The sequence below is a fragment of the Acetobacter okinawensis genome (genome assembly GCF_002153655.1).
GTDB classification, from domain to species: Bacteria; Pseudomonadota; Alphaproteobacteria; order Acetobacterales; family Acetobacteraceae; genus Acetobacter; species Acetobacter okinawensis_A.
In genome coordinates this window covers 1-53934 of sequence record NZ_JOPJ01000002.1, presented here as the reverse complement: position 1 = coordinate 53934, position 53934 = coordinate 1, and the positions used below count along the sequence as shown (strand labels likewise).

General features: G+C 56.3%; 69 protein-coding genes, 2 tRNA genes and 1 pseudogene (1 of these 72 only partly in view). 44 read left to right on the top strand and 28 right to left on the bottom strand.

Going from position 1 to position 53934, the window contains the following annotated elements; translation table 11 throughout:
• From acuI to HK26_RS01080, 6 genes are all read left to right on the top strand, one after another.
• Positions 1-520, top strand: partial view of an acrylyl-CoA reductase (NADPH) gene (gene acuI / locus HK26_RS01110; protein WP_086638109.1) — the 3' portion only. It extends 455 nt beyond the left edge of the window; 520 of the gene's 975 nt are visible here — the last part of the coding sequence; the start codon falls outside the window, past its left edge; the stop codon is at positions 518-520.
• Between the two features lie 437 nt (positions 521-957).
• Positions 958-2613 (top strand): thiol reductant ABC exporter subunit CydD, encoded by a 1656-nt coding sequence (cydD, locus tag HK26_RS01100; protein ID WP_086638205.1) that lies wholly within the window; start codon positions 958-960, stop codon positions 2611-2613.
• On the top strand, positions 2610-4334 hold the full coding sequence (gene cydC, locus HK26_RS01095; protein ID WP_257640805.1) for a thiol reductant ABC exporter subunit CydC: 1725 nt from the start codon (positions 2610-2612) through the stop codon (positions 4332-4334). Before cydD ends, cydC begins: the two co-directional genes overlap by 4 nt.
• A gap of 47 nt (positions 4335-4381) precedes the next feature.
• A complete protein-coding gene (locus HK26_RS01090; RefSeq protein ID WP_086638107.1) occupies positions 4382-5977 on the top strand; it encodes a cytochrome ubiquinol oxidase subunit I in 1596 nt (531 codons plus the stop codon).
• A gap of 15 nt (positions 5978-5992) precedes the next feature.
• Positions 5993-7129, top strand: a complete 1137-nt coding sequence (gene cydB / locus HK26_RS01085) for a cytochrome d ubiquinol oxidase subunit II (protein ID WP_086638106.1) — start codon at positions 5993-5995, stop codon at positions 7127-7129.
• Between the two features lie 14 nt (positions 7130-7143).
• Entirely contained in the window at positions 7144-7341 is a 198-nt protein-coding gene (locus HK26_RS01080; protein ID WP_025826625.1) for a hypothetical protein, read from the top strand.
• Between the two features lie 228 nt (positions 7342-7569).
• Here the strand turns inward: HK26_RS01080 and HK26_RS01075 are convergent, their stop codons facing one another.
• Together HK26_RS01075 and argC are read right to left on the bottom strand one after the other, a co-directional pair.
• Complete coding sequence (locus HK26_RS01075) at positions 7570-8301, bottom strand: SDR family NAD(P)-dependent oxidoreductase (protein WP_086638105.1); 732 nt, start codon at positions 8299-8301, stop codon at positions 7570-7572.
• Between the two features lie 22 nt (positions 8302-8323).
• On the bottom strand, positions 8324-9244 hold the full coding sequence (gene argC, locus HK26_RS01070) for an N-acetyl-gamma-glutamyl-phosphate reductase (RefSeq protein ID WP_086638104.1): 921 nt from the start codon (positions 9242-9244) through the stop codon (positions 8324-8326).
• A 181-nt stretch (positions 9245-9425) separates the two neighbouring features.
• On the opposite strand from argC, the gene mazG reads away from it, so the two are divergent.
• The gene (mazG, locus tag HK26_RS01065; RefSeq protein WP_257640810.1) at positions 9426-10298 is read left to right on the top strand and encodes a nucleoside triphosphate pyrophosphohydrolase; all 873 of its coding nucleotides are present in this window, start codon (positions 9426-9428) and stop codon (positions 10296-10298) included.
• A gap of 78 nt (positions 10299-10376) precedes the next feature.
• Here the strand turns inward: mazG and htpG are convergent, their stop codons facing one another.
• Entirely contained in the window at positions 10377-12257 is a 1881-nt protein-coding gene (gene htpG / locus HK26_RS01060) for a molecular chaperone HtpG (protein ID WP_086638102.1), read from the bottom strand.
• Positions 12258-12416: 159 nt separating this feature from the next.
• On the bottom strand, positions 12417-13337 hold the full coding sequence (locus tag HK26_RS01055; RefSeq protein WP_086638101.1) for an N-formylglutamate amidohydrolase: 921 nt from the start codon (positions 13335-13337) through the stop codon (positions 12417-12419).
• Positions 13338-13403: 66 nt separating this feature from the next.
• Between HK26_RS01055 and HK26_RS01050 the strand changes: the two genes are divergently transcribed.
• Positions 13404-13478: transfer RNA gene (locus HK26_RS01050), tRNA-Val, on the top strand.
• 120 nt (positions 13479-13598) lie between these two features.
• On the opposite strand, the gene HK26_RS13825 is transcribed toward HK26_RS01050, so the two are convergent.
• The 16 genes from HK26_RS13825 to HK26_RS00955 all read right to left on the bottom strand — a co-directional run bounded on the left by HK26_RS13825 (position 13599) and on the right by HK26_RS00955 (position 22066).
• Complete coding sequence (locus HK26_RS13825) at positions 13599-14717, bottom strand: site-specific integrase (protein WP_086638100.1); 1119 nt, start codon at positions 14715-14717, stop codon at positions 13599-13601.
• Positions 14718-15144: 427 nt separating this feature from the next.
• Positions 15145-15330 (bottom strand): hypothetical protein, encoded by a 186-nt coding sequence (locus HK26_RS01035; RefSeq protein WP_086638098.1) that lies wholly within the window; start codon positions 15328-15330, stop codon positions 15145-15147.
• Complete coding sequence (locus tag HK26_RS01030; protein ID WP_086638097.1) at positions 15330-15740, bottom strand: hypothetical protein; 411 nt, start codon at positions 15738-15740, stop codon at positions 15330-15332. The genes HK26_RS01035 and HK26_RS01030 overlap by 1 nt, the downstream gene beginning before the upstream one ends.
• Before the next feature lie 887 nt (positions 15741-16627).
• Entirely contained in the window at positions 16628-16819 is a 192-nt protein-coding gene (locus tag HK26_RS14010) for a Lar family restriction alleviation protein (RefSeq protein WP_086638094.1), read from the bottom strand.
• Positions 16816-17064 (bottom strand): hypothetical protein, encoded by a 249-nt coding sequence (locus HK26_RS01010; RefSeq protein ID WP_086638093.1) that lies wholly within the window; start codon positions 17062-17064, stop codon positions 16816-16818. The genes HK26_RS14010 and HK26_RS01010 overlap by 4 nt, the downstream gene beginning before the upstream one ends.
• Positions 17061-17453 (bottom strand): hypothetical protein, encoded by a 393-nt coding sequence (locus HK26_RS01005; RefSeq protein ID WP_086638092.1) that lies wholly within the window; start codon positions 17451-17453, stop codon positions 17061-17063. The genes HK26_RS01010 and HK26_RS01005 overlap by 4 nt, the downstream gene beginning before the upstream one ends.
• A gap of 304 nt (positions 17454-17757) precedes the next feature.
• Positions 17758-18564, bottom strand: a complete 807-nt coding sequence (locus HK26_RS00995; protein WP_086638090.1) for a recombinase RecT — start codon at positions 18562-18564, stop codon at positions 17758-17760.
• A 3-nt stretch (positions 18565-18567) separates the two neighbouring features.
• Positions 18568-19029, bottom strand: coding sequence for a hypothetical protein (locus tag HK26_RS00990; protein ID WP_143296266.1), 462 nt, complete (start codon positions 19027-19029; stop codon positions 18568-18570).
• Positions 19026-19271 carry a hypothetical protein gene (locus HK26_RS00985; RefSeq protein WP_086638088.1) on the bottom strand — a complete coding sequence of 82 codons (246 nt, stop codon included), beginning with the start codon at positions 19269-19271 and terminating at the stop codon, positions 19026-19028. The genes HK26_RS00990 and HK26_RS00985 overlap by 4 nt, the downstream gene beginning before the upstream one ends.
• Positions 19271-19576, bottom strand: a complete 306-nt coding sequence (locus HK26_RS00980) for a DUF6874 family protein (RefSeq protein WP_086638087.1) — start codon at positions 19574-19576, stop codon at positions 19271-19273. The genes HK26_RS00985 and HK26_RS00980 overlap by 1 nt, the downstream gene beginning before the upstream one ends.
• Positions 19576-19896, bottom strand: a complete 321-nt coding sequence (locus HK26_RS00975; protein WP_086638086.1) for a hypothetical protein — start codon at positions 19894-19896, stop codon at positions 19576-19578. Before HK26_RS00975 ends, HK26_RS00980 begins: the two co-directional genes overlap by 1 nt.
• 78 nt (positions 19897-19974) lie before the next feature.
• Complete coding sequence (locus HK26_RS00970; protein ID WP_086638085.1) at positions 19975-20286, bottom strand: hypothetical protein; 312 nt, start codon at positions 20284-20286, stop codon at positions 19975-19977.
• 129 nt (positions 20287-20415) lie between these two features.
• The gene (locus HK26_RS00965; RefSeq protein ID WP_143296265.1) at positions 20416-20673 is read right to left on the bottom strand and encodes a hypothetical protein; all 258 of its coding nucleotides are present in this window, start codon (positions 20671-20673) and stop codon (positions 20416-20418) included.
• Positions 20673-20837 (bottom strand): hypothetical protein, encoded by a 165-nt coding sequence (locus HK26_RS13380; RefSeq protein WP_180539239.1) that lies wholly within the window; start codon positions 20835-20837, stop codon positions 20673-20675. The genes HK26_RS00965 and HK26_RS13380 overlap by 1 nt, the downstream gene beginning before the upstream one ends.
• A 133-nt stretch (positions 20838-20970) precedes the next feature.
• Complete coding sequence (locus tag HK26_RS00960; RefSeq protein ID WP_086638083.1) at positions 20971-21315, bottom strand: hypothetical protein; 345 nt, start codon at positions 21313-21315, stop codon at positions 20971-20973.
• Between the two features lie 358 nt (positions 21316-21673).
• Positions 21674-22066 carry a helix-turn-helix domain-containing protein gene (locus HK26_RS00955; protein WP_143296264.1) on the bottom strand — a complete coding sequence of 131 codons (393 nt, stop codon included), beginning with the start codon at positions 22064-22066 and terminating at the stop codon, positions 21674-21676.
• 72 nt (positions 22067-22138) lie between these two features.
• On the opposite strand from HK26_RS00955, the gene HK26_RS00950 reads away from it, so the two are divergent.
• Complete coding sequence (locus HK26_RS00950; protein WP_086638081.1) at positions 22139-22354, top strand: YdaS family helix-turn-helix protein; 216 nt, start codon at positions 22139-22141, stop codon at positions 22352-22354.
• A 628-nt stretch (positions 22355-22982) separates the two neighbouring features.
• Positions 22983-23465, top strand: coding sequence for a single-stranded DNA-binding protein (ssb, locus tag HK26_RS00940; protein ID WP_086638079.1), 483 nt, complete (start codon positions 22983-22985; stop codon positions 23463-23465).
• Here the strand turns inward: ssb and HK26_RS00935 are convergent.
• A complete protein-coding gene (locus HK26_RS00935; RefSeq protein WP_086638078.1) occupies positions 23462-23719 on the bottom strand; it encodes a hypothetical protein in 258 nt (85 codons plus the stop codon). The two genes, ssb and HK26_RS00935, sit on opposite strands and share 4 nt — an antisense overlap.
• Positions 23720-23848: 129 nt before the next feature.
• Between HK26_RS00935 and HK26_RS13145 the strand changes: the two genes are divergently transcribed.
• The 20 genes and pseudogenes from HK26_RS13145 (at position 23849) to HK26_RS00845 (ending at position 39114) form a co-directional block, all read left to right on the top strand.
• A complete protein-coding gene (locus HK26_RS13145) occupies positions 23849-24166 on the top strand; it encodes a hypothetical protein (protein ID WP_143296263.1) in 318 nt (105 codons plus the stop codon).
• 303 nt (positions 24167-24469) lie between these two features.
• Positions 24470-24751, top strand: coding sequence for a DUF2312 domain-containing protein (locus HK26_RS00925; protein WP_257640804.1), 282 nt, complete (start codon positions 24470-24472; stop codon positions 24749-24751).
• Complete coding sequence (locus HK26_RS14005) at positions 24751-25359, top strand: HNH endonuclease signature motif containing protein (protein WP_086638077.1); 609 nt, start codon at positions 24751-24753, stop codon at positions 25357-25359. Before HK26_RS00925 ends, HK26_RS14005 begins: the two co-directional genes overlap by 1 nt.
• Positions 25360-25361: 2 nt before the next feature.
• Positions 25362-25853 carry a RuvC family protein gene (locus tag HK26_RS00915; RefSeq protein ID WP_086638076.1) on the top strand — a complete coding sequence of 164 codons (492 nt, stop codon included), beginning with the start codon at positions 25362-25364 and terminating at the stop codon, positions 25851-25853.
• Positions 25850-26152 (top strand): annotated as a pseudogene (locus HK26_RS14000) (DUF1376 domain-containing protein); the annotation flags it as partial. The gene HK26_RS00915 and the pseudogene HK26_RS14000, both read left to right, overlap by 4 nt.
• A 36-nt stretch (positions 26153-26188) precedes the next feature.
• A complete protein-coding gene (locus HK26_RS00910; RefSeq protein WP_257640803.1) occupies positions 26189-26710 on the top strand; it encodes a hypothetical protein in 522 nt (173 codons plus the stop codon).
• A 3-nt stretch (positions 26711-26713) separates the two neighbouring features.
• Positions 26714-27466 (top strand): hypothetical protein, encoded by a 753-nt coding sequence (locus tag HK26_RS00905; RefSeq protein WP_086638074.1) that lies wholly within the window; start codon positions 26714-26716, stop codon positions 27464-27466.
• Between the two features lie 56 nt (positions 27467-27522).
• Positions 27523-27759 carry a hypothetical protein gene (locus tag HK26_RS00900; protein WP_143296262.1) on the top strand — a complete coding sequence of 79 codons (237 nt, stop codon included), beginning with the start codon at positions 27523-27525 and terminating at the stop codon, positions 27757-27759.
• 447 nt (positions 27760-28206) lie between these two features.
• Positions 28207-28353, top strand: a complete 147-nt coding sequence (locus HK26_RS13370; protein WP_180539234.1) for a hypothetical protein — start codon at positions 28207-28209, stop codon at positions 28351-28353.
• Between the two features lie 211 nt (positions 28354-28564).
• The gene (locus HK26_RS00895; RefSeq protein WP_143296261.1) at positions 28565-28867 is read left to right on the top strand and encodes a DUF5681 domain-containing protein; all 303 of its coding nucleotides are present in this window, start codon (positions 28565-28567) and stop codon (positions 28865-28867) included.
• 305 nt (positions 28868-29172) lie between these two features.
• Entirely contained in the window at positions 29173-30399 is a 1227-nt protein-coding gene (locus HK26_RS00890; RefSeq protein WP_086638071.1) for a terminase large subunit domain-containing protein, read from the top strand.
• A gap of 2 nt (positions 30400-30401) precedes the next feature.
• Entirely contained in the window at positions 30402-31934 is a 1533-nt protein-coding gene (locus HK26_RS00885) for a hypothetical protein (protein WP_086638070.1), read from the top strand.
• Complete coding sequence (locus tag HK26_RS00880; RefSeq protein WP_086638069.1) at positions 31931-32797, top strand: HlyD family secretion protein; 867 nt, start codon at positions 31931-31933, stop codon at positions 32795-32797. Before HK26_RS00885 ends, HK26_RS00880 begins: the two co-directional genes overlap by 4 nt.
• 190 nt (positions 32798-32987) lie before the next feature.
• On the top strand, positions 32988-33344 hold the full coding sequence (locus HK26_RS00875; protein WP_086638201.1) for a hypothetical protein: 357 nt from the start codon (positions 32988-32990) through the stop codon (positions 33342-33344).
• Positions 33341-34495, top strand: a complete 1155-nt coding sequence (locus tag HK26_RS00870; RefSeq protein ID WP_086638068.1) for a hypothetical protein — start codon at positions 33341-33343, stop codon at positions 34493-34495. Before HK26_RS00875 ends, HK26_RS00870 begins: the two co-directional genes overlap by 4 nt.
• An 18-nt stretch (positions 34496-34513) precedes the next feature.
• Positions 34514-35530, top strand: a complete 1017-nt coding sequence (locus HK26_RS00865) for a phage major capsid protein (RefSeq protein ID WP_086638067.1) — start codon at positions 34514-34516, stop codon at positions 35528-35530.
• Between the two features lie 12 nt (positions 35531-35542).
• A complete protein-coding gene (locus tag HK26_RS00860; protein ID WP_086638066.1) occupies positions 35543-35833 on the top strand; it encodes a hypothetical protein in 291 nt (96 codons plus the stop codon).
• A 49-nt stretch (positions 35834-35882) separates the two neighbouring features.
• Positions 35883-36608, top strand: coding sequence for a hypothetical protein (locus HK26_RS00855; protein ID WP_086638065.1), 726 nt, complete (start codon positions 35883-35885; stop codon positions 36606-36608).
• 2 nt (positions 36609-36610) lie between these two features.
• Positions 36611-37294: a phage adaptor protein gene (locus tag HK26_RS00850; RefSeq protein ID WP_086638064.1), complete on the top strand. Its 684-nt coding sequence runs from the start codon at positions 36611-36613 to the stop codon at positions 37292-37294.
• Positions 37291-39114 (top strand): hypothetical protein, encoded by a 1824-nt coding sequence (locus tag HK26_RS00845; RefSeq protein WP_086638063.1) that lies wholly within the window; start codon positions 37291-37293, stop codon positions 39112-39114. Before HK26_RS00850 ends, HK26_RS00845 begins: the two co-directional genes overlap by 4 nt.
• Before the next feature lie 46 nt (positions 39115-39160).
• Here HK26_RS00845 and HK26_RS13140 read toward each other — a convergent pair whose 3' ends face one another.
• The 4 genes from HK26_RS13140 to HK26_RS00830 are packed head-to-tail and all read right to left on the bottom strand — an operon-like array spanning position 39161 to position 40538.
• On the bottom strand, positions 39161-39358 hold the full coding sequence (locus tag HK26_RS13140) for a hypothetical protein (protein WP_143296260.1): 198 nt from the start codon (positions 39356-39358) through the stop codon (positions 39161-39163).
• A 50-nt stretch (positions 39359-39408) separates the two neighbouring features.
• Positions 39409-40188 (bottom strand): Rha family transcriptional regulator, encoded by a 780-nt coding sequence (locus HK26_RS00840; protein WP_086638062.1) that lies wholly within the window; start codon positions 40186-40188, stop codon positions 39409-39411.
• A gap of 12 nt (positions 40189-40200) precedes the next feature.
• Positions 40201-40395: a hypothetical protein gene (locus HK26_RS00835; protein WP_086638061.1), complete on the bottom strand. Its 195-nt coding sequence runs from the start codon at positions 40393-40395 to the stop codon at positions 40201-40203.
• A complete protein-coding gene (locus HK26_RS00830) occupies positions 40392-40538 on the bottom strand; it encodes an Arc family DNA-binding protein (protein ID WP_086638060.1) in 147 nt (48 codons plus the stop codon). Before HK26_RS00830 ends, HK26_RS00835 begins: the two co-directional genes overlap by 4 nt.
• An 83-nt stretch (positions 40539-40621) precedes the next feature.
• Between HK26_RS00830 and HK26_RS00825 the strand changes: the two genes are divergently transcribed.
• Both HK26_RS00825 and HK26_RS13135 read left to right on the top strand, forming a co-directional pair.
• Positions 40622-40990, top strand: a complete 369-nt coding sequence (locus HK26_RS00825; protein WP_086638059.1) for an Arc family DNA-binding protein — start codon at positions 40622-40624, stop codon at positions 40988-40990.
• 375 nt (positions 40991-41365) lie between these two features.
• Positions 41366-41767 (top strand): Rap1a family protein, encoded by a 402-nt coding sequence (locus HK26_RS13135; protein WP_143296259.1) that lies wholly within the window; start codon positions 41366-41368, stop codon positions 41765-41767.
• A gap of 106 nt (positions 41768-41873) precedes the next feature.
• Here the strand turns inward: HK26_RS13135 and HK26_RS13365 are convergent, their stop codons facing one another.
• Positions 41874-42350: a hypothetical protein gene (locus tag HK26_RS13365; RefSeq protein ID WP_180539232.1), complete on the bottom strand. Its 477-nt coding sequence runs from the start codon at positions 42348-42350 to the stop codon at positions 41874-41876.
• A 612-nt stretch (positions 42351-42962) separates the two neighbouring features.
• On the opposite strand from HK26_RS13365, the gene HK26_RS00810 reads away from it, so the two are divergent.
• The 12 genes from HK26_RS00810 (at position 42963) to HK26_RS00755 (ending at position 52253) form a co-directional block, all read left to right on the top strand.
• A complete protein-coding gene (locus HK26_RS00810) occupies positions 42963-44252 on the top strand; it encodes a tail fiber domain-containing protein (RefSeq protein ID WP_086638057.1) in 1290 nt (429 codons plus the stop codon).
• Positions 44245-46233 (top strand): lysozyme family protein, encoded by a 1989-nt coding sequence (locus HK26_RS00805; protein WP_086638056.1) that lies wholly within the window; start codon positions 44245-44247, stop codon positions 46231-46233. Before HK26_RS00810 ends, HK26_RS00805 begins: the two co-directional genes overlap by 8 nt.
• Entirely contained in the window at positions 46233-48203 is a 1971-nt protein-coding gene (locus tag HK26_RS00800; protein WP_086638055.1) for a hypothetical protein, read from the top strand. Before HK26_RS00805 ends, HK26_RS00800 begins: the two co-directional genes overlap by 1 nt.
• A gap of 70 nt (positions 48204-48273) precedes the next feature.
• Entirely contained in the window at positions 48274-49443 is a 1170-nt protein-coding gene (locus HK26_RS00795; RefSeq protein ID WP_143296258.1) for a hypothetical protein, read from the top strand.
• A 1-nt stretch (position 49444) separates the two neighbouring features.
• Positions 49445-50098, top strand: coding sequence for a hypothetical protein (locus HK26_RS00790; protein WP_086638053.1), 654 nt, complete (start codon positions 49445-49447; stop codon positions 50096-50098).
• A gap of 101 nt (positions 50099-50199) precedes the next feature.
• Positions 50200-50487, top strand: a complete 288-nt coding sequence (locus tag HK26_RS00785; RefSeq protein ID WP_086638052.1) for a hypothetical protein — start codon at positions 50200-50202, stop codon at positions 50485-50487.
• The gene (locus HK26_RS00780; protein ID WP_086638051.1) at positions 50484-50960 is read left to right on the top strand and encodes a hypothetical protein; all 477 of its coding nucleotides are present in this window, start codon (positions 50484-50486) and stop codon (positions 50958-50960) included. The genes HK26_RS00785 and HK26_RS00780 overlap by 4 nt, the downstream gene beginning before the upstream one ends.
• Position 50961: 1 nt before the next feature.
• Positions 50962-51216 carry a hypothetical protein gene (locus tag HK26_RS00775; protein WP_143296257.1) on the top strand — a complete coding sequence of 85 codons (255 nt, stop codon included), beginning with the start codon at positions 50962-50964 and terminating at the stop codon, positions 51214-51216.
• Between the two features lie 12 nt (positions 51217-51228).
• On the top strand, positions 51229-51492 hold the full coding sequence (locus HK26_RS00770) for a hypothetical protein (protein ID WP_086638049.1): 264 nt from the start codon (positions 51229-51231) through the stop codon (positions 51490-51492).
• A gap of 11 nt (positions 51493-51503) precedes the next feature.
• A complete protein-coding gene (locus HK26_RS00765; RefSeq protein WP_086638048.1) occupies positions 51504-51788 on the top strand; it encodes a head fiber protein in 285 nt (94 codons plus the stop codon).
• Positions 51789-51844: 56 nt separating this feature from the next.
• Positions 51845-52018: a hypothetical protein gene (locus HK26_RS13360; RefSeq protein ID WP_180539230.1), complete on the top strand. Its 174-nt coding sequence runs from the start codon at positions 51845-51847 to the stop codon at positions 52016-52018.
• Between the two features lie 7 nt (positions 52019-52025).
• Positions 52026-52253: a hypothetical protein gene (locus HK26_RS00755; protein WP_086638046.1), complete on the top strand. Its 228-nt coding sequence runs from the start codon at positions 52026-52028 to the stop codon at positions 52251-52253.
• Positions 52254-52590: 337 nt separating this feature from the next.
• Here HK26_RS00755 and HK26_RS13355 read toward each other — a convergent pair.
• A tRNA-OTHER gene (locus HK26_RS13355) sits at positions 52591-52696 on the bottom strand.
• A gap of 463 nt (positions 52697-53159) precedes the next feature.
• Positions 53160-53762 (bottom strand): tyrosine-type recombinase/integrase, encoded by a 603-nt coding sequence (locus HK26_RS00750; RefSeq protein WP_257640802.1) that lies wholly within the window; start codon positions 53760-53762, stop codon positions 53160-53162.
• Positions 53763-53934: the final 172 nt, after the last annotated feature.

Sequence of the window (53934 nt, the reverse complement as noted above, 5' to 3'; positions counted from 1 at the left end):
GGGGGCAACCGGTGGGGTTGGCAGTGTTGCCGTTATGCTGCTGGCCCAGATGGGGTACGAGGTAGTGGCTGTAACCGGCCGCCTGGAGGAGCAGGCTTACCTGCATCAACTCGGGGCGACGGAGGTGCTTGCGCGCTCACATTTTGAAATGCCGTCCCGTCCGTTGGAAAAAGCCCGTTGGGCTGGTGCTGTGGATGTGGTGGGTGGGCAGGTTCTGGCGTCTGTCTGTGCTTCCATGAAGCAGCAAGGCGTGGTTGCGGCCTGCGGGTTGGCGGGGGGGATGGATTTTCCTGCTACGGTTGCGCCTTTTATTCTGCGTGGGGTCACTCTTGTGGGAATCGATAGTGTCATGTGCCCCCAAGCTGTGCGGCGGCAGGCATGGGCGCGTCTGGCGGAGCAGGTGAATAAGACCCTGCTTGCAGGCATGACGCGGGTTATTCCCCTAGCTGATGTGCCGGTGGTGGCAACTGAACTGCTTGATGGCAAGGTCAGGGGACGTGTTGTTGTTGAGGTGCGCTGACCGTTAAAGGCTAGGGGGCGGTCTACAGTATTTGGGCCTGCCCTGCGATAGTTAGAAAATTTGTTAAATATTGATCTGTGTGGGCATTGTACGGGAAAAATTTCCTGCCATCAGGTGTGGCTGTTATTAAAAATCTGACGAAAAATAATAAAATCAGATAGAGATAAAATAAAAATAGAAAAAATAAAAAGTTAATATGAGAGTGTATCTCTTTTAAATAAGATAGAATTAACTTTATATAAATATAAATCATCTTATAAATACATTTATCAAGGTATGTGCCATTTTTACATGGCATCGCTGTAATTGAGAAAATTCTCAACACCATGTTTATCTTGACGAAATTTACATATCTATATAATTAACTAAATTAGTTAAATAAACTATGTAAGTATGATCGCATGGTCACCGCCCCCGCCCGCCCTCGTGGTACAGATATGACAAAGGAACTGGTGCGCATTGCGCGTGGCTGGTTGCTTGGGTCTGTTGTGGCTGGGGGTGTGAGCGCCGTTCTGCTGGTATGCCAGTTTGTCCTTCTTGCGCATGTGGTGGACAATGTGGCGTTCCATGCTCAGGCACCTCATACGCAGTGGCACGCATTTGCGCTGATTCTGCTCTGTCTTGCAGGGCAGGTGGGCGCGCGTTTTGCATCTGACATGATGGGAACACGGGCCGGGTTGCGGGTGGCTAGCCATGTGCGCGGGCAACTTCTGGCGCATCTGTTTGCTGCGGGGCCAGTTGTCTGTGCGGATGTGGCTGCCGGAGATATCGTGACCACCTTTACGGAAGGGGCGGCAGCGCTGGTCCCTTATTTTGCCCGTTACCTGCCTTCTGCCGCCATGATGGTGGTTTTGCCACTGCTTATTCTGGTAGTTGTGGCGGGCGTGGATGGGTGGAGTTTTCTGGTGCTGGCCTGCACCGGGCCACTTGTTCCCGTATTCATGGTTTTTGTGGGTTATGGCGCTCAGGCCATTATGGACCGGAGGTGGCGTCAGCTATCCCTGCTGGGTGGTAGTTTTCTCGATGCGTTGCGGGGGCTGAAGACCCTGCGTCTGCTCGGGCGCGCGCAGGGCAGTCTGGAGCGGATTACCCAACTGGCGGATGCGCACAGGCGTACGACCCTGTCGGTCATGAAGGTGGCGTTCCTGACGTCTGCTGCACTGGAGTTTTTCTCCAGCCTGTCCATAGCCCTTGTGGCCGTTGTGTTTGGCACACGTCTGTTGGCGGGTACTGCCGACTTCCGCTCTGCTTTTCTGGTGCTGCTGTTGGCCCCAGAGTATTTTATGCCCTTGCGCACATTTTCTGCCAGTTATCATGCGCGCCAGAATGCACAGGCGGCCATGCAGAGCATGGATACGGTTTTGGGCCTGCCCACTCTGGCTCGGTCCTATAGCGGGCAACCCATGCAGGGCGTGATCGGGGGTTTGCAGTGCCGTGCTCTTGGCGTGTGCCGGCCGGATGGTACGTCTGTTCTGCACGATGTAACCTGTGACTTTGCAGCAAACAGATTAACGGTCCTGACCGGGGCGAGTGGTGCGGGCAAAACCACGCTACTCCATGCCCTGCTTGGTTTTATTCCCGTTTCAGTTGGAACGCTGGAAGCCTGCAATGCGTCTGGTCATCCCATACAACTGGATGGTGTGCGCATGGCATGGGTGCCACAACGCCCGGTGATGGTTTTTGGCACCGTGGCTGAAAACCTGCGCCTTGGTGCGCCGGATGCGGATGAGGAACAACTGCGCCACGCAGCGGCACAGGCTGATGCGCTGGGCTTTATTGATGCACTCCCCAATGGGTTTGAAACGCATATAGGCGAACGGGGGAGCCGCCTGTCCGGCGGACAGGTGCGGCGGCTGGCTCTGGCGCGCGCGCTGCTGCGCAACCCGGATGTTCTGGTGCTTGATGAGCCAACGGCAGGGCTGGATGCAGCCAGTGCGCTACGGGTGAGCAATGCCATATGCCGCTGTGTGCCGGGGCGCGTTGTTGTTGTGGCAACCCATGAGCAGGTCATGGCCGTACGCGCGGACATGCTGCTGCATGTGGCTGGTGGCACGGTTGCGGTGCAGCCGGTTCGGGCGGAGAGCGTTGCATGATGGCGCAGGGAAGTCCTTTGCAGGGTGAGCGCCTGATGTCGGGTTGGAGGGTTTTTCTCCGTCTGGCTGGCGCTGCGCGGTGGCGTCTGGTCTGGGGGGTGGTGCTTGCCTGTGCGGCGTCACTGGCCAGTTTTGGTCTGCTTTTCCTTTCAGGCTGGCTGCTGGCGGGTGCGGCGGTCGCCGGGCTTGCTGGGCAGGTGAGTGCGCGGGCGTTTAATATTATCCTGCCTGCAACGGGTGTGCGCTTTTTTGCCATGGTGCGTATTCTGGCCCGTTATATGGAGCGGGTTGTTGCCCATGATGGTGCTTTGCGCCTGACGGGGCAGTTGCGCGCATGGGTGTATGAACGGCTGATCCCCCTTGCCCCGGCAGGGTTGATGGAGTTGCAGGGTGGAGACATGCTGGGCCGCTTTGTCTCGGATACGGACAAGGTTGCGGCATATTATACGGATGTTGCTCTGCCTTTTGCACGTGCTGCGTTGTGTGGCGTGGTGTTTGTCGGGGTGTTTGCCTGTTTTCTGCCGCTGGCGGCGCTGGTGCTTGCTCTTGGGTTGCTGGGTGGGGCGCTGGTGCCATGCCTGATCGGCGCTGCAACGGACCGGCTGGTGCGGCGGGGGGCGGAAAAGCAGAGTCAGATTCAGGCAGAACTGGCGGAAACACTTCAAAATCTGGGGGAGTATCTGCTTTTGGATACGGCATGCAGCCGTGCCAAAGGGTGGCAGGCTCAGCAATCCGCTGTGGATCATGCACGCTGGACGCTTGATGCGTTGGAAGGAGCCGCACGCGGGCTTGTTACAATCCTGACATTTGTCACAGCACTGGCCGTACTGGTGCTGGCGGCGCACGCGCACCAGATGGGACAGTTGAGTGTTGCTGAAATTCCAATGCTGGTTCTGGGGGGTCTCGCAGCGTTTGAGGTTGTAACCCCCCTGCCGCTGGCGCGGCAGGCTGCGGCGGAAGCGCGGCTGGCAGGTGTGCGGTTGCAAATGGCGTGTGCGCCACATGGCGTGGCGGAGGTGGTGCAACCCCACGACCTGCCTCACGCTCCGTATGATCTGGTAATGCGTGATGTAAGTTTTGCATACCCGAAGACTGTAAGCCCGGTTTTGCAACATGCATCGCTGAGCATACGTCAGGGTGAGCATGTGGGGCTGGTAGGGCCTTCTGGCGTGGGTAAAAGCAGCCTTATCAATCTTCTGTTCGGGTTTTACGCCCCGTGTGGTGGCAGCATCACCTTTGGTGGGGTGGATGTGCGCCTGCTCCGGGCAGAGGATATGGCGGCGTTTGTTGCTGTGGTCGCACAGGACTTTCATCTGTTTGCCGGAACATTAAGGGACAACCTGCTGCTTGGTGCGCCGTCCGCCACGGATGCGGAGGTGGCGGAGGTGCTGGAGGTGGCGCAGTTAACCCGGTTTGTTCAGTCCCTGCCAAAGGGTTTGCAAACATGGGTTGGCAATGATGGTCTGCGCCTCTCTGGTGGGCAGGCGCGTCGGGTGGCTGTTGCTCAGGCCCTGCTGCGGCGGACACCATGGCTTGTTCTGGATGAACCGACCGAGGGGCTGGATGCACCCCTTGAGCAGGCTCTTATGGCGGCCATTACGCGGTGGGCTGCCAACACTACCATTGTGTGCATGACCCACCGCACGGCGGTGCTGCCATTCATGCACAGGGTTGTCAGGGTGGAAGACGCACGCTTTTGCCCGGAAGGGAGAGCGACATGAAGAACTGAAAATGAAAAACGCTTTTCTTCTGTAATAAGGTTGAGAAAATGGATCTGATTAACCCTGCGGTCGTTGACCTCTCACGCTTTCAGTTTGCGTTGACGGCTCTTTACCACTTCATGTTTGTTCCCCTCACACTGGGGCTGACTTTTATGCTTGCGGCTATGGAAACGGTGTATGTCGTGACCGGCAAGCAGGTGTACAAGGATATGGCCCTGTTCTGGGGCAAGCTGTTTGGCATCAACTTTGCTCTGGGGGTCGCCACCGGGCTGACCATGGAGTTTGAGTTCGGCACCAACTGGTCCATGTATTCCCGCTTTTTTGGGGATATGTTCGGCACGCCGCTGGCCATTGAAGGGCTGATGGCGTTCTTTATGGAATCCACCTTTGTCGGTCTTATGTTTTTTGGCTGGGACCGCCTGAGCAAGCCTGTGCATCTGGCGATTACCTACCTTGTTGCACTGGGCTCCAACCTGTCTGCCTTGTGGATTCTGGTGGCCAATGCCAGCATGAACATGCCCAACGGCGCACATTTTGACCCCGAAACACTGCGCATGACGTTTGACAGTTTTGTCGGCGTTGTCTTCAACCCCGATGCACAGGCCAAGTTCGTGCATACATCGGTTGCAGGGTATGTTGCGGCGTCCATGTTTGTCATGGGCATTAGCGCCTTCTACCTTCTGCGCAAGGAACACCGGGAGTTTGCTGCGCGCTCCTTTAGAATGGCGGCGCTGTTTGGCATTTTCTCCACTGTTGCGGTCATTACGCTGGGCGACGTGCTCGGCCGTCTGGACTATGAGCACCAGCCGACCAAGATCGCGGCCATTGAGGGGCTGTGGCACACCAGCAAGCCACCTTATGAGCCATGGATCATTGCTGCTCTGCCCAATGATGCCAAGCAGGAAAGCTCGTATGAAATTGGGGTGCCGTTTGTGCTGACCCCGCTGATTACGCACAGCTTCACCACCCCCATTACCGGCATGATCGAACTGGAAGACGCAGCCGCTCCGCGCATTGAGTCCGGCATTGCTGCCGTCAGTGCCCTGCGCCGGTATGAGGAGGGTCATCAGGCGGCAGACCTGGAGATGTTCCATGCACATCAGAACGACATGGGCTACGGCCTGCTGGCATCGCGGCATGCGCCTAATCAGGACGTTACCGCCATTCCTCCCGAGCAGATCCAGAGTGTTGTCGAGCAGACCAAGCCGGATATTCTGCCTAATGTGTTTGTGACCTTCTGGTCCTTCCGCCTTATGGTTTTTCTGGGCGTGTTCTTTTTCGTGCTGTTTGCAATGGCATCCTACCTGAGCCTGAAGAACCAGCTGGAACGTAACCGTCTGTTCCTCAAGATATGCATGTGGGCCATTCCCCTGCCTATTCTGGCAACGGAGTTCGGTTGGATTACGGCAGAGGCTGGCAGGCAGCCATGGACGGTGTTTGAGCGGCTGCCTACCTTTATGTCTGCTTCAACGCACAGTGTGTCTTACATGCTGTTCTCGCTGGCCGGGTTTACTGTGCTTTACAGCATATTTATCGCGGTTGAGCTTTACCTGATGTTCAAGTTCGCACGGCTGGGGCCGGAGGCGCATGGTCAGCACGACCATGGTGCTGACGCAGACCACCTGTCCGTTGTGGCGCATTAAGGAGGGTCTTGCATCATGGACCTTTATGTTATTCTCAAACTCGTCTGGGCTGGCCTTTTGTGTGTGCTGCTGATCGGGCTTGGCCTGATGGTGGGCATGGATATGGGGGTAGGCACCCTGTTGCGCTTTGTGGGGCGCACGGATGGGGAGCGCCGGACGGCGCTCAACATTATCGGCCCGCACTGGGACGGGAATCAGGTCTGGTTTATTCTGGGCGGGGGGGCTATTTTTGCGGCGTTCCCCACCCTGTATGCCACATCCTTTTCCGTGTTTTATGTGGTCATGATCCTGCTTTTGTTCAGCATGATCTTGCGGCCTGTGGCGTTTGAATACCGCTCCAAGGTGGATGCACGCCTGTGGCGGGCAAGCTGGGACTGGGTTTTTCTGCTTTCAGGCTTTTTGCCCATGTTTGTGTATGGCGCAGCCTTTGGCAATATTCTTCAGGGGGTGGGCTACCACTTTAACTGGAGCGGGCAGTATTTTCAGGACGGGTCTTTCCTGAGTTATCTGCTCAACCCCTTTGCCATTCTGTGTGGTCTTATGGCGGTCAGCCTGAGTGTGATGCAGGGCGGGGTTATGCTGATGATCCGCTCCGAAAACCCGATCCATGACCGTGCGCGCCGTTACGCCAGCCGTGCGGGGCTGGTGGCGGTTGTTCTGTTCCTTGCCGGTGGTGTGTGGGTGCGGGGCATGCATGGCTTTGTGCTGGAGCAGGGGAATCCTGCCATGCCCGCAAACCCCATGCACGGGCAGCACGTCAGCATGCAGGCTGGCGCGTGGTTGAACAACTATGCAGCACATCCCGTGCTGTGGCTGCTGCCGCTGCTGGGTGTGGTGTGCATGCTCGCGGAGGTGGCGCTGGTGCTGGCCAACAGGCCGCGTGTGGCATGGTGGATGGGCCTTGGTGCCTGGGTGGGCACAATTGGCACGGTTGCGGCCTCCATGTTCCCGTTCTTTATGCCGTCCACCACAAATCCGGATCAGAGCCTGACAATCTGGAACAGCTCTGCCAGCCAGTACGGCCTGACCTGCATGCTGGCTGTGGCCCTGATCTTTGTGCCGCTGATCCTGTGTTACACATCATGGTGCTATTACGTGATGCGTGGCAAAGTACATACGGCAGATATTATAAAAGACACGCATAGTTACTGAAAAGGAGAGGGAAGATGAAAATCTTTCTGCGTTTTGCAGGGTTGGGGCTGGCTCTGGTGGTGGCTTTGCTGTTTGCCGTTTTTGTGGGCGATCAGGGGCCTTGGTACTTTGCATGGGCGGTAGGCACGGTCATGATTATTCTGGTCGCAGCCGCCGGGGGTGTTCTGTTTGACGCACAGACCGAAGACCATGTGTCTGAAGGGGAGTTCTGAGCATGATGGGTGATCTGGAAGCCATTATATTTTTTGTGCCGTTTTTGTATTTATCCTTTTATATAATAGCATTTTCTGTTATAAAGAGGATGTTTCCCTAGCCTGTAATTCTGACATCAGGGAAGCCGCACAAAGGAACAGCCTGCATATCGCAAGATATGCAGGCTGTTTTGTATTGATGCCAAAAGTTATGCCACACTCCTGTAGTTTCAGGAGTGTGGTGAGTTGTCAGGCTTCCAGGCCACCATCTACCGGCAGGGCCGCGCCCGTGATGTAGGACGCCTTGGGGCTGGCCAGAAAAGCAGCCATGGAGGCAATGTCATCCACCGTGCCATACGCGCCGGTTGCCACAAAACTGCTGATAAGGGATGCACCTTCACCATCTTCAGGGTTCATGTCGGTGTGGATCGGGCCGGGTTCGATCACGTTGGCTGTAATGCCACGGCTCCCCAGGTCCCGCGCAACGCCCTTGGCAAAGCCACGCAGGGCCGCTTTGGTGGCAGCATACAGCGAAATACCGGGGAAAGGTGCGCGTGCCCCAAAAGCGGAGCCAATGTAGATAATCCGCCCGCCTTCCTTCATGTGCTTTACGGCTTCCATGGTTTCCACCATGACGGCCCGCACGTTCAGGTTCAGGATATTTTCGATTTGTGCGACCGTCATTTCATCAATCGGGCCGTAAGGGTAGGTGCCAGCGTTGCAGACCAGTGCGTCAATGCGGCCAAAAGCGATTATGGTTTCGGCAATGACTTCGCGGTTGCCTTCCACCGATGCGCCATTGGCTTTGATGGTCAGGGCCTTACGACCCAGAGCACGCACTTTTTCCGCGACCTCTTCCGCAGCACCTGCACTGCTGGAGTAGGAAATGGCAATATCATACCCATCTTTTGCCAAAGCCTGTGCAATGGCAGCTCCAATACCCCGGCTACCGCCGGTAACAATAGCAACACGATTGCTCATAATATTAAAAACCTTTCAAAATTCAGGCGTTGTTCAAACCAAGCATCAGGCTGATGTTCTGCAGTGCCGCCCCGGATGCTCCCTTGCCCAGGTTGTCCAGGCGGGCAGTCAGCAGGGCCTGCCGGCAGTGTGTGCCTGCGTGCACGCGCAGTTCCATTTTGTCACTCCCTGCCAGTGCCTCGGCGGAGAGTGTCGGTTCGTGCGGCATAACGCGCACATGTTCCTGCCCTGCATAGTGCTCTTGCAGAATGTTGTGCAGGTCACTCCCGGTGATGTGACCTTGCAGGTCATCCAGATGCAGGGGGATGGAGACAATCATCCCACGGGCAAAATGGCCGACCGAAGGCACAAAAACCGGCCGTCGCCCAAGCCCTGCATGCTGGTGAATTTCGGGCACATGTTTGTGCTCAAGGCTTAAGCCATACAGCTCAAAAGCTGGGCCGCCAGCACTTTCATGCGCTTCTATCATGCTGCGGCCACCGCCACTGTACCCACTGATCGCGTTAATGCAGATAGGGTAGCGGGCATCGAGCACGCCTTTGTCCACCAGCGGGCGGAGCAGGGCAATGGCACCAGTCGGGTAACAGCCGGGGTTGGAGACGCGCAGAGCGGTTGCAATGGCTCTGTCCTGCCCTTCTGCCAGTTCGGGGAAGCCATAGACCCACGCGGCATCGGTGCGGAAGGCGGTGCTGGCATCCAGCAGGCGGGGGGCGGCATCACCCAGTGTTGCCGCCATCTGCACCGCCTCGCGCGAGGCGGCGTCTGGCAGACACAGAACAACCAGATCAGCCGCGGCCATGGCATCCTTGCGGGCCGCGGGGTCCTTGCGCCGGGCGGGGTCGATTGAAAACAGCGTAACAGGCAGGGCTGAGAGGCGCTCGCGTATTTCCAGCCCTGTTGTGCCTGCTTCGCCATCAATGAAGATAACGGGTTTCTGTGTCATGCCTTCCTCTTCTGATTCTGGCGGTAGGTTAGGCTTTATCCCTGCAAGCGCATAGACGCGGGGTGGGATTATGGCACAATGTTTAACACATCAAGACCCCGTCACCCGCACGGCAGACCACCAGAACAGGCAAAGAACCATGACCAATACGCCCCAGCCCCCCGTAGCATCCCCCAAGGACATGGCATCTGGCAGGCACACAGCCGCGCAGAACATGGAACGTCTGCTTGCCCTTATGACACGCCTGCGCGACCCGGAGGAGGGATGCCCGTGGGACCGTGAGCAAACGCACCAGACCATTGCCCCCTACGCCATAGAGGAAGCTTACGAGGTACTGGATGCCATTGAACGGCAGGACTGGCAGGCTTTTCCCGATGAACTGGGGGATCTGCTGTTGCAGGTCGTTTATCAGGCGCAACTGGCCGAGGAGCAGGGGCATTTTGCGTTTGCCGATGTGGCCCGGATCGTGACCGAAAAAATGATCCGCAGGCACCCGCATGTGACTTTTGGCAAGGATGTGCTGGGGGAGGACGTGGCGCCCTCCTCCCATGCAGCGGGTGGTGTTTCCGCCACTGCCGCGTCGGGGCAATGGGAGGCGATCAAGGAGGGGGAACGCAGGCGCTCGGCTCAGGCGGGTGGGACTGGCAGCCCCCGGCTTGGAGCGTTGGCAGGTGTGCCCCCTGTTCTGCCAGCCCTGCTGCGTGCCTCCAAACTGGCGTCCCGCGCAGCCCGTGTCGGGTTTGACTGGCCCGATGTGGAGGGAGTTCTGGCCAAAGTGCATGAAGAAATCGATGAATTTTCGGTAGAAATGCAAAAGGGAGACCGCGAGAAAATGCAGGACGAGCTGGGAGACGTCCTGTTCTCGGTAGCCAGTCTTGCGCGTCGGCTCAAGCTGGACCCGGAGGCCTGCCTGCGTCAGGCGTGTAACAAGTTTACCCGCCGGTTTGAGGCGGTCGAAGCCCGTTTGGCGCAGGACGGGCTGAGTATGCAGGACCAGAGTGTGGAACAACTGGATGCGTTATGGTGCGCTGTCAAACAGACTGAAAAACCCTGAAGCCGGAGCGGCTTCAGGGCTGGTCCTGCCGCCCCAGTGCTGACCAAGGGGGTATTTCTCCCCCTTGGCACGCTAGGTTTACTGTGCGCCGGAAGGAAGGGCACCACCAGCCAGATAATCCATGATCCGGCGGGAGAAAGCGTTCACATCCTTTGGTGTTTCGCCATTCTGAATACTGGCGACATCAAGCAGGATATGAGCGAGTGCATCAATCTGCTCTCCAGCCTGCACTTTTTGTGCCAGTGCATGCACAATGGGGTGGGCGGGGTTGAGCTCAAGCACAGGGGTGACGTCGGGTATGTCCTGCCCGCTGCGCTGCATGAGCTTACGCAGTTGCAGGTCCGGGCCCCCTTCTGGCGCACTGAGCACCATGGCGCTGGAGACCAGACGGTCTGTCGAGCGGATGTCGGACACAGCATCCCCCAGAACGGTCTTTAGCGCGGGGAGTAGGGTATCCATATCCGCTTTTTCGGCCGGGCTGGCTTCTGGCGCACCAAATTTTTCAAGGTCGTTCAGGCCCTGTGCAACATTGCGCAGGCTTTTGCCCTCATACGTGCCAAGGCGTTCCGGCCAGAAGGAATCCACGGGGTCGCAGAGCAGCAGCACTTCCACTCCGCGTGCCTTGAACCCTTCAATCTGGGGGGAGGCGGCCAGCACGTCCGCATTGTCGCCCGTTACGTAGTAAATGGCGTCCTGCTCGGGCTTGATGCGTGAGAGGTAGTCATCCAGCGAGGTCAGTCCTTCTACCGCGCTGGAGCGGAAGCGGCTCAGGGCTGCCACGTCCGTTTTGTAGGTGGGGTCGTCCCACATGCCTTCTTTCAGGACCGGGCCAAAGTTTTCCCAGAACGTGGCGTAGGTATCTGCATCCTTGGCGCGGGTTTTCAGCTCGTTCACCACCTTGGTGGTTACGGCTTTGCGGATGCGCGACAGAACGGGTGTGGCCTGCAACATCTCGCGCGAGACGTTGAGGGGCAGGTCCTCGGTATCCACAACGCCCTGCACAAAGCGCAGCCACGGGGGCAGGATTTCCGCATCATCGGTTATGAACATCCGGCGGACATGCAGGCGCACCTTGCTCTCGCGCATCTGCTCGCCAAATTCGAACGGACGGGAGGAGGGGACGAACAGCAGGGCGGAAAACTCCATCGTGCCTTCCGCGCGCCAGTGCAGCGTGTCCCACGGCTTGTCAAAATTATGGGTGATGTGGCGGTAGAATTCCTCAAGCTGTTCTTCCGTCACGTCATTGCGGGACTTGCGCCACAGGGCTGTACCCTCGTTGGCGGCTTCTTCCTTACCTTCGCGCATGATGGTGACGGGCCACGCAATATGGTCCGACCATTTGCGAATAATTGCCTGCAAGCGCCATGGGTCCAGAAATTCGTCGGCATCGGACTTGATGTGCAGGGTAATATCCGTACCGGCTTTGTCCCGCGTGGCAGGTTCAAGCGTGTAAGCGCCTTTGCCATCGGATGACCAGCGCCATGCTTCGTCCGTTCCGGCACGGCGGGAGACGACATCCACCTTGTCTGCCACCATAAAGGCGGCATAAAAACCAACACCAAACTGGCCGATCAGGCTCGGGCGGTCTTCGGGTTTTGCATTTTCCAGCTTCTGCCCGAATGCGCGGGTGCCCGAGCGGGCAATGGTGCCAAGGTTGGCCACCAGTTCGTCCCGGCTCATGCCCGACCCATCATCACTGATTGTCAGCAGGCGCGCGTCTTTGTCGGGGTTGATGCTGATTTTGGCGTTTTCGGGCAGGGCCTGTGCGCCATCGGTCAGCGCCTCAAACCGGCGGCGGTCCGTGGCATCGGCGGAGTTGGCAACCAGTTCACGCAGAAAAATCTCGCGCTCGGAATAGAGCGAATGCACAACCAGATCAAGCAACCGGCCAACTTCTGCGCTGAACTCGCGCGTTTCACTGCCCTGATGTGCCGTGGCGTTTGGGGGTGTTTGTGTCATGCCAAAGTCCTGTCAATTACGATCATCTTATATGGGGCAGTGTATGCCATAGCTGTTACGCTTCTGCACCCTGCCTGGTCTGGTCCAACAGATGTGGTGGGGGGCATGTGTTTTCAATATCTGTGCCGGGCATGTCTGGTGGCAGTGTGCATCCGGGCCTTATGTGGGTGGAAAATGTGCCAGAACACGCTCGACCAGAACGGTTAATGCGTTGGAAAGGGTGGTAAATCCGCTGTGTGGGGTGCGCGTGTTTTCATCCATATAAAGGCCGCGTCGCATTTCTATTTGCAAGGCATGCATATTGCTGGTGGGGCGGCCATAGTGGCGGGTAATATAGCCCCCCGCATAGGGGAGGTTGCGGGCGACTTTAAACCCCAGCCCCTGCAAGGTCTGTTCGGCAAGATTGGTCAGGTGTGGTGTACAGGACGTGCCGTAACGATCGCCCAGCACAAAGTCGGGTGAGCCTGCCTGTGGTGCATCTGGCATGGAGTGCAGGTCCAGCAGCAGGCTCAGGCCATGTTGTGCCCGGGCGGCTTCAAGCAGGTCAGCCAGAGTAACATGGTAGGGCATCCAGTAATGGCGGATGCGTAAGGCGGCCTCCATAAAAGGCAGACGTTGTCGGTAAATGGGGCGTCTGTCCGCCACAATGCGCGGGATGGAGCCCAGCCCTGCCAGCCCCCGGTCTGATGGTGCGACAAAAGAAGGAATGGCCCCGTGGAACATCCGGCTGTCCAGGTCCCATGCCGCACGATTGACGTCGCAGAACACGCGCGGAAAAGTGGCCTGAAGCAAGGGTGGCCCCAGAGCGTGCGCGCCTTGGGCCAGTTTTTCCACGTAGCTGTCTTCTCCACTGCGCAAAATATCCAGCGGCTGGCGGGTCAGGCGGAGAAATGCTTCGGGGTAGAAATGCCCCGAGTGGGGGGAGGCCAACACCACAGGGCCGGTTGCAGGGCTGCCAGACACCAGCACCGGTGGTGGTGCCATTTGCCTGTCCGGTCCACTCTCCTCATGTGCTTCCTGCTGCGGCAGAAGAAAACGCCGCAGGCTGGGGGGAAACAGGGAAGACGCAAATTTTTTCATATTCCCACTATTGTGGGCTTGCGCTCGCAAGGCAAGGAGGATAAAAGGCCCACACACATCAGGAATGGGCGCATAGCTCAGCGGTAGAGCACTACCTTGACATGGTAGGGGTCACAGGTTCAATCCCTGTTGCGCCCACCATTCCTGAACCGCAGTATTCTGCGGTTTATGCCATGTCTCCCGCTGAAAAATCCTCTTATTATCGGTACACGATAGTACAGCATAATTCACCAAATTTCGCCCTGAGTGGTTAGGAATTGGTTATGGGTTTTCCCCTTCCAGAGCGATGGCCGGTCCCGTCCCCCACCACCTTACAATTTCCTCTCGATACACTGGCGGCATCAGCTTGGCGTAAATCGTCACGGTATTGATATTGCTCCAATCGCCGTCTGATTTCAGGCGCAACAAATCCCGGTAAACGCAGTAGTGCCAGGATGCCCATGTGTGGCGAAGATCATGGGGCGTAAACTCCGGGACAAATACCGTTCTGGTCTTTTTCGCGCCCGCGGGAACCCACTCCCGTATGCGCCCCGGCAGCCCTGCGCGAGAACAGGCTCCGGCCCATCCATTTTTTATTTGTCCGCCATACTGCCTGCCAGAATCATGGTACCGGTCCCCCAATATAGTCCCCTTTCGGGTTTTTATGGCGGGCCGGAATACATGCCCATCTGTATCGGCAATGCGAGCGAGCCATTTAACAACAGCGGGGCAGAGATCAACGTAGCGCTGGCGTCCCTGCTTTTGCCAGACAACAGCGCGGCATCCGTAAAGGTCCACATCCTTCCATTGCAAGTCTAGCGCCTCAGATAGCCTGCAGCCCGTGCCGATCAGGAAGACGAAAAGGGGTTGCAGGTGTGGGGCGGCGTGCTCAACCAGGTCGGTTGCCTGCTCAGGAAGTAGGAACCGGGTAATGGATGTTGGAACGGAAATAGCCGCAAACGCGGGCCTATCGCACCAGCCTTGAATGGCCCCAAACTCAAGGATTGCTTGCAAGGGAGTCCGTACCGTGCGCTTTTTAGTTGCGGGCGATGCGGCCTCGCCATCTCTGAGTATGCCTGCATATGCAGCGCGCAGGGAGGCGTTGTTGATGGCTGAAAGCTTGGTATCACCAAAGTACTCCACCAGCCTGTCAACATATCTGCTTGTGGCGGGGGAGCGTGGAGCCTCTTTGATGTAGGCAGTCGCAGCGTCCGCAAAAGTTATGACAGAGCGGGTGCCATAGAGTTGCTCTTGCCAGAACTCCGCTTCTCTTTTGCGGCGGTATTCTTCTGCGAGTTTGCGGTTTGTTGTGCCCGTGCTTTCCAGTACCCGCTTACCCCCGACCGTACCCCTGACAAAGAAGTTTTTGGTGTGGGAGAACGTGACAAGCTTGAGTGGCATTCCATACTCTCAATGAGACGTCGATAATCCTGGGGAGAGAACACAAATTTCTTCCCCCACTTCCTGTGGGTTGGGCCGCCGTTATATTCTGGGTTCTCGCGTAGATGCTCAAGCAGGCGGGTGCGCCCTATCTTCCCGCGCAGGCGCTCCAGCACATCGGGCAGCGTCATAAGATCAGGCAGAACCTCACCCATCCACCCCTCCCTTCCCCGGAATAGGCCGGTCGTTGCGCACCTCTGGGATGATTATGGTTTCGGGAGAAGTGCCCGCGACTACCGCGTCTGCTGCTGCGAGGGCCGCGAGAATAGATTTACGGAACTCTCCGCCCTCATATGGTTTCCGCTTACTGTATTGATCGAATGTTTCTCCGCTGGCGAACTGCGTTGTGTGGCTCCATGCAGCATCAACAGCCGCTTCAATTCTTGGGTCAGTCATGTGCGTTCTCCAGCCCCTTCACAAACTCAAGTGCAGCCTGATAATCCATGTGATCAACAGGTTCGCCATCACTGATCCGGTAGATCAGGCCATGCCCCTTAAATTTTCGGGTTATGTCGTGAGCATAGCCCATCCGGTTAAGTCTCTGGTTGAGGCTCATGTTTTCTAGATCAGTCATCACCCCACATCCCGCGCTGCGTCGATGGCTTGGCGCACTGTTCCCTTCATACTGAAAAGCCTGTTACCAATAACGGAGATGCGCCATCCGATTATTGCGTCTTCGAGAGTGACAAATCTGGTTTTATCCAACCAATCCAACCGCTCACTATCGCGCCCAATCTCCGCCCGCACGCGCTGTTCTGCCCGGCGTTCGGCTTCGAGGATAAATGAGGCGATGGCATAGTCATATAACTCAGCAGCAAGTTCTCCACATTCTTCTTCCCCAATATCAACGGTTCCACCATCAAATGTTAAGGCATCAATAAGAGGGTATCCATATGGCTCGTTACCTTCCTCTTTCGTGTGTAGAAGACGGTAATTCCGCATAACGGAAACCAGTTCTTCAATCTGCTCCTCTCTCGTCCTCATGGCGTTATCTCCACAGCAGTTTCAGCTACTTTCCCGCAATCTGCGCCAGCGGCATGGCACTTTGGGCAATAAACGTTTGAGTCTCCGGCATCCGTATTTACGTCTGTGCCGCATTTCTCCGTTGAACCAACCCAACCACAGCGGTCGCATGAGGCTAGATAGAAAGTCTCATTTACGGAGAATGTGCGCCCATCTGGCAGCCTGTATCGTGTCATGGCGCGTCTCCTAGGTTGCGGATTTGTGCCGCTACTCCATTGCAGGCTAAATATTCAAAATCATGCCCTGATTTTTCGTAAGCGTCCTCGCAGAGCCTCGCACACCGCTCCCGCTCTCCCGCCAGCATCTCGGTTATTTGTGTGGGGGTAAGGACGGGGCCGTGGTATTCGTCCCCAGCAAAATCCTCTGGCTCTTTACAGGCCCGTATCGGGCTCACAGTCACCCACTGCTGTATGTCTGAGTACCAGAAGAGAAGATGAGCGCCGACATGGTGCCTGCCGCTCCGCTCAGGAAACATCGGCACACCGGGCCGCTCGGGGTTGGGCCAGTTTGTGGGGTTGGTCATGTCTGTATTCCTCGCGCATACGGAACCCATTGCGCATTTCTGGTGCGTCCCGTGTATCCACATTCTGAGCAGCCCAAACCGCGATCAGGTCCGAACGTCATCTCTGGAACTTCCGTGCAGCCAGAGCACGCGGATGACCAAGATATGGCCTCGCATATTTCAGGAACCTCTTTTTTATTCGGTATGAAGCACCACGCTTTGCGACGATCTAAGCGAAAGCCTGCACGAATATCTGCGGACTCCCATGTCATCGGCGTATCGTTATGGTGTATTGCTCCGTCAGCAGATACATGCGTGCCATTTCTCATTTTTACTGAACCCGACATCACACCTTCTCTCCTGCGCGGGTGTTCCATGCGGCGATGGATGCTTTCCGCGTTCTATGCCGAGTGAACTGTCGGGATTGGCACGATACGCAAAAGGCACGGTAAAACGGCCTCTTGATGCTTACCCTATACCCTTTAATGATTTGCGATTTTCCACCACAAAACGGGCAGCTTTTCAGTTCCGCGCTCATGCCGCACCGCCTTTCAGGGCTTCACGAGCAAGCCGCTTATTACGTTCAGGGTCAAGCGCATTATCGGTATCGTCAGACTCTGCAATTTCTGACAGAACGCCCCGCAACCGCACAACCTCAGCCTCAAGCGCCGCGATCTGGGCTTGGGCATCTGATAGGTGGCGCAGATTCACGGCTCCATCGTATCCGGGATCATCCTCAGCTGGCGGCAACCGCACGAACACGCCGGTGGGTTTTTCGCTCATGAACCCTCTCCCGGCAGGAATTCGCGGACGTGGATTGTTCTCGTCCAATTCCAATGAGGTAATTCATAGCGCTCATTGATTGCTTTTATTTCTGTTTCATGGGCATGACTAACGCCAATATACCCATCTGCACGCTTGAACTCATTAGCCCAAAACTCCCGCGCCACAGGGACTTCGCGGGCGTTCATGACCCGACCAAATATGGGGTTATCGCCGTTCTTGTCCCAGCCGATCAGCATTTCTGATTTCCTTCGGTATCCGAACAAAGGCGTAGCCCCGCGCCCATCGCGTATCTTGAGTTCGATCGGTACTCCGTCCTTATCGCAAAACGGCCCCTCATGCTCCGGCGTGTACGGGCCGATGGGTTCTAGTTTCGTTTTCTGGGTCATGCTGGCACTCCCGCTTCGGAAAAGTCGGCAATCTCCAGTAGCGCACCTTGAGGAAGAGCGAGAAATTTCATCCTCTCGAATTCGATCCGCTCTGGATTGATTGTGGCGCGATGAATTTTTCCGTACCTAAGGAAGCAGATTATGGTGGATAGGCTCATATTGCAGATTGCAGTCGAATGGACCGGCTTGTTCAGGTTGGTGTAGAAAAACCATCCTCTAAATGTTGCGATCTCTATCAGACCAGCCTCATTGTTTGGGATTATCTCTCCGCACAGCCATTTCCTTGGCGCTTTCTTTCTCACTCTCATGCCGGCACCTCATCAACCGGAGCCGCAGCATGTTCCTGCGCGAACTCCGCACGCTTTGCGGCGATCATGTCCTGCACGTCAGACTGCACATCTTCCGGTATGGGCCGTCCGGCCTGCTCGGCGGCAGCAAGTGTGCGCTGCCAAGTCTGCCAGAGCACATCAGTGCATGTTGCATCTGAGCAGCCTGCGAGGCGGCTTTTAAATATTGCCCGATGGTCAATCGGTCGCGGCTCGATGGCCTGCTCTTGGCGCGGTGTTATGTCGATGGTTTCGGTCGGAATGTCTGCTGCCTCGTCTGCGCTGATAAGGCCGCGCAGAACGTCTGGGAAGGCGTCACGCAGGGCAAAGCCGCGGGCGCGCATCTGGAGCATCCGGAGCGGGTATTGCTGCCATGGGCCTTGCTTGGACCAGAGGGAGGCTTTCTTTGCGTCCGCTATGCTGAACTCGCCCCGCACCTCATCACCATCTTTGCGCCGGGCCACGCAGACAGCCTGAAAGTTATCGCCTTCACCCTCGAAAAACTCTTTTACGGACCCGCAAAGCCCAGACCCGCGCACCAGCGCAAGCATGGCATCACCCCAAATGCTCGGGCGTCCGTTAATGACGGCAATGTTCTGGATGGCCTGCATGGGTGCCAGGCCAAGTTCTGAACCCATCTGCACAGCAATCATGATGTTTTCAGGCTTGCCGCGGTAATCCTTGGGCATCAGATCAGAGGATGATGCCATTTTTGCGAAGCTCACCAGCTCCTGAAAGGTGGTTGGTTGCAAAACAGGTGAATGGGCCGTGAGTGCGTTACTCATAATTCAAGCATCCTTGCGGGCGCTAACAACCAGAACGGGCGCGCCACCATTGGTTAGGGAAACGCCGGGAAGATTCTGCTTCCGGGCGAGTTTTTTCATTTCGTTGGTTTGAAACTTGTCGGGCTGAGGCTGCCAGAGTTCAGGGTGCGCGGACTTCAACGCCCCTTCATCTGTCACGAATGGCTCAGGCACTTTCTCACGCAGGCTGGCCTTCCAGTTTTCAGACTGGAAGCCAGTCACACCGTCTTCCTGCATGCGCTTCGCCAGTTCTGGGCGCAGAAGCTGGGCAGCCTGCCTGCCCTTTCTCTCCAGCTCCTCCGCTGCACCGATCAGTTCAAGAAGGCAGGCATCTGTGTTCGCACCATCTTCACGGATTGCCGTAAGAAAATGGCTCCACGCAGCTATGGCTGGACGTAGGATGTCTGCGTGGACCCGGTTGGCCACAGTGAGGAGTGGATCACTCATGTCACCCCCTCCAACAAATGCACTTCGCCCCGGGCAACCCGACGACGGAAAGAGGCCTGCTGTCGTTCACTGTCAGCCAATGACCTGACGGCTTTCTCCATGCGTTCAATCGTGCGGAGCCGGACATCAGGAGAACCTCTGCGCGGATGCAGATGGGTATATTCGTCCCAGCTTACTGCGATGCTGGCCATGAGCGCGTTTTCGGCCTCGATGTCTTCTAGCGTGTTGGTTTCAATATCCATCACGCCACCTCTTTCTTGGCGAAGCGCGGGCGAAACATATCTGTCAGCTTGCCAGTTCTGCGGTCCAGATGGCGGGCAATGCCCGCAACATCATGCATCAAGTTAAAATCGTCTGCATTTTCCAGCCGGGAGAAATCCATAGGGCAGCCACTGGAATGGACCGCGCACAAGTCCATCTGAATATCAAGCATCACGTCCATGGGAATGATTTCTTCCCCCCGCGCCACATACAATTCCGCCACACGACGGCTAATGCGAATGATGATCTCCATCTCTTTAGGCGTGGCGGTAAATTTTACAGACATCACGCCACCTCCATCACATCGCGCCTGTGGTCCGCCAGCGTGAATGGCAAAAGGTCATGGTCCTGCTGGACCTTCTCCCAAATATCGTTGACGTACGAGACAAGTGTTTCCACGCTCTCATTGAGCCACTTCACTTGCTCTTCGCGGATTGCATCGTCAGGGAAGGCCTTTGTCTCAAAGCCCTTGCGCATGCGCTCCAGTTCTGCGCAACGAGCCTCCAGAGCACCAACGTCACGCGCGGCCCATGCCGGAGCACCATCGGTGTTGAACAGCCCATCATCCACAGCGCGTTCATATGCGCTCAAGATTTTCTCTGCCATTTTCCAAACTCCCTCGTGGGAAACATTCGGCCAATGCGGCCACAAGACCCGGCCCGCGAGCCGGGAAGTGCGGGGGCATCAGGGGGTTTCACCTCGGGCTTTTGCGAGGGCGGCGCGGGCGTTTGCGATTACGTCCGCCTTCTGCGCCTCTGGTGAAATTTCAGCAGACACATTCACCAACCGTTGCAAAGCCTCATAAAGCTCCGGCGCAGCGGCGATTAGGCGGGCATCCGGAGAATCAATCCCACGAACCTGGTACCGATAAACGGATGTATCTTTTCTTGCCGCTTCAATCCCGACAATCGACTTGTCGCCAACCTCAAATTTCAGAAGCTCACTCGCGTCAACCAGCACGTTGTCAGATCGGAATTGCGGTTGAGCGCCGCGCATACCCCATCGCCGGAAGCTCATGACGTATTTACGCCCAGAGTGCTTTGTAGCGAGGTAAACATCCGGACATCCGCCAGCACTACCAAACCAAGCCCACGGCCCCTTTGTGAATTTCGGCTCAGTCACCCCTCAACCCTCCAGATAGGGAAGGCGAGGGAAGCCAATCAGATCAGCCCCCACATTCAGAGCGGAGAACAGGACATTCAGCAGATCAGCCGTCACAGCAGGCGCGCTCTGGGAGAGGCAGACGTACGCAATCATCGCGGTCCAGAACACCGCACCGATGGCAAGCTGGACGAACGGGTTGTACAGAGCAGCCAGCGCCCAGCTTGTGGCGATGTAGTCCCATTGCTGGGTGATTGGTTTTTGTGGGTGTGTGGAGCGCATTATGCCGTCTCCACTGTTTTGTTTTTCCAGAGCAGGCAGCGAGATTTTAAAACCCAAATCCCTGCACATTCGCGCTCAATTAAGCAATCAAAGCCACTACCTAATTCGTCCTTAGCTTTTAATGCGCTCTTTCTTGTCCCGAAATACTCGACAGTCTGTGTCATTGCCCATCACCTGTTTGGTTGATGAGACTATGTTGGATTATCTAACTTATCGCGTCAACAGAAAAGTTGGACAATCTAACATTAGCGCATAAAAAATATCCCGGCGCTGGGCCGGGACTGCCATAATCTCTCTTTAAGGGGAGATATGGAGAACGCCAACCCACTTCATTAATCCGATTACAGCGCCAGCAATAACGATGAGTGTGGTAAGTAGTCCACCAAATACCCCAACCATCTGCCAAGGCCCCATAAGCTTGCTGGCTAAGGTGGATGTGAGCGTATCGAGCTTTCCGGAAATCTGGGCAACGCTTACCTTTATGTCCGTCAAATCTTTTTTGACGTCCCTCACATCGTCTTCAAGTCTTGCGATCCGCGCTTCCATTCCCCCATCATAACCTCCCCCATTGCCATTTCCTACATTTTTTTCGGGCCGCATGTACCACGAGTCTGGGCCCTTTGTTACCTGGCTATCGCTCATTATTCTTCAGCGCCCTTCATTTTCTGATCTACAAATCCGCGTATAAACTGGCGCGCTGATCCGCAGTTTGTGCAGAAGAATGTGTATGTGGGCATTAATGACCCCTGTATTGTGGGTATGGCCGTAGTATTTGAGTCGTTGTCTAGGAGTAGAAAGCTGGATGCGGGATGGCCACAAGACTCGCACGGGCGGTTTGCCCCTGTAGCTTCTTGAAATTTGTTTGGGTCAAAACCAGTCAGTGACACTTTTTGTCGCTCCTTATAATCTCTCCATGCAGGGCAATGCCGCTCTTGTTGTTCTCATTTTGTTCTGACATACTCACCCCATGGCACAGCTTGATAGAGTCGAGGGTGAGGGGTTACGCGGCGTCATTATTGGTGACGATCTGCGCGCGAAGCAGAATCATCAAGCTGCGCCGCTCTTCCTCGCCTATAACGCGCCAGAGCTTGAGGAGGGTTCTCTCCTCGGCATCATGGGCGATATCATCCGCATTTGCAGCAAGAGGAGAAGAATCTCCGAGAAGGTAGTCGCTGGAAACATCATAAAAATTGGCTAAGGCCCGCATAGTGTCGCGCCCGGGAATGTCGTGACCCCCTTCATATGCCGTTAGTGTGCTGCGGCTTATGCCTACTGCTTCGGCCACTTCGGCTTGCGTTATGCGCCTTCCATCTCTTTCGGCCTTGGCTAGTCTGGAAGATTTAAGGCGAGCGCCTACGGTGTTTGCGTCCTTCATGTTGGTAGATGACGACAAAAAATAAATCCTTGGGATGGATTTCCCAACATTTCTCTTGCTCGCTAATGTTGGAAAAGCTAACGTAATGGCATGTCTATTGTTGATGAAGCCATTAAGGCGGCGGGCGGCGCTTCCGAACTAAGTAAGAAGTGCGGCCTGCACAGGACTTCGGTTTTGTATTGGCGTACGCTTGGACACATCCCCTTAAAGCGGGTTGATGTTGTGGCCGATGCCACCGGCATCCCCCGTGAAGAACTGCGCCCCGACTTCTTCAAACGCACCCCCACCGAGGAGGTGCGGGTATGATCAACGAAATCAGAGCGCAGGCACTTGCCCATGCGATGGAACTCTCTCGCATACGCATGGTGTCTGAGGCGTCCGATATCGTGAGGGACGCCTCAGTGTTCGAGGCCTACTTAGCTGGGCATATAACCAGTCTGACGACCATCAACGATGCAGCGGGCAGTGTTGAACCAATCCTCGATCTCGGCTCGTGTGATCGCTCCATCCTTAACGGACGTAGTGGGAATGTACTTCCCATCAGCGTGGGCCAGAGTGGAGGCCAAAGTGTAAATCAACCCCTCACGGGTTGTGATGTTGCCGACTGCGCTCATAGTAATTCATCCTCTGTGCAAGATGGTGAAAGCGTGGGGGAGCTTCCGACTCCCTCACGCACTGAAACGGTAGCCGTTACCGGCGACGCCGAGGAAGCTGTACGTACGCATGGCGGTGCAGCATGAAGCGCCCCCCCCCCCAAGCGGACAATGGTACCGCCCGGCTACCGCGCAGCATACTGCCGCCCGCATTACGCAAAGGAATGGACTGCCTTTGGTTCTCCAGCCCTGTCGCCGGACGCCCTGCGCATAGCGGGCCGTCCCCAATGCATCGAAATCCGTGACGGCGATGTGATCATCCTTTGTGTGAAGGTGAAGTAATGGCTCAAACACTCAATCGCTGGCAGGGAATTGGCAATCTGGGGAAAGACCCAGAGGTGCGCACCACGCAAAGCGGAAAGCGAATTGTGAACCTTTCCGTGGCCTGCTCTGACACATGGAAAAAAGACGGCCAAAAGCAGCAGTCCACATTTTGGGCGCCAGTCGTTATTTTCAACGAAAAACTTGGTGAGATAGCCGAAAAATGGCTGCGCAAAGGAAGCAAGGTTTACATTGAGGGGAAGCTTGTCACCCGGAAATGGACTGATCAGAGCGGAGTTGACCGCTATTCGACTGAGGTGGTGATCGACTTTTCGGGCTCTTTCCAGATGTTGGGCGAAATGTCTGAGGGTGGCCAATCTTCTCAGCAGTCGCAGCGTCAGAACAAGCCGCAGAGCAACCCGCAACCGCAGAATAGCGGATACGGCACGCAATCTGGCGGCTGGGGCGACCCGTCCGACCTCGACGACGAAATTCCGTTCTAACCCCCGCACGAACCCATGCCCGTAACTGCATCCTCAATCCCCAACTTCCGCGCGACTTCCGCCAGCAACGCCATGCGCTGCTGGATGGTCGCGTATGGGTGCAGGAACGACCAAAGCTCCGCTGCTCTGACAGTAGACTGCCAGAGGAACGGAGTGTTGTGCATGGCGGCTGGCATTGCGTCACACGCGTTCAACGTGTCCAGCGCATACTGGCCGCCATACTGCACCGTTCCAAATTCGGTCTCCTTCTCCATTGTTTCTCCAGTTCTCGTGTTCCGCAAAACCGAGAATGGAGCAAAGCGATGTGGAATGATCGGGCAATTCCCGCCCGGAAACAGTCAAAAAGTGACCGAAAGTTTCCGCAAATGATGGGCCTTACGCACATGCCCGTCCGAGACCGGCTTTTGAACGCGATCAAGCGCGAGTTCGAGCCTCTCAGGTTTGCAACCGAAATGCTGGCCCGCGCGGCGAAGAAAACGCCCCGGGCTGCACGTAACTGGCTGTCAGGCACGAACGCCCCTGATGCAGAGGCGCTTATCGAGCTGATGGCTTCCAGCAACGCGATAGCGGCAGAGGTCGAACGCCTTGTCGCCGAGCGCCGTAAGGCACGTGAGGAAGAAGAATGCCTTGGTTCAAACTCCGGCTTTGCCGGTTCCAGTGGTTCCGAACGCACAACGGGCCACCACCTTCTGTCCACATAACTTGGGTGCATGTGTCTTGGTTCGATTGGGACACATGGGCGGACAAAATGAAGCGCGCTCTTAGGGCTGCGGAAGAGGAGTTGAAGAAGTGACACCATTCCCAGTTGAAGAAATCCGCAGCCGCCTTGCTGATGCTGTCGATTTGGCAGGCGGTCAAAGCGCTTGGGCGCGCAAAACTGGCATCCATCGCACAACAGTTTCCGAAGTCCTGTCGCACAAACGCGACATACCAGAAAGCATTATCAACGCACTGGGCTACATCGTTCGCCCTATGTGCGTACCTGCCCGGAAGGGGATGAACCGATGAGCGACGACATGACCGGACACAACAGCAACGACCCCGCAGTAGGGGGCATAGCAGCGGACCGGCTGCGCTCGATAGTGGATAGATACATTCGTCTCGAAGAGGAGAAAAAGGCTCTTGCCGCCGATCAGAAGGACATTCTTACGGAAGCAGCGTCTGCGGGCTTTGATAAGAAAGTCCTGCGCCAGCTTATCAGGATTGTTCTGACGAAGGATAAGGCCGCCCTGGAAACGGAAGAAACGCTGCTAGATATCTACCGCCGCGCAATCGGAGTAGGCTGATGGGAGCAGTTATCACAAAAAAATGCCGCGGATGCGGTGGCAATTTTTCAATGCCCGAAAAAGCGTTTCGTTGGCGATGTGAGAATATGGTTGAGCCATCTTACTGCGGAAACTCTTGTAAAAAAACTAGTCTTTATACTTTCCTCCCAAGGCTGGATGTTAGCAAAGGGGTGAATGCGTGCTGGAACTGGACGGGGAGAAAAGACCCGAAAGGATATGGCATTGTGAGTTTCGGGAACAGGCCCGTTTGGACGAGTAGGGTATCTTGGATCTTGCACAATGGGGAGATTCCTAAAGGGCTGGTTGTTTGTCATACCTGCGACAATCCAGCCTGCTGCAATCCAAGGCACCTATTTCTAGGGACATCCAAAGACAATAATGACGATAAGCTCCAGAAGGGACGGCATGTCTATGGTGAAAAAAGTCCGGCAGCTCTCTTAACATATCGAGACGTTCTGGAAATTCGCCGTGTTCCAAAAGTCCGCGGATCAGGGGTACGCTTATCCAAAAAATACGGTGTTTCTACAGCCACTATATCGGCGATCCGTGTTGGACGCATATGGGCAAGCCCTTACGGGGATTATTCTCAATTTGGGAAGGGGATGTGACCATGAAAATAGCATCTATTGACCCCGGCGCGGGCGGCGCAATCGCAATCCTGAACTGGAAAGCCCAGATCGTGGAAGTTCTGGATATGCCCATTGACTATATCAAGGTCGGCAGGACCACGCGCCGGGTGATTAACCCGGCCATGCTGGCAGCACATTTGCGCGCCCATGCGCCCGACCATCTGTTTGTGGAGAATGTTTCCGTCAGACCCGGGGAGGGCGCTGTAGGCGCGTTCTCTTTTGGGCGTGGCGTTGGCGTTATCGAGGGCGTCTGCGCTGCTGCTGGCATCCCCCTGACCAAAGTGCGACCGCAGGACTGGAAGAAGGCTTTGTCTTGCCCAGCCGATAAGGGCGGAGCGCGGCGCCGGGTCTGCGAACTGTTCCCCAAGGATGTGGCGCTATTCTCCCGCGTGAAAGACGACGGACGAGCGGAAGCCGTCATGATCGGGTTGTTTGGCATCCGCGCCATGGAGAACATGGGGATACCGGCATGACAGACTTACCCGCACCCCTAACCCCTCCAGATTGCGACCTGCGGGGCTTGCCGTTTATGCAACTTGATGTCGTGAGAATGATGGATAGCGACCTGTTCGCCCTTTCATCGGGAGACGAATTCAAGGCCGCTATAGCTTTGTGGTGCAAGGCATGGCTGCAATTCCCTGCCGCCAGCCTCCCAGACGATGATCGGGTGCTTGCGCACCTTTCGTGCGCCGGGTCGAAATGGAAGAAAGTGAAGCCAATGGCCTTACGGGGCTGGGTGAAATGCGCAGATGGGCGCTTGTATCATCCGGTTGTCGCTGAAAAGGCGCTTCATGCATGGAAAGCGCGTGTGACACAAAGAGAGCGCGCAGCAAAGCGCTGGCAGAAGCAGGATAAATCCCAAGGCATTGCAGGAAGCGCAGGGAATGAAAATGCCAGCGCAGATGCCACGGCATATGAAAAACCTATGCCACGGCATAGCCAAGGCACATCCCACGGCAATGCCATAGAGAGGGAGAGGGAGAGTAATAAACCTTCACTACGTTCAGGACCGCCGGAACCGGTCGCGGAGCCCGATCAGCCCGTCGATGCCCGAACCATGCTCTTCCGGGAGGGCAAGACGCTGCTGCACCACATGACCGGGAAATCCGAGGCTCAATGCGGGGCGCTCATCGGCCGGTGGCTCAAAACCTGCCGCGACCGCTGCGACCTGCTGCTCTCGATCATCCGGGAGGCAGCGGAGCAGCGGCCAGCCGATGTGGTTTCGTGGATTGAGGGCGCGGTGCGGCATCGATCGTCCGGCGGGGCATCATCCCGCCACGAACGGGTAGCCGAAGCATGGGCCGGAGTGCCCGACATTGAGGGGGTTTAGCCGATGAACGCGATTGCGACCTACCAGCCAACGCCCAGCCACAAGCCGAGCCCAGACCTATCCGCGCTGCTCGATGCCGTCCGCAGCAACGTGCCGGTCACACGCCGCGACCTAACAGCCCAGCGGGTTGCCGAGGCCCGGGCCCTTGCTGCCGCTTCGGTGCAGCCCGCCGCCCCCGAACTGATCGTGGCATGGCTGAAAAAGCTGGCGCTGCTGGTCGTGAATGGGCCGGATGCAGGACGTGCCCGTGGCCAAGCCGAGGCGATGGTGGAAATTTGCGGCGAGCTGCCCGCAGCAGTTTGGTGCCCCGATACCCGCAAGGCGTGGTGCCAACAGGGAGAGCGGGGGAAGTTCTGGCCAGCTCCGGCTGAGCTTTACGCCCATCTCCTGCCATACGCCGAGCGCATCAGGCGGGACGCCATGGCAGCGCAACGGGTTGTGGCCTTGTCCGAGCAGGCGGCCAAGCCCCATGCCACGGTCAGTGCCGAGGAGCGCGCGGCAGTTGCGGCACAGATGGCCGCTTGGTGCAAACGGATGGGCCACACAGAGCCGCAGCCCGACCAGCGCCGTCCTGTGCAGCCCCAGCCCGGGGTGTCCGAGCGGTTGGCCGCGTATCGTCGCCAGCTTGCCGCAGAACCTGGCGCTGGGGTGTGGTTGGCCCCGCTCATTGCCAAGCTGGAGGCGCAGGTGGGGCGGAATGCGCCCAAAGAGCCGCGAGGATTAACAGAGAGCGCAGAGAAGGCCCTCAATCGGTAATCGTTATGTCTGGACGTTAGACTGCCCTGTACGGGCATTGTGGAGGGTTTTAGGGGATGTCGAAAGTTAAAGATTTTCCGATGATCACCATTCGAGTGCAGCCGAACCGGGACCGAACGCATGTTCTGTGGGGCGTGGAAACGATGGACGGAACTCAGGCAAAAGGGTTCGCATACAGCCCGGTTGATGCGATGAAAGATGCCACCGCATTCGTGGAAGCGATGACCATTCCCAGAATTGGCGGGATGACCCAAAAGCGGAATTTGAGGGCAATTGAGGGCGGAAAAAAATGACCACAACCGAATGGGGAACCGGCCACGAACCAGACCCGGAAGAACTGGTGGATTTCATGACCACCGAAGGGTGCGGGCCGGTGCGAGTGCCGGAGATCACGCCGCACCCGGTCCCGCTTCATGCGCCGGAGGAGGGGTTGTTGGATGAGGAGATTTTGGATCTACATGCAGCGTGGTTGCGCGGGCCTTGTGTACAACCCTGTGGATAGCGGGTACTGTCGCAAAATAACGACACGTAAAAACGCAGGGTTGCGCGCGTTTTCGCTGTACATTCGTGGGGTTTTGTGATTCCATCAGGTTTATGATTTCACCTGAAATACACCATACTTGGGCTGATGTTGGCTACGCTGTCGTTAGCAATCCATTTCTGGTCGGAATGGTGGGCGCGGCGTTCGCTGTCAGCATAATCGCGCTCTCGATAGCGGCTGCAATGTGGATTGAAGGCAGATGACCACATCCCCCTTCAAGCCCGCAAACTCCGAAATCTACGCACCGCCCCGAAACTGGGATGTGGCCTGTGCGCTCTGCAACCTGCGTGCTGGGGTGCCGTTGACTGAGGCGCAGAAGGCTTTGGTGGGGAAGATGGAAAAATGAACGGCTCTTTCCGTTGTGAGGGCAAGTTACGCTTTGCGGGCCGGAAACGAGCCGAGCAGCGTGCGCGCCTGATGCGGAAAGTGCATGGACGTTCTCTTGATGCTTATCCGTGCCGCGAGTGTGGCGGATGGCATATCGGCGGGAATGAGTTTTCGAAATACACGCCAAGGCCTGAGCGGCGTTGTGTGCAGATAATGGCGGGGGGTTTGGAGTGAGTGCTGATAGCAGCACGGCTGAGCGCAAGAAAAAGGTTGTTGGTCGGCCATTCAAAAAAGGGCAGTCCGGCAACCCGGGCGGCTTACCGAAAGACCTCAAGGAGGTTATCACGCTTGCCCGCTCTCACACTGTAACGGCCATCAATGCGCTTGCCACGATTGCCCAGAAAGGCACGAGCGAGGCGGCTGTTATTGCTGCATCTGAGGCATTGCTAAACCGTGCATGGGGCAAGCCGAAAGACACGGTCGAGATTGATGGCAACAGCAAGTTGACCGTTATCATCAACAGGGGTGACTGATTGCTGACCAAGCCGCTCCATCCGCTAACCCTTGCTTGGTGCCTTATGTGCGCTCTGGTGACGTGCTACGTTCCGGGGTGGCACGATGTGGGCGGCGCGATGCTGTGTGCGCTCAGCGCCAAAATACTGATCCCGAAATACATAGCGGCATGGCGGAGATAGAGCTACCCGCTGGCGGATGGCGGCCGAGAGAATACCAGAGGCCTTTGTGGCGATATTTGGCCAGCGGTGGCAAAAGAGCCATTGAAATTGCGCACCGCCGATGGGGTAAAGATGATGTGTGCCTACATCATGCGGCGTGCTCCATGTTTGAGCGTCCGGGCTCTTATTGGCACATGCTGCCGGAATTTGCGCAGGGCAGGAAGGCTATATGGTCCTCGGTCAATATTCATACCGGGAAGCGGCGCATAGATGAGGCTTTCCCGCCAGAATTGCGCGAGAATACCAATGAACAGGAAATGTTTATCCGCCTGAAAAATGGCAGCACTTGGCAGGTGGTCGGCTCTGACCGCTATAACAGTCTTGTGGGCGCTGGCGTTGGTGGAGTTGTGTTTTCTGAGTGGGCGCTAGCGAACCCGTCTGCATGGGGTTACATCCGCCCCATGGTGCAGGAAAATAACGGGTGGGCGCTATTTATTACCACGCCACGCGGGAAAAACCATGCTTACACCATGTTTCAGCACGCCGAACGGGCCGAGGACTGGTTTGCTGAGCGGGCGACGATCAATGATACTCAGGCGCTAACACCGCAGCAAATTGAAGATGCTCGCGCTGAGTATGTCGCTATTTTTGGTGAGGACATAGGGCAGGCTCAGTTTGAGCAGGAATATCTTTGCTCATGGACGGCGGCCATACTTGGTGCGTTCTACGCTCGCGAACTATCTGCCGTGCGCAATGAAGGCCGGTTGTGCCGGATTGATGCCGTTCCCGGCTATCCCGTTCACACATCGTGGGATTTGGGAATAAGCGACGATACGGCCCTTTGGCACTTCCAAGTTGTCGGCCCCCAGATACTCATACTCGGCTGCCACTCACAATCTGGCGTTGGGTTGGACTATTACGAGGCCTACATGCGCGATACTTATGCAGCAAAGTGCTGGACGAAAGGCATCGACTACGTCCCGCATGATGCGAGGGCGCGGGAATGGACGGGTGGCCGCACCCGCATTGAAACCATGATGGCAATGGGGTTTAAGCCCCAACTTGTACCTAGCGCAGGTCTAATGGACGGGATCAATGCGGCGCGGCGCACGTTGCCTTTGTGCGTTTTTGATAGCGACACGGAAATGACGGGATTTTCGGCACTCGAAGGCTACAAGCGCAAGTGGGACGATAACAAAAAAGCATTCAGCATGGGGCCAGAACATGATTGGGCCTCACATTTTGCTGACAGCTTCCGCTATCTTGCGCTATCATGGCGAGAAGCGCGGACGGCTGCACCATCTCCCCCGCCTCCTACCATGCAAAATGTGCTTGCTGCTGAGGGCATAATCCCTCCCAAGTTAAAGCCAATTTCACGCCGGAGACGGTAATCGTGGATGATCTGCCCCAGCCTTCCGACACGCTGGAAAGCCCAGATAGTAAGGTTTCATCTGATGTTCTTCTGGCTGCCATAGCACAGGCCGCAAAGGAATTTCAGCCTTGGTATGACCAGTGTGAGCATATCGACAAGATATTCTCGCTGTCACGGTCAATCGGCGGGGTCGCCGCGTATAAAGACCCGGATTTCGATCTGTTCTGGTCCAGCACGGAGATATTGAAGCCTGCCATTTATGCCCGGCCACCAGCGCCAGTGGTCAGTACGCGGTTTTCCATTCGCGACCCGTTTCTTGACCAGGTATCCGAGATGCTGGAGCGCGCACTCGCTACTGCTCTCGATAAGACTTGCGTGGACGCAGTTATGAAGGGCGTTCGTGACGATCTTATTCTCACGGGGCGCGGTGTGTCGTGGATACGACTTGAGGATGATGGTGCCAATCGCATTGTGGTGGAGCATCTTGAGCCGCGAGACTTCCTGCATGAGCCTGCGCGTAAGTGGGCAGAGGTTGGTTGGGTTGCTCGTTGCGCATGGATGACCAAGGCGGAGATGCGTGACAGGTTCGGGGCTGACAGCGGATATGCGGATGCCGCATTCACGTCATCCAATGACCAGCGTGGAATGACGGATGGGAGCGAAAAGGCCCCAGTCTGGGAGGTTTGGAGCAGGGTTGATGATCGTGTTTATTGGGTGGCCGAGGGCGTTTCGACCATTCTGGATAGCCAAGAGCCATTCCTCGCGTTGGATAGCTTTTTCCCATGTCCGAAGCCCGCATACGCAACGCTCAAGCGCAAGACGCTCATCCCTGTTCCCGATTATAACCGGTACTCAAGTACGCTCGATCAGATAAACGACCTGACGGCGCGCATTTATGGTCTGCTCGATCAGGTTAGGGTGCGCGGCCTTATTCCTGCCGGTGGGGACGTGGGTTCAGCCGTGCAAACCCTGCTTGACGAAGCTGACGATGATATGATGCTTATCCCTGTTCCGGCTTCCTCACTTGTGGGAAGCGGAGATATGGTAAGCTGGCTCCCGCTGGATATGTTCGCCAATACCGTAACCGGCCTCATACAGGCGCGGCAGCAGCTTATCAGCGATTTTTACGAACTCTCAGGTATCAGCGATATTATGCGCGGCGCTTCTGATGCGCAGGAAACGCTCGGCGCGCAGCAGCTTAAAAGCCAGTACGGCAGCGTGCGCGTGCGCGAGAAGGTTGATGCTCTGGTTGACCACGCCCAGGGCATTTGCGCGATTGCTGGTGAGATTATCTGCGCCAATTTCAGCGGACAAGAACTGTTGCAGATGAGTCTGACCAAAATGCCAACTGATGCTGACATAAAAAAGCAGGTCGCATCCGTACAGGCCCAATCTAAGGCCGCACTTGCGCATATCGAGCAGAGGGCACGCGAGGTTCAGGCGCAGATGCGGGTACAGCGTGAGTTGCAGGCCGGTCAGCCGCCACAAATGCCCATGCAGTCGCAGGGCGGACCACCACCGCAGCAAATTCCGCAGGGAGCGCCAGCGCAATGATGCCGCAGCAGAACAGTCAGTCGCAAGGCCAGCCACAACCGCAGCCTGACCCCATGCAGGTTCTTTTCCAGCAGGCACAACACATCCAGATGCAGGCACAGCAGCAGGTGCAGCAGCTTGAGCAAACAACCACCATTGATCAGGTGGTAAAATTCTTGCGTGACGAACGGACGCGCTCATTTGCGATTGAAATCGAAACCGACAGCACGATCATGCCGGATGAAGCGGCGGAGAAGCAGTCTCGCAATGAATTTCTTGGCGCATTTTCGCAAGCGAGCGCTGGTGTGCAGCGGCTTTTACAACTTGGACCGCCTGGCGCAGAATTGGCTGGTGGTCTGCTCAAGTTTGCGTTGGCTCCATATCGCGTTGGGCGGCAGCTTGATGGCCTGATCGAGCAGTTTACGCAACAGGCTCCCCAGATTGTGCAGCAGCAAATGCAGAGCCAGCAGCAGGGCCAAGATCCTGCGCTCGCACAGGTACAACAGCAACTGGCGCAGGCTGAGCAGCAGAAGGCCCAAGCGCAGATGCAGAAGGTTCAGGCCGATGCGCAGCTTGCGGCGGCCAAGTTGCAACTTGACCAGCAGAAGGCAAGCGCGGAGGCCCAGCAGCGCCAGCAGTCCTTGCAAATGGAGGCTGCTCGCATGCAGACCGAATACCAGCAGGCGCAGGTTGATCTTGCTGAAACGCTGGCCCGCATTGAGCATGTCAGGGCCGAAACGCAGGCGCTTATTGCGAATGCGCAGACCGCGCGCCAGACGGCGGACAACGACAGCGTTCGTGCCATTTCTGAGGTTGGGCAGGTCCAGTTCGAGCAGGATCAGGCCCTTATGCAGCCGGTGGTAATCAATGACCAAACAGCGTGAATTTAGCAGGCTCGATACCAAGATTGCCTATCCGTGGCCGGTAGAGGCGGATATGCCGTCCGATGTGACTGATATGGACATGAGCGATGTAATTTACGGGCCATATGAGCCTACAGAGATGGAGAGCGGTCCAGCTTCGCCTACCTAAAATATGTGTACATTCGCGCAATACGGTACTATGTTACCGTGCATGCAAGATGCCGTTGAATACGCTTGGTTTGATGATGGTCGCGGGCGCGCGACATATCGGCGCGTCCCTTCTGAACGCGCAGCGCGGTCAGACCTTCCTTGCCCCATGCTGATTACGGACACGATAGACGAGACCCAGAGCATGGCGGACGGGCAGTTTTACACGTCCAAGCGTGCTTTGCGGCGCACTTATCGTGCGGACGGGAACCCGCAGGGAAAAGAATACATCGAGGTTGGCAACGACCAGAAACCACGCGAGCAAAAGCGGGGAAATTATGTGCGCGATAAGAACAAGGCGCGCGATTCCGTGGACAGAGCAATAGCCGCCGTTGACCGGGGCGAGGGAATACAGGCATGAGCGAAGCACTCACTGATACCACCCAAGACACTCCTTCAACGCAGCTTTCACCCGACACGGAAAGCGTGGCAGTCGGTGCTGGCAATCCTCCAACAGAAGTGCCCGAACCCGAAAAGCCCGCAGAGCCAGCGCCTCCTAAATCACGGCGCGAGGCCATTGAGGCAGCCGCGAACAAGCTGGAAAAAGAGGAGCAGGCCGAAAGCCCAAAGCCTACTGACAAGCCCCCGGAAGCCGTCAGTCCGAAGCCTGACGCACAAGCGAGTACAGGTGAGGAGAAGCCAGCGGAGGCAGGTGGCGACAAACCCGCGAGCGGTCAGCCCGCAGAAGACAAGCCGCAAGACGAGGAACGAAAGCAGCCGCAGGCCCCCAAGCGGTTCCTGCCAAAAGCCAAGGAAACGTGGGCAAACACTCCGAATGCCGTCAAGGCCGAGGTGGCGCGGCTTGAGCGCGATTATGAAGCCGCTGTTCAGCGCAGTTCCGAAAACCAGCAGTTCCGAGAATCCCTCAAGCCATTTGAGGATTTTGCCGAGCGCAATGGCATCAAGCTCTCGCAGGCCCTTGAGGTCTATACCGACCTTGATCGGCTGCTAAAGCAGAACCCCGTGCAGGCGGTCGGGGATATTCTCCAGCGTATCGGCATGCGGCCCGATCAGTACGCTCAGATGGTGCTGCAAAACAGCCCCGAATATCAGGCGCGGATGATGATGCCGCGCGTTCAGGCGCAGCCACAGCCGCCGCAGGTATCGCCCCGAGAACAGCAGTTGCAGCAGCAGTTGGCGCAAGAGCAGGCTGCCCGTGTCAGCGCTGAGGTTATCGCGCCTTTTGCCGCATCCAAGCCACGTTTTGCTGAATTACAGGAAACTGTTGTACGGTGCCTCAATTCTGGTATGATACCGAATGATCTAGCGCCCTCAGAGCGGCTTGAGGCTGCATATGACATGGCTGAGCGGTTAAGCCCGCGCTCTGTGTCCGCCAGCAGCCCCGCCGATCAGGCGCAGACGACAGCCCAGACTGCCAACCCAGCGCGTGCGGGCAAATCTCCACAAGTTTCAGGCGCTCCTTCTTCGGGTCAATCAGCAAACCCGGTGCGTAGGGGTAAGGTTTCACGTAGGGCCTCCATTGAAGCGGCATTGGACCGCGCAGGGGCTTAATTCGTAAGGGTTGGCCGCATGGCAATCACAAGCAATGTGCGGCTTCGGCAGGTGCTTACGGCATCTCTCGAAGACCGCTCCAAGGATATTCAGGACCTTGTTTTCAACAGCAACCCCGTTCTGGCGGTGCTGCGCAAAAACAACCTGTTCAAGCCCTATGACGGGCCGGATATTCGTATCACGCTCGGCATCGACAAGCTGGATGCGCAGTGGTTCACGGGTTATGACAAGCTGGGCAACGCGCCCAAGGAAATCATTAACAGCGCCGTGTTCACGCCCAAGAACGTGGCCGTTGGTTTCTCGCTGACTGGCACTGAAATCCTCGCCAATGAAGGGCGCGCCAAGATCATTGATCTGGTGGATACCTACATGGAGAACGCTGAGGACTCCATGCAGAATGCCATGGAAGAGGCCATTCATGGTGACGGCACTGGCGCTGGTGGCCGCGAAATGATCGGCTTCGGTGGTGCTGTGCCGATTGTCCCGAACGTGGGCGTGTACGGCGGCATTGACCGCGCGCAGGTTCCGATGTGGCGCACTAGCTACTTCAAGGCGACCACAGATTTTCCTGATATTGGGGTAACGTGGGACGTAACGACTGCCCCCCGTATCCTGCGCCGCATCATTGCCAATCGCTCCAAGGGTACGCGCAAGGCTGACCTTATCATCGCGGATGTGGTGTCTTATGACACTGTGCAGACCAGCATGACGGCCATCCAGCGCATTACCAGCAGCGATATGGCAAAGTTGGGCTTCGATGCGCTGGAACTGGCAACGCCTGCTGGCCCGGTTGCGCTGCTGTGCGCTAACGGTGTTGGCACGGTGATGCCTGCTAACACGATCTACGGCATCGACAGCAAGGCGCTGGAAATCCGCTACCACCCCAATCGCAACATGGTTCCGCTGTTCGAGGGGGACGGCGCGCGCCCGATCAACCAGGACGCCATTGTTCAGTATCTCGTTTGGAATGGCGAGATGATCAACAAAAACCCCCGCTATACGTGGCGGCTCGATACCACCCCGGCAGCGGCGTAAGGGAGAACGGATATGACGATTCGCACCAACCCCTCCCTTGGCCCGTCTCTTGACGATGTGATGCCCGCAGACGGTTCGTGGTTTGACGTCAATGGTACCGTGTCCCCCGAGTATGGGGACGTGTCTTTTGATGAGCATGGCTACAAGCGGGTCTGGGCAACCAGTGCCGCAGCCCTGACGGCAGGTGCAACCATCGCCATCGACGATACCGGGAATGCTACGGCTTCGGCTGGTGGGGCTTATACAGCTCCTGTGGCCGTACCTGCTGGCGGCTCCTTCTGGGCCAAAGCAGCGGCCATCTGACGCTTAGGGGGGGCCTGACCGCTCCCCCATTTTTCTTTCAGGGGACAACATGGAACCATCATTCAGCCGCATTGATAAGCCGTTCACCGATTATGAGGTGACGCCGTTCTTCAAATACGAAACGGTGGAGGATGTCGAGGCGTCCCGGCGCGAGAGGCGGCCCGTGGTGAAAACCATTGAGCTTTGCGAGCTACGCATTGCCGGTGAAAAGAATTACCGGCCTATCGTTCCCGCCGACAGCATCTGGCAGGTACAGGCTGGGCAGCCCATCACCTATGCAGAGCGGTTCGGCGCAGAGTACCGGCAGTTCAAGACTGGTGCCACGCAGTCTGGCAGCGGTACGCCCTTGCAGGAACTGGCACCCTACGGCATTTCGCAATCGCAGATCAGCCTGTGCCGGGCTTTGCAGGTTTACTCCATTGAGGCTGTCCATTCGCTCGAAGGGGCCAGCCTGAAAGCCCTTGGCGTTGTTGGGAATGAACTCAAGCGCATGGCTTCCCTCTGGATGGCAGATCAGGCGCGCGGTGGTGAAGCGGCAGACCAGATGGCCGCCATGAAACGCCAGATTGAAGAACTGAAAGCCAAGCTGGCAACGCAGGCCGTGGTAGAAAGCGCTGTTGCAGATGTGGCATTTGAAGCCACAGAGGCAGCGGAGAGTGCGTTTGCCCATATGAGTGACGACGAACTTCGGGCCTTTGTAAAAGAGCGCTCTGGTGGTGTTCTGCGCGGCAACCATTCCCGCGAAACGCTGCTGCGTATGGCTGAGGAAGCCTGACCATGACTGTTCTGGACTGTTTCAAGCAGGCATCCCGGCGCTTGCTGGCGCAGGACCAGAATAGCCTTTTCACTGGAACGGACGCCTTCCAGATCAAGATGCAGGCCATTATCTCGGAAGCCATCCTTGATATTGCCCAGCAGCATGACTGGCTGGCCCTGACCAAGCAATGCACGCTTACCACGGACGGGCAGACAGCGGACTTTGACCTGCCAGCCGATTATGGACGGATGCTGGTTAAATCTGATGTGCATTCGTCCATCTGGTCTGTGAACTATCAGGCGGCAAAAGACCTTGATGAGTGGACCCAGTTGCAGCGGTTCATGCCGTCCACCATTCCGGGGTACTGGATTATCTACGGCGGTCAGATGCACCTTATGCCCGCACCGCGCATTAATGAAAATCCGTGCTTCTGGTATATCGCGTCCAATCTTGTCCGTGGTGATGACGGCACGCTAAAGCCGCAGTTCACGACTGACAGCGACACATTCCTGCTGGATGAGCAGTTGCTTGTTCTGGCGATGATATGGCGCTGGAAGCAGGCCGAAGGTCTGGATTATGCCGAGGATATGCAGAATTACGAGGTGCGGCTGTCTCAGATTGCCACCAAGGACCATGGCAGCAAGCCTATCCGTAGTAGTAGGAACGGCCTGAGCCGCCTTGGTATATGGGCGCTGGCTCGATGAGAACACCAGTTCAGTCTGGCGCGCGCGGGCGCAAGGCGCAGGTTGTCAGTTTCCCGCCGCCAACGGCAGGATGGATCAGCAATCAGAACCTTATTGCCAATACCAGTGATACGCCCGGAGCAGTCGTCCTAGATAACTGGTGGCCCACGCCGCAGACTGTGCGCATCCGCCGTGGGTGCGCGCTTTATGCCCAGCCAGACCAGAGTGCCGACTGCTCATCGCTTATGTCGTATAACGATGGGGGCGTTGAAAAACTGTTTGCAGCCATAGGCGGCACCATATGGGACATTACCAGCGCATCCGCCCCCGTGGCTGCTGTTACTGGATTGACGGGTGGCGAGTGGGTCTCTACCCAATTCGCAACGGATGGCGGCGTGTTCCTCATCGCTGTCAATGGCGTTGACCCGGTCCAGCTTTATGATGGCACGCACTGGTGGCCACTGACCGGAAGCGATATTCTTCTGCTCCAGCTTGGGACCATCACCAAGGATTTTGTCGCTGGGGAGGCGGTAACCGGCGCCACTTCGGGCGCAACGGGCCGCGTTATCTTCCAGCAAGGGTCGCAACTGTATGTGACCAGCACGAACGCGACTGCGTTCCAGTCTGGGGAGGCTGTCTCTGGCGCATCCGGTGGGTCTGCCGTTATGGCCGAGGCCAGCAGCACGTATTGGCCCGGCATAACAGCGGCGTCTGGCTCGTCCATATCTACCGTTGACCCGTCAAAGTTCTCCTTCGTCTGGCCCTATATGGCGCGGCTCTATTTCATTGAGAGAGGCACCATGAATGTCTGGTATATGGCCGCGGGAGCCGTTGCGGGGTCCGTTACGCCATTGCCTTTGGGCGGCGTATTCCCTGCTGGCGGCTCGCTCCTGTTTGGCTCATCGTGGTCTCTGGACAATTCCAGCAGCAACGGCCTGTCAGAGCAGTGTGTTTTCGTGACGGATGCCGGGGAGGTAGCTGTTTATCAGGGCTACGACCCCAATCTTTCATCTTCATGGGGAAAGGTTGGCCTCTACCGTGTGGACAAGCCGCGCGGGAAGCGGGCCTTCATCCGCAATGGTGGGGATCTGCTTATTGCAACGGACGCGGGCCTTATTCCGCTCACTCAGGCCGTCAACCGCAACCCGTCAAACCTTGCTCCGGGGGCCGTATCCTACCCCATTCAGGACGCTTGGATGCAGGCCGTTGCAGAGCGTCCAACGCGCAACTGGCAGGTAACGGTTTGGCCTGAAATGCAGATGGTGGCCGTATCCATTCCAGCTTCCGATAATTACCAACCATATATGCTGGTGGTAAACATGAATACCAGCGCATGGGCGCGGTTTACAAACTGGAATCCCCTTTGCTTTGCGGATATGGGCGGGCAGCTTTACTTCGGCACAACTGAGGGGCGGATTGCTGGCGCGTGGCAGACCGGCATGGATATGGGCGTGCCATTCACGGCAATATACGCACCGCTGTTCCATGATCTTGGTGGTACTTTTGGGGCGAAAATGCCGCGAGATGCCAATGTCATGATGCGTGGGACAAACCAGATAAGTTGGTCGGTAGGGATGATGTACGACTACGTCCTGACCATACCAGCCGCTCCGCAGTCTGCCCCGGTTTCTGATGCTGGCATATGGGATCAGGCAATCTGGGACCAATCACTCTGGAACGACAGTAGCACATTGATGCCTCAGAAGAAGTGGACGTCCGTTTCAGGCATGGGGTATGCCATTTCCCCATGCCTGCAAGTCACCAGCGGGAACCTTGCCCCATTTGATAACGAAATTGTGCGGGTGGATGTTACTTATCTTGCGGGTGGATTGCTGAGTTGAAGGTGGGTCGCCGATAACGAGTATCGGCCCCGCAGCGTATTCCATATTATCCTGAACATAGAGCGCGCTCCTCCCGCTTATCTTCCTCCGCAAGCACGTCATCCCAAAGCTGTGTGATGGCATGAGCGGTTTTAATGAGCGAGCGCTTGCAATTTCCGATGTTCACGTTGTGCGGCTGATTTTCCATGCGGGTCCAGACAGTGACCGCGCGTGAAAGCGCATCCATCACATCGTGACAGCTCATCCTCCCACCAGCGTTGCCACCCCCGAAGGGATGGCTGGCCGTTACGGCGCTTACGCTGGCGTTTGGGAGAAAGGGCGCAGGAACTCCGCAACAGACGGCTTCCATTTAAGCTGCTGCTGAGAACCCTTCCCGCCACGCCGGGACGTATCGAACATCTTGCCGTAAGCAAGCCCCTTGTCGGTCATGCTCCAATCGCTGCCCGTGGACGAACCGGGGGTATGGACCTGCAAGCCTGCATCCACGAGGATCTGATTAACGCGCCGGGGCGGAATGCCGAACGGCTTACCAAGCTGCGTTGGCGTCTGGTAGCTGTCCTCTGTGGTGGCTGGGAGTGCTGCATACCCCATAGCCTCAAGCGGGTTGATGCCCGTGAGCGTGTGCGTGCCACGCGCAGCCATAAGAACCTTCTGGTTCTCGTCCACGTTCGGCAGGAGCGCGACCACATTCATGCAGCGGGCAAAGGCGGTATCAAACGCAGGCTTGCGGATGCGTTTGGGCTTGGGGGCAGTCGGAGAATTTCCCGAGTGCTCAAGCTCCAACCAACGGTCTACCACCTTCTTGCGCTGCCGGGCATCATAACCAGTGATCAGCGTGATGGTATGACTGTGGTCAAGGTGGATAACCTTGATGAAGCCACGATGGTCTTTCTCTACCGTAACCCCTTGAATTTGCTCATTCCTCAAATCTGAGGAATAGCCCAAAATCTGCGAAACCATATCTTTGATGTCGCGCACTACGTTGTCGTGCCGCTTACCTGTCAGTTCAGCAATTTCCTTGCTGGACATGGTAGGACTGGAATTCGGGTTAGAGGGTGTGGTAACAGTATTCATACCAGTGGTTCCTTATTCACTGTCAGAGGCGTCAGGTGTGCCTGCAAGCTGGCCTGACGCCTTTTTTGTTGCTTCATCCAGTAGATCGTTCACGATTGAATTCATGCTGCGCTTCTTAACGAAAGCCAGCGTGTGAAGCCGTTCATAAATATCCATCCTAATCCGAGCCGAAAAATGCTTCGTCTCGCCTGTGTGCAGGTAGGTCATTTGCTTTCCTTTTCCATCGCCTGCTTAAGCTGAAACACGACTTCGCTGTTCATCGTCCGCTCGTTTTCGCGGGCGTTATTCTCAAGCCATGCCTTCACTTCTTCCGGTATTCGGATGTGAATTTGTGGATTTCGTCTGCTCATATTTCCCTCATACCGTTTTGGTATGATTTTATGTACCAATTAGGTATCATTGCCGTCAATACCAAAATGGTAAAAAATGCTCTATGTCCAATTCAGAGTCTCAACTTCACGTTAGGGTGCCCGCTCGGCTTAAGGCTGAAATAGAAAGTGCAGCCAAAGCATCTGGTCGCAGCATGAATGCCGAGATCGTTTACCGACTTGAATCAGGAATCCCTGATGATTCGCCGGGCTTGAGGTTTTTGAAGGAAGAGGCCGCCGAGCTTGAATTCCAGATAGACGGACTTAAGCGCGAGCGTGCGGAGCAGTCTGCTCAAGTGAAAGATTACGAAAAAATAGGCGGCGATCTTGTTGCTAGCGCTATTTTAAGAATGGAAATTCGCGCAACGACTGCAAGGCTTGTCGAGGCTGAAAGCCGGTTGCGGCGGATACGAAGGGTTATTGACGGATGCTAAGGGCCTTATTGCTTATTGCGTTTTTTGTATTTTCGCGACCGGCCATGGCGCAGGACGTATGGCCCATTGGGGCAGAGTTTGGGCTGATAATTTCATCATGCCAAAGCTACTTAAATTCATATCAGAATGGTGGATATAGCGCTTACGAACAAGCTGCATTGGGTTATTTTTCTGCGATCAATGCATTTAGTGTAACGAAAAACAAAAACACAGGGTCGCAGACAAACGCAGAGGGCATTTTAGGAGAAATAAAGCTTTATTGCGTTTATCATCCGTCTGATCAGCTTAGTAAGGCAACTTTAGCGACATACGCAAAAATGCTAACTGATGGGAAGTAGGCGCATAATAGTAGCGTATTAAGAGGGTGTTGGGTGAATGAATAAAAAGTTAGAGACTTTAATAATAAGTGTTGTTTTAGCAGTATCCCTTATTGGTGGAAGAATATATGTTGACGATTACATGCACAATTTAAAAGACATGACTGGCAATAAAACTGAGTTTGTTAGCGATATATATCCTTGGTGCTCATCTAGTGATAAATTTAAAATTTCTGCATGTATGTATTATGTTAGAGGAGTTATGCAATCCGCAAATGTTATAGAGTCTATATTTAAAACTGTTCCCCTTGGATGTAATTTAAATGCAGTTACAGTCAAAGATATTATTTTAGACCTAAATAAATGGGCGGATGACAACAAGGGAGAAGCGAGGGAAACATCTGCTGCTGGCGAGATTCTGGTGTTAGCCAAAAACAGAGCTGTGTGCCCATCTGAGTAAATTCACTAGACCATACCCCCGCCACAAACCCCTGTACTCACACGCGGGCATGTACTAACCTCCCCACATGCTCCGCACTATATCCACTGGCGAAAACGACCCACGCTTACCGGCCTTTATGGAGCGGGCGCTTGGAGTGCAGTTTTTCCCGCCCTTCACTTGCATGGGTCTGGAGCGGGACGGCCAAATAATCGCGGGCATGCTGTTTAACGTGTACACAGGCCCGGATATTCATGTTACAATCGCAGGCAGCGGGTGGACTAGACGCCTCCTGCGCGAAATGGGCCAGTATCTTTTCGATATTCTTCAGGTCGAACGGTTTACGGCAGTCACAGAAAAACAGAACGTGATTGATATCGTAGAGCGTGTCGGCGGCAAGCGTGAGGGAATCCTCCGCAACCATTTTGGCCCAAACCGCAACGGTATTGTTATCGGCGTTCTGAAAGACGAATACCGGTACCGACATGCGGTTAAGAGAACTGATTGTACCCGCGCCTGACGCCGCCAGTCTTGAGCCGTTCCAAGCTCGGAGCGTCTGCGAGATGCCTCCACGTTCGCCCTTGGCAAACATCAGATACGGCATGTTTTTTACATCCCGTTATAGAGGCTATTTCAGAGACATTTTTGTTCTGAAAGTGAAGCTCCCATATCTTCCGCACGGTTGTTTCATCAAGGGATTGGTTCCAGACCGCCTTTCCCTTTGGCATCGCATTTCTGCGCTTTTCTTCCCACGCCGGGACATTTTGGCATCGGGGCGGCCTGACATGCCGATTTCTTTCCATTGCGTCCGTGACATTATCTTTGGGCGTCCCCCATCTGAGATGGGCCGGATTGCAGCACGAAGGGTTATCGCAAGAGTGAAGGGTGTATGCCGCATTACTTGGCGGCGCTCCGTGGGCAAGGAAGCAAGATATGCGCGAGGCAACAATATTTGCTCCGCTGCTGTGCTTGATAAGGCCGTATCCTTTCCAGCTTCTGGATTTTGCAACCCACGGCCAACATTCTTCCTGCCCTCTAATATCAACTTTAGACCAAAACCGTTCAATATCTTTTTCCGAGAGGCGGTCTGGCATTTTTTAAATCTCCTGCGGATGGAATCATATTCTATCTCAACCCGGAGGGTGGTACAATCGTAAGCTCACCAAAAGCCCCTGATCCGTACGCAACGGCTGACGCTCAGAGCCAGTACAATACCATGACTGCTGAAACCCAGCAGCTCATGAACATGACTGACCAGTACACACCGTACGGGAATGTGGTGTATAATCAGACTGGCACAACTCAGGTCACCAGCCCTGACGGCAAAACATATAATGTTCCGAGGTTCACCCAGACTACCACGCTGAACAATCAGCAGCAGCAGACCCTTGATCAGCAGCAGCAGGCCGCGACCAACATAGCGTCAACTGCAAACTCCCTATCCAGTTCAGGCCTATCTGGCCTCACAAAGCCGGTCGATACGTCTGGCGCTCCAGCCTTGCAGACAAGCCTTGGGAGCAACTACAGCAGCAGCCCCGGAAGTAATTATAGTACATCCGTGGGTAATGGTTACACAACCGGACTTGGCAGCGGCTACCAGACCAGCTTCGGCGGAGATGTGTCGCAGGCGTATGACAATGCCAAAAACGCGGTCATGAACCAGCTTACGCCAACGCTTGACCGCAATTCCGAGGCAACGCGCGCGCAGGAGTTGGCTTCTGGCGTGCGGGCGGGAAGCGCTGCTTACAGCGCCAATGAGCAGAGCATTGGCGACAATTACACGCGCGCCGCCAATCAGGCGACAGAGACGGCCCAGAGCGTACAGAACCAGCTATTCAACCAGCAGCAGAGCCAAGCAGAGTTTGGCAACTCCGCCATGCTTAATCAGGCTCAATTCGGCAATGAGGCTGCGCTCAATCAGTTCAATGCCCAGAATAATGCCGCCCTCACAGGCCAGCAGTTTACCAACAGCGCGCTTCTCAGTGGGGCGCAGTTCAATAACGACGCGCGTAACCAGTATTTGAGCCAGTATTACCAGCAGCGTGACCAGCCGCTTAACGAACTGTCTGCGCTTCTGTCTCAATCTCAGGTCAACAATGCCAATACGGCGACGAGTGCAACGCCGCAAACTCAGGTGGGTGGGGTGGATTACGAAGGGCAAGTACAAAACAATTACAATCAGCAACTATCACAGTCCAACCAGTTAACTAGCGGTCTGTTTTCGCTTGGCAATAGCGCTATGGGACTTGGCGGCAAGTTCGCAGGGTCGGATATCCGCATCAAGAAGGATATCCGGATACTTATGCGCTTCCCCAACGGGCTCGGGCTTTATGCGTTCCGCTACAAAGCGAAGCCAGAAGGCCAGCATATCGGCTTCATGGCGCAAGAAGTCATGCAGCATTACCCGGAGGCGGTTGCCACACATCCGGAAGGATATCTGATGGTGGATTACGCACGGGCCGCCAGCCGCCTTCTGGAAGATATCAAGGGTCATTGCAATGGATAACGGGTTCTTCCTATGGGGGAAGGGCGGAGAAAAACTCACGCCCGAAGATATACAGCGCGCACGGGAAGAGGCGGCACAATATACCGCGCAAGGCCGCCAGACGCCCGCCTATAACTGGGCGCAGGGCGCTGCCAATATGCTTGATTCATTCCTTGGCGGCTTTGAAAACGGCAGGGCGGACAAGGCCCAACAGCTGAATGATGATTATAGCAAGGCAACGGTCGCTGCCCTGAGTGGAGACGGCGCTTTTGGCGGCGCCGGGACCGATGCGCGAGACCCGCAGGTAAATCCTTATCTGGGGTCTGATGAGGCCATGAAGTTGGCCGGACCGCAGGACCAGAGCGACCCGTTTGCAGGCGTGGGGACTGACGCGGCCAACCCCTTTACGCGCGACACAGAGACGCCTTCCGGCATAAGCCCAGTTGCACACGCTCTAGTTGCCTCCGCGCAGCCCACGGTCGGGCAGGCAGCGCAGGCGGGGGCGAGCGACATTCTTGCGCAGGGACTGATTGAGCACATCCGGCGGGCCGAAAGCGGTGGGGATGCAAATGCAACCAACCCAAACAGCAGCGCAACGGGCGATTTCCAATTCACCAATCCTACGTGGACAGCCCTACGCCAGCAGCACCCCGAACTTGGCCTTACGGCAGATGGACGCACGGACCCGGCGCAATCTCAGGTTGCAGCCAAGCAGCTTGCGACCGACAATCTGGCTTACATGCTGGCCCATGGGGTGCAGGCCCCCACGGAAGGGCAGGCGTATCTCGCGCATTTTGCTGGCGCGCCAACGGCCACCAATCTTGTACAGGCAGACCCGAACACGCCCATATCCCAGATCATGAGCCCGCAGCAGGTCGCGGCCAACCCGTTCCTGCGCGGCATGACGGCTGGACAGGTTCAGGATTGGGCTGCGCAGAAAATGGGCGGTTCGGGCACGCCTCCCGCGCAAGCGCAGCAGGCGGGGGCGAGCATTTCTGCGCCGCAACAGCCTGCATTTGCTTCATATGCGGACACTGGCCCATCAATATCTCAGCTCGGAGCCATTTTGACAGATCCGCGCCTTAACACATCTGCGAAGAGCTTTGCGTCTGTACTGCTACAAAACAAAATGCAGCAAAACCTGCTCATGCAGCAGGAGCGGCTACGGCAATCTGACCCGCTTTACCGAGCGCAGATTAACTCTGCTAACGCCTTGACTGACTGGCGTACAGGGAAAATGAACAATACTGGACTGACTGGTAGGATGCAGCAGGCCGACGAGTATGCACGCTCGCGTGGGCTGCCTCCCGGCTCTAATGAATACAATCAGGCGGTAGATTTCTTCTTAAAATCTGGGGGAACGAATGTTTCCGTAAATACGGGCAATGGAGGCATAGCTGATGCGGCCTCTAAGGCTTACGCAACAAAATCCGGTGAAAATCTTGCTGCGCAAGAGCAGGACGGGGAAAAATCTGGGTCGTTAATGGGCCTAGGGAAGACGTTGGAGTATCTGGCCCCCCAAATTGGCGGCGGCGGTCTAACTGCGGAAATGGCTAACCGTCTTGGGGCTTATATGCCAGACGGCTGGAAGCCGCAGGGGCAAGGGCAGCGCGAGCAGTTCCAATCCCTTGTAAGTGACGCAATCAGGCAATCGCATGTGCCGGGCGAAGGCCCGCAATCTGATGCCGATGCAGCCCGACTGTCTGCGACAATGCCCCAGATTATGAACTCCACACAGGGCAATATCGCAATTGCGCGTACCATTCAGGCACTGGCGCAACGCAAGATGGACATGGGGCGTTTGGCGGGGCAGCAGGGTAGAGGAGAAATTACACCAGCCCAGCGCGCAGAGGCGGTGAGAAATCTTCCAGACCCATACGCAGCAGTGCGGTCATTCTGGCAGACTGCTCAAAATCCTAACCAGCCAGCCGCGTCGAGCCAGCCTGCTCCTCAGCCTGGCACGCGCACAACGTCCAGCGGCGTGACGTGGAGTGTGCGGTAATGCCCACACTTACGATCAATGGTCGGGATGTGGATGTTGGTGATGAGTTTCTTAAGCTCTCGCCGGAACAGCAGAACGCGACTGTGGATGAAATCGCGCACAGCATGGGAGGGGTACATAGCGCCCAGCCTGATGCGTCCCCATCCATCGCAGAAGGCACCGGTCGCGCATTTGCGACAGGCGTTCCGGTCATTGGCGGCCTGCTGAACCGGGCTGACGCGGCGACAAACGCCACACTGGCTCCGGTTCTCAATGGCCTGTTTTCGCCAGATCAACAGTTGCAGGGCGATTGGTCGCAACGCTACCAGCAGGCCCTTGCTGCTCAGAGTGGATTGGACCAGCAGTTTGCCCAGCAGCATCCAGCCCTGAACACAGGGGCGCAGATTGCGGGGGGTATTGCGTCCACCGCCCCACTGGCCTCCATCGCCATCCCCTCGCGTCTCGCGCAGGCATCGGGCGCGCTGGCTGCCGGTGGTCGCATTGGCCTGACAGGACTTGAGGGAGCGGTCCTAGGAGGAACGGACGCCTACGCACGCGGCGATAATGTTACTCAGGGCGCTGGCATGGGCGCAGTCGGCGGTGCGGGCGGTCAGGCATTGGGTGAGGCCATAAGCGGAGGGGCCGCTCTGACGCGCGCGCTTATGCGGGGAGCAGATGGGCGCGCAACAGACCGGGCGGCGAGTATCGTTCGGCAACTTGGCCAGTCGGATGCTCTTTCTCCCGCATTGGCAGATGCCGAGCTTGCGCGCCTTGGTCCAGCCGCCACGCTGGCAGACCTTGGTCCCAATATGCAGCAAGCCGCGCGCGCAGTGGCATCGGCTCCCGGCTCGGCGCAAAAGCAACTTGTCGAAGCGCTAATGAACCGGCAGGCGCAGGCAGGGCAGCGTATTGAGGGTGCAATGGATGCCGCCATGGGGCCGCGCAGGAATATCCTTGATAGTGCAGACAGAATATCCTCGTCTCGCTCAGCGCTTGCGTCCCCTTGGTATGACAAGGCGATGCCGGTTCCTGTTGCTGACAGTCCGGAACTGCAAGAAATCATCAAAACACCTGCGTTTATGTCTGCCCTTGCAAAGGCAAACACTCTCGCTGGCAATGAGGGTCGGTCTCTATATTCCCCAACGGGCAATATGGGTATGCATGGTCCCGAAATGGCACCTGACGTCAGCAAAATGACGCTACAGGACCTGCATTATATCCAGCGCGCCATGCAGGATAACATTGGAGAGATTAAAACGGGAGCCGGGTTTAAAGACAACGAGGCTTCCCGTAGCGTTGCGGACGTGCGGCGGCGGCTTCTTGGCGTAATGGATGACCTTTCTCCTGAATATGCCACAGCGCGCGGTATTTACTCAGATTATTCCAAGGTCGCGCAGGCCCTTACGGATGGGCAGAAGGTGTTCAGCAACGCCACAACCCCCGATATGCTCCAACGCACTCTTGCGGGCATGGGTGAGTCTGAAAAAGCTGCCTTTACTGAGGGCGCGCGCCAGCAGGTTGCTCAGACGATGGGGACGGCGCGGAATGATGCAAATGCGGCAAAGGCCCTGCTGGACAAGGGATATAACCGGGAGAAAATGGCGCTCATTCTTGGCGATGACGCAGCCGACGGCCTGAATAATGCGGTTGATGCGGAGCGGGCCTTTGCTGCAACTACGCAAGCCGCGCGCGGCGGGTCCATGACTGACCGCAACATACTTGCGCAGCAGATCATCCCCGGCGACCAGAAAACACCCGTCCTGCGCTCGCTTCTCAACCTTCGTTTTGGTGACGCGGCGCTTGGCGTTGGCGAGCGCTTGGCAAGCGGTGCGATAAATGCACGCAACGAGCGAACCCGTGACGCAGTAGCCCGCGCCCTCCTATCCCGCGATGCGTCTGCCTTCGCGCCCGTTGCTCCGACACAGAGCCAAATAGCCCCCAACATTGCCGCTGCCCTGATAGGGGCCGGACTTCCCGCAGAGAGAAACTGACATGCCATATGATGGTAACGGGAATTACACTCTCCCGCCCGCGTACAAAGCCACGCCCGGCACGGAAATCATGACAACGCAGCACAACATGCCGCTGGAGGACATTCAGGCGGCGCTCAATGCTGTTCTGCTCAGGAATGGGTCTGTTCCCGTTACGTCCAATTGGAATATGGGGTCAAACCGCATCACCTTTCTGGCGGATGGCGCGGCGGATACGGACGCTGCGAATGTGGGGCAGCTTAAGGCGCTTCTGAACAATACGGCACTGACCGGGGTTACGACCGTTCCGGCCGTGACTGACTGGACGGCATATCAGCCCGTTGGGGCCAAAGATGCGGATGCCCGTTATGGGCGTTTGGGGTATGCGAACACATGGGTAGCGGCCCAAACTGTGAATGCGGACCAAACTGTTAATGGTGCCTTCTCCACCACGGGCGCAGTGACGTTTACCAACACACTCGGTTCCGTTACCGGGGCACAGGCAACGGGCACCAAAAAGTGGAACCTTTCTCGATCAAGCACCTACACGAGCCTCAACAGCTACAGCGGTTCTGCATGGCACCCGCTGATTATCAATGACGATGATACGGCTGAGACTGCAAAGGGCAAGCTGGCCTTTGATGCCGATAAAGTAAACCGCGCTGGCGATACGATGACTGGGACTCTGTCTATTACAGGTCCGTCTTATGGTCTCACGATAAACTCTAACGCAAACGCAAACGCATCTTCTGGTTTCAATGATGCGTCGATCTTTTTCAACCTAACTAAAAGATTCGGTTACGCAGGCGTGATAGGTCTGCGCGAGGTAGTTGGGGCATCTCTCAATATTGTGCTTTCTGCTTTCAACGGGTCGTCATGGTATGAGTTCGATCTGGTAGCGCAGGGTACAAATCAGGGGCGACTTGTATCTCCGGCAGGGGTTTCTGCGTTTACTTCTGATCTTCCCTTTTCAGATACCACTCTGAAGATGCAAGCTTGGACCGCTTCCGGCTCAGGTGAGGGATACGTTGCCTTCCCTACGGCTTTCCGGTCTGGAACTGTGCCGAAGGTTTTCCTGCAACTGTCGAGGGAGCAGAATAACACTTCGCGTGTTGCCGTCCTTGATATCGTCTCGGGCACTTCCACCCCTAACATAACCAATTCCGGTTTCACATTTCAGCCCTTGGCCTTCTTTGACGGGGCTCCCACCACATCCAATCAACCTTACACGATGCAATGCCTTGCAATAGGGTACTTCTGACATGACAGACCAAACAGCACTAGATGCAGTTAAAGCAGCATATCCTTCCCAGTATTACGGAACGATTGTGGATGGAAAAATCCAGTCGTTCATGGACGTGTGGAATGGATTGGACATCGCCGGGGCACCTGTAAATGTCCTTACGCTCGGTGCCGCTTCGACTATGGCAGCACTTACCAGCGGACAGTGGGAACTCGCACAGGTACCATCTGTGAGTGGTATGCTCAATGTGTTCACCAGCGGCACGGCAATCCAGTACGGTAGCCGGTTCTACTGCGATAGCAATTCTCCATGCTCCGTTTATGATATGTGGGGTTTCCTGTCCGTAACTGGTGAGCCATCAGAAAGCACACTACACGCCATCACAGCCAGCGAGTATGCGGACAGGCAGAAAAACCCACGTAGCCAGTATTTTGACACGTCCACGAATACGTTGCAGGACTACACGCCTGCTCCGGTTGCAGTACCTCTCAAAACACAGGCCGCTACGGCACAGGCTTGGATACAGCAGCAGGCGAACCTTGCCGCAGCCATGGGCGAAGCTTTTACGGCGGACATGAAAGCCTACGTGAAAGCGGTCAATGCCATCGCCAGTGGAGCGGATACCACCAGCACCGCATTACCTGCCCAGCCCGCAGATATACTCACGTCATAAGCCTTGTACACGCTGCATAATTACGGTAACATGATACCGTAATTCGCCCTCTCGCGCTTCGGCAGCTAGGGCGGCCTTCTTCCCAAATTTGCAGGTATAGCATGGGTGAAGCCGCCGCTATCAGTAGCGAAGCCCCGGTTGGTGTTTACATCACTCGTCCAGAGTTCTCCGAGCGCATGAGCGCCCTCACCAGCAATGTGAGGCTGGTGGAGGCTGACGTGGTAAAGATCAAATCCAAGCAGGATACGCAGCAGGCTACCCTAAATGAAATTCTGACCGCCGTTCAGAAGCAGGGCAGCTTCAAGAACTCGCTCATTGCTGGATTTTCTGGGCTTGGAGGCGGAATAGCTGCCGGAACTGTTTACCTGCTGCACTGGCTGACGCAATGAGCGGCCTGTATCTTCCCCATGTGCGTGATATGTGGGTTGCGCCTGCGCTTGCTGCCCTGCCTGCGCCTCTCAATACCCTGTCCGCCCAGCAGGGGGTTCTCGGGATTGGGCTGAAAGAAAGTGGGTACACTTACCTCAAGCAACTTGGCTCTGGTCCGGCTCTTGGCTTCTGGCAGATGGAACCGGCCACCCATGACGATATGTGGGCGAATTTCATTCGGTACCGCTCCTATCTGCAAAAGCCCCTATCCGCGCTCGCCGGTGGACGGCCCAGCGCACAGGCCCTTGTAACAAGCCCCGTTTATGCTGCCGCCATGTGCCGGGTTCATCTGTTCCGGCAGCCGGATGCGTTGCCGCCCGCTGGCGATGCCACCGCATGGGCGGCCTACTGGAAGCAGCATTACAACACGCTGGGAGGTGCAGGCGTGGCTGCGCAGGCCATCCCGATTTTCCGTGCTGCGATGGATGCCTGATATGGACCCCACCACGCTCCTTGCGTCCCTCTTAAGCTACGTCCTCCCCATGCTGCCCGCCAAGTGGGCGGCGGATGTAGCATCCCTTGGCATCGTCCTCGCCGGTACATGCGCGATAGCCGCCCGGCATTGGCCGAGACCAAAAGACGGTAGCAAATGGCTGTGGCTGTATTCCCTTGTGAATGCCATTGGGCAGAACGCAGGGCATGCCACGAATGCTGATGATGTTGCCACCAAAACCACAACCCACAATTGACTGGAGCCCGTCATGGATACACAGGCACTTATCACCGCCGGTGAGGCCGTTTTCACCACCGTTTCTGGCAAGGCTCTTTCCGCCAACATCACTGCCAATATCGCGGATGCTGGCTCACTGGTCGCGCTGGCCCTGACGCTGGTAGAGCGGAACACTGAATTTAATGTGTCTGGAGTGGTCGATGGCGTCACTCAGATTCTGTCTGGCGTCAACGCCACCATTCAGGCAGCAAAGACCAAGGCGGTTAACGCAACCGCATCCTCTGGCGGCGCGTAAGGGAGGCTGATATGGCTGTGACAGCGAACGACCTTGCCGCCGTAGGCATCGCTCCGCAGGCCGCCTCGGTCATTATGCGGGCAATTGCAGAGGCGGCGTCTGGCGGGGGCTATACGCTTCCGGCGGCAAGCTCTGCCGCTATCGGTGGCGTTAAGATGGCCGCAAATGTTGCCAATGCCGGAGCATCCTCAGCAACGGATGTAGCCGGGGCCGTTGCTGACCTGAACGCTCTGGCAACCAAGTTCAACGCCGCGCTGGCTGGTATGCAGGCAGCGGGTCAGATGGCTTCGTCTTGACCGCTTATTTCTGGGGGGCGCTCGCAATCATTGCGATTGGGGCGCTCATCGCGCTTGTGGTCTATGCGACAAAAGCAGGCCGCAACGCGCAGAGCGTGGCCACGGATAAGGCAGCGGTGGGCGATGCTCAGGCCGCGACTGCTACCACCGAATCCATGGCTAAGGCGCAGGCCGAGGGTCCGCAGAGCAAAGACCAGTTACTTGACCGGCTGGACGCTGGGACGGGGTGAGTCGGAAATGAAGAAAAAAACGCCGTTTATGGCTGTTTTCTGCTTATTTCTGGCGAGTTGCTCAAGTCAGAAGATCAAACCAATCTGCCCCCAGATTGCCCCATGGTCGGCAGAATTCCAGAAGCAGGCGGCTACGGAGCTTCGAGCCAACCCCACGCTTGTGGCGCTACCAGAGATTGCCCGGCAGGACGTGGTTTTGCGCGATCAGGTGCGGGCTTGTCAGGCAGGGGAGTGACAAGACCATTTTCCTGACGCCGGGAAAATGGCCAGACCAACGGCGCTCATGGGTAGCGGAGAGCCGTTGGCTTGGCCGCTATAGCATGGGGATTGCGGCGGAAGTTAGGTGGGGACTTTATCGGAGAAATGACGGGCTTCCACCGACTGCCAGATGCAGGACGAGCCGGAAGCATCTGTCTGTACACCATGCGCTCACACGGAGCCATTAGCGTACCTTGCGCCATGTGCACCTGACGACTTCCAGAGGTGACGATAGGCATTTATTCCGCCTAGAGCGCACTCGGGTCTGGCGCCCGCCAACAATTTCCAATTAGGAAACAGTTGGAGCCTGAAACTGGGGACGCGAGCGGGACTTGAACCCGCACATTATCCGACCATTAAGCTCCCATCGGATTGCTCCGAAACTCATGGCGGACTGTTCTACCGACGAACTCCCGCGTCATGTTGCTACGGGCCGAGCTTGATACCGGCTAATGCGTCGGATTGTATCCGATATTCAATGTCGCTTTCGCACCTATGTTGTCATGTTTCCCGCGCGCAGAGGGCTGACCTCACATAGCATTGAGCGTGTCCATCCACGCCGCCGTAGCCCTGACAGGGTAGTACAGGTTTGGGGTGTTGTACAAGGGGGAAGTGTGAGAATTGGTTACTGGTTATAAAATGGTTATCCGCATCATCGCGTTGAATATATATCGCTAAAATCTGCCATTTTTTAAGATAGAGAACATTCTTGACATGGTAGGGGTCACAGGTTCAATCCCTGTTGCGCCCACCATTCCTGAGCCGCAGTATTCTGCGGTTTTAACCATGTCTTCCGCTGAAATTTTCCACTCGTTTAAATCTATTTCAGTCCACCATTGTCTATGGTTTCATACTGGTATCTGTGGAAAATCCGTGGAGCATTTTAGTTCGCATTCCCCACGTGCGGCCCCTCCCTCCACCACCTCTCTATCTGGTCCTTATATGCCTCTGGCATCAGCTTGGCGTATATTGTCACCGTATTGATGTTGCTCCATGCGCCGTCCGTTTGGAGCCGGAGAAGGTCTCGGTGCACGCAGTAGTGCCAAGAGGCCCACGTGTGCCGAAGATCGTGCGGCGTGAAGTCCGGAACAAAGCACGATTGCAAAGAAGTTTGGCCTGCAGGAATCCATTCACGCAATCGCCCTGGCAGGCCCGCGCGCCGGCAAGCTCCTGCCCATCCGTTTTTTATCTGGCCGCCATATTGCCTTGCAGAGTTGTGGTACCGCTCACCGATAACGGAGCCTTTTCGGGTTTGCGTGACGGGGCGGAATACGTGACCTTCCCGCCATTCTATGCGCTTCAGCCAGTCAATCACGCATGGCGGCATATCAATGCGCCTCTGGTTCCCCTGCTTCTGCCAGACGACAGCGCGCGCGCCCCACAAATCAACATCACTCCATTCCAGATCGAGGGCCTCAGACAGTCGGCAGCCGGTCCCGATTAGAAAGACGAATAGGGGCTGCAAGTGTATGGCGGCATGAGCCACAAGCTGCGTTGCCTCGTCTGGGCGCAGGAATTTCTTTGGCTTGGATTGTATAGAGATAGGAGCAAATGCTGGCCGGTCGCACCAGCCTTGTATTGCCCCAAACTCTAGGCTCAGGACCTATTAATTTATTGAACTGAGCGAGAAGTTGTGATTCACAGGCTTACCGATGGAG

Bases quoted from the DNA above. Each gene is read 5' to 3' on its own strand.
- cydD (WP_086638205.1), top strand. From the start codon at position 958: ATGACAAAGGAACTGGTGCGCATTGCGCGTGGCTGGTTGCTTGGGTCT.
- cydC (WP_257640805.1), top strand. From the start codon at position 2,610: ATGATGGCGCAGGGAAGTCCTTTGCAGGGTGAGCGCCTGATGTCGGGT.
- HK26_RS01090 (WP_086638107.1), top strand. From the start codon at position 4,382: ATGGATCTGATTAACCCTGCGGTCGTTGACCTCTCACGCTTTCAGTTT.
- cydB (WP_086638106.1), top strand. From the start codon at position 5,993: ATGGACCTTTATGTTATTCTCAAACTCGTCTGGGCTGGCCTTTTGTGT.
- HK26_RS01080 (WP_025826625.1), top strand. From the start codon at position 7,144: ATGAAAATCTTTCTGCGTTTTGCAGGGTTGGGGCTGGCTCTGGTGGTG.
- HK26_RS01075 (WP_086638105.1), bottom strand. From the start codon at position 8,301: ATGAGCAATCGTGTTGCTATTGTTACCGGCGGTAGCCGGGGTATTGGA.
- argC (WP_086638104.1), bottom strand. From the start codon at position 9,244: ATGACACAGAAACCCGTTATCTTCATTGATGGCGAAGCAGGCACAACA.
- mazG (WP_257640810.1), top strand. From the start codon at position 9,426: ATGGCATCTGGCAGGCACACAGCCGCGCAGAACATGGAACGTCTGCTT.
- htpG (WP_086638102.1), bottom strand. From the start codon at position 12,257: ATGACACAAACACCCCCAAACGCCACGGCACATCAGGGCAGTGAAACG.
- HK26_RS01055 (WP_086638101.1), bottom strand. From the start codon at position 13,337: ATGAAAAAATTTGCGTCTTCCCTGTTTCCCCCCAGCCTGCGGCGTTTT.
- HK26_RS13825 (WP_086638100.1), bottom strand. From the start codon at position 14,717: ATGCCACTCAAGCTTGTCACGTTCTCCCACACCAAAAACTTCTTTGTC.
- HK26_RS01035 (WP_086638098.1), bottom strand. From the start codon at position 15,330: ATGACTGATCTAGAAAACATGAGCCTCAACCAGAGACTTAACCGGATG.
- HK26_RS01030 (WP_086638097.1), bottom strand. From the start codon at position 15,740: ATGAGGACGAGAGAGGAGCAGATTGAAGAACTGGTTTCCGTTATGCGG.
- HK26_RS14010 (WP_086638094.1), bottom strand. From the start codon at position 16,819: ATGAGCGCGGAACTGAAAAGCTGCCCGTTTTGTGGTGGAAAATCGCAA.
- HK26_RS01010 (WP_086638093.1), bottom strand. From the start codon at position 17,064: ATGAGCGAAAAACCCACCGGCGTGTTCGTGCGGTTGCCGCCAGCTGAG.
- HK26_RS01005 (WP_086638092.1), bottom strand. From the start codon at position 17,453: ATGACCCAGAAAACGAAACTAGAACCCATCGGCCCGTACACGCCGGAG.
- HK26_RS00995 (WP_086638090.1), bottom strand. From the start codon at position 18,564: ATGAGTAACGCACTCACGGCCCATTCACCTGTTTTGCAACCAACCACC.
- HK26_RS00990 (WP_143296266.1), bottom strand. From the start codon at position 19,029: ATGAGTGATCCACTCCTCACTGTGGCCAACCGGGTCCACGCAGACATC.
- HK26_RS00985 (WP_086638088.1), bottom strand. From the start codon at position 19,271: ATGGATATTGAAACCAACACGCTAGAAGACATCGAGGCCGAAAACGCG.
- HK26_RS00980 (WP_086638087.1), bottom strand. From the start codon at position 19,576: ATGTCTGTAAAATTTACCGCCACGCCTAAAGAGATGGAGATCATCATT.
- HK26_RS00975 (WP_086638086.1), bottom strand. From the start codon at position 19,896: ATGGCAGAGAAAATCTTGAGCGCATATGAACGCGCTGTGGATGATGGG.
- HK26_RS00970 (WP_086638085.1), bottom strand. From the start codon at position 20,286: ATGCGCGGCGCTCAACCGCAATTCCGATCTGACAACGTGCTGGTTGAC.
- HK26_RS00965 (WP_143296265.1), bottom strand. From the start codon at position 20,673: ATGCGCTCCACACACCCACAAAAACCAATCACCCAGCAATGGGACTAC.
- HK26_RS13380 (WP_180539239.1), bottom strand. From the start codon at position 20,837: ATGACACAGACTGTCGAGTATTTCGGGACAAGAAAGAGCGCATTAAAA.
- HK26_RS00960 (WP_086638083.1), bottom strand. From the start codon at position 21,315: ATGAGCGATAGCCAGGTAACAAAGGGCCCAGACTCGTGGTACATGCGG.
- HK26_RS00950 (WP_086638081.1), top strand. From the start codon at position 22,139: ATGTCTATTGTTGATGAAGCCATTAAGGCGGCGGGCGGCGCTTCCGAA.
- ssb (WP_086638079.1), top strand. From the start codon at position 22,983: ATGGCTCAAACACTCAATCGCTGGCAGGGAATTGGCAATCTGGGGAAA.
- HK26_RS00935 (WP_086638078.1), bottom strand. From the start codon at position 23,719: ATGGAGAAGGAGACCGAATTTGGAACGGTGCAGTATGGCGGCCAGTAT.
- HK26_RS13145 (WP_143296263.1), top strand. From the start codon at position 23,849: ATGCCCGTCCGAGACCGGCTTTTGAACGCGATCAAGCGCGAGTTCGAG.
- HK26_RS00925 (WP_257640804.1), top strand. From the start codon at position 24,470: ATGAGCGACGACATGACCGGACACAACAGCAACGACCCCGCAGTAGGG.
- HK26_RS14005 (WP_086638077.1), top strand. From the start codon at position 24,751: ATGGGAGCAGTTATCACAAAAAAATGCCGCGGATGCGGTGGCAATTTT.
- HK26_RS00915 (WP_086638076.1), top strand. From the start codon at position 25,362: ATGAAAATAGCATCTATTGACCCCGGCGCGGGCGGCGCAATCGCAATC.
- HK26_RS00905 (WP_086638074.1), top strand. From the start codon at position 26,714: ATGAACGCGATTGCGACCTACCAGCCAACGCCCAGCCACAAGCCGAGC.
- HK26_RS00900 (WP_143296262.1), top strand. From the start codon at position 27,523: ATGTCGAAAGTTAAAGATTTTCCGATGATCACCATTCGAGTGCAGCCG.
- HK26_RS13370 (WP_180539234.1), top strand. From the start codon at position 28,207: ATGACCACATCCCCCTTCAAGCCCGCAAACTCCGAAATCTACGCACCG.
- HK26_RS00890 (WP_086638071.1), top strand. From the start codon at position 29,173: ATGTTTGAGCGTCCGGGCTCTTATTGGCACATGCTGCCGGAATTTGCG.
- HK26_RS00880 (WP_086638069.1), top strand. From the start codon at position 31,931: ATGATGCCGCAGCAGAACAGTCAGTCGCAAGGCCAGCCACAACCGCAG.
- HK26_RS00875 (WP_086638201.1), top strand. From the start codon at position 32,988: ATGCAAGATGCCGTTGAATACGCTTGGTTTGATGATGGTCGCGGGCGC.
- HK26_RS00870 (WP_086638068.1), top strand. From the start codon at position 33,341: ATGAGCGAAGCACTCACTGATACCACCCAAGACACTCCTTCAACGCAG.
- HK26_RS00865 (WP_086638067.1), top strand. From the start codon at position 34,514: ATGGCAATCACAAGCAATGTGCGGCTTCGGCAGGTGCTTACGGCATCT.
- HK26_RS00860 (WP_086638066.1), top strand. From the start codon at position 35,543: ATGACGATTCGCACCAACCCCTCCCTTGGCCCGTCTCTTGACGATGTG.
- HK26_RS00855 (WP_086638065.1), top strand. From the start codon at position 35,883: ATGGAACCATCATTCAGCCGCATTGATAAGCCGTTCACCGATTATGAG.
- HK26_RS00850 (WP_086638064.1), top strand. From the start codon at position 36,611: ATGACTGTTCTGGACTGTTTCAAGCAGGCATCCCGGCGCTTGCTGGCG.
- HK26_RS00845 (WP_086638063.1), top strand. From the start codon at position 37,291: ATGAGAACACCAGTTCAGTCTGGCGCGCGCGGGCGCAAGGCGCAGGTT.
- HK26_RS13140 (WP_143296260.1), bottom strand. From the start codon at position 39,358: ATGAGCTGTCACGATGTGATGGATGCGCTTTCACGCGCGGTCACTGTC.
- HK26_RS00840 (WP_086638062.1), bottom strand. From the start codon at position 40,188: ATGAATACTGTTACCACACCCTCTAACCCGAATTCCAGTCCTACCATG.
- HK26_RS00835 (WP_086638061.1), bottom strand. From the start codon at position 40,395: ATGACCTACCTGCACACAGGCGAGACGAAGCATTTTTCGGCTCGGATT.
- HK26_RS00830 (WP_086638060.1), bottom strand. From the start codon at position 40,538: ATGAGCAGACGAAATCCACAAATTCACATCCGAATACCGGAAGAAGTG.
- HK26_RS00825 (WP_086638059.1), top strand. From the start codon at position 40,622: ATGTCCAATTCAGAGTCTCAACTTCACGTTAGGGTGCCCGCTCGGCTT.
- HK26_RS13135 (WP_143296259.1), top strand. From the start codon at position 41,366: ATGAATAAAAAGTTAGAGACTTTAATAATAAGTGTTGTTTTAGCAGTA.
- HK26_RS13365 (WP_180539232.1), bottom strand. From the start codon at position 42,350: ATGCCGTATCTGATGTTTGCCAAGGGCGAACGTGGAGGCATCTCGCAG.
- HK26_RS00810 (WP_086638057.1), top strand. From the start codon at position 42,963: ATGACTGCTGAAACCCAGCAGCTCATGAACATGACTGACCAGTACACA.
- HK26_RS00805 (WP_086638056.1), top strand. From the start codon at position 44,245: ATGGATAACGGGTTCTTCCTATGGGGGAAGGGCGGAGAAAAACTCACG.
- HK26_RS00800 (WP_086638055.1), top strand. From the start codon at position 46,233: ATGCCCACACTTACGATCAATGGTCGGGATGTGGATGTTGGTGATGAG.
- HK26_RS00795 (WP_143296258.1), top strand. From the start codon at position 48,274: ATGACAACGCAGCACAACATGCCGCTGGAGGACATTCAGGCGGCGCTC.
- HK26_RS00790 (WP_086638053.1), top strand. From the start codon at position 49,445: ATGACAGACCAAACAGCACTAGATGCAGTTAAAGCAGCATATCCTTCC.
- HK26_RS00785 (WP_086638052.1), top strand. From the start codon at position 50,200: ATGGGTGAAGCCGCCGCTATCAGTAGCGAAGCCCCGGTTGGTGTTTAC.
- HK26_RS00780 (WP_086638051.1), top strand. From the start codon at position 50,484: ATGAGCGGCCTGTATCTTCCCCATGTGCGTGATATGTGGGTTGCGCCT.
- HK26_RS00775 (WP_143296257.1), top strand. From the start codon at position 50,962: ATGGACCCCACCACGCTCCTTGCGTCCCTCTTAAGCTACGTCCTCCCC.
- HK26_RS00770 (WP_086638049.1), top strand. From the start codon at position 51,229: ATGGATACACAGGCACTTATCACCGCCGGTGAGGCCGTTTTCACCACC.
- HK26_RS00765 (WP_086638048.1), top strand. From the start codon at position 51,504: ATGGCTGTGACAGCGAACGACCTTGCCGCCGTAGGCATCGCTCCGCAG.
- HK26_RS00755 (WP_086638046.1), top strand. From the start codon at position 52,026: ATGAAGAAAAAAACGCCGTTTATGGCTGTTTTCTGCTTATTTCTGGCG.